The following is a 57,671-nucleotide window of genomic DNA, read 5'->3' as shown; positions in this document are numbered from 1 at the left end:
GGACCGGGCGGGAATCCGGGGGATGGTCCGCCCGGATGCGGTGGCCGGCCTCGGCGCGGACCCGAGCGCCCGTGAGGCCGCCCGGCGGGTCTCCGCCGAGCCGGGCTGACACCGAACCGGGCCGGGCTCCGGGTGACGGTGGTCCGCGAGGCCGTGCCCCGGCGGTGGCCGGTCAGGACACCCCGCTAGGACACACCCCGGCTCGGGGAGTCCACCTGCTCGGGCGCGGGCCGGTCGGCGTGGTCGGGGGCCTGGGGGAGTGTGGCCGGGCCGCCGCGGGCGCGGTCGGCGAGGGCGAGCAGGTCCTCGGCGACGGCGCCCTGGGTGACGCCGACCAGGTGGCCGTCCGGGCGGATCAGCAGGACGGTGTGCGGGCCGGCGCCCGGGTAGTCCTCGGTGACCAGGACCTCGGCGGGGACCGGCAGTGCCGCGGCGACCTCGGCGAGGCGGGGCATCAGACCGGCGCCGAGCCAGTGCTCGGAGGACCAGACGGCGGTGCCGGGGGCGACCAGCAGCAGCAGGAAGGTGGCGCCGAGCCTGGCGTGCAGGTGGTCGGGGGTGCCGTCGTCGGCGAGCACCGGCAGGTCGGGGACGAGCACGCCGGGGGCGGTGGCGGGCAGCAGCTCGCTGAGCGAGGTGGTGCCGCGGGAGCCGCGCTGCACCGGGACCCTGGCGGGGACACCGGAGGGCGCCGCCGGGTAGGCGGGCGCGCCGCCGAACCGGCCGGTGCCGAGCTGGCCGTCGGCGAGCAGCGGGGCGTGCTTGCGGAAGCCGCCGACCAGCAGCGAGCGCCGGGTCTGCTGCCAGCCGCGCAGCGGGCGCAGCAGCGGCATGGACTGGTCGACCGCGCGCAGCCTGGCGCCGACCGCCCCGCGCCGCTCGGCCTCGTAGCCGTCCAGCAGCGAGCCGCCGGGCTGCGGGCCGCCGGAGTGGAGGTGCCAGGCGAGGGCGAGCCGCCAGGCGAGGTTGTCGGCGTCGCGCAGGCCGTCCGGGAGGTTCTGCATGCCGAGGGCGCCGTGCAGGTGGGCGGCGTCGCCGGCCAGGAAGCAGCGGTCGGCCCGGAAGCGGGCGGCGAGCCGCTGCTGGGCGGTGTGGTCGGCGGCGGCCAGCAGTTCGAAGCGGGGCAGTTCGCCGCACCAGCCGGTGAGGGTGGAGGTGACCCGGGTGAGCAGGGTGTCCCCGGTGACGATTCCGGGCCAGGTGGCGTGCGGGTCGACGGTCTCGGCGGGGGCGGGCCGGCCGGGGGGCAGCCGCCAGTCGAGCCGCCAGACGCCGTCCGGCAGCGGACGGGCGGAGGCCTCGCGGTCGCCCCGCCACGGGGGTTCGCGGTGCAGCCGGGCGCCGTCGAAGGGCAGGTCGACCCGGACGGTGGCGATGGCGTTGCGGTCGACCGCGGGGCGGCCGGGGAAACGGATCTTCAGGAGTCTGCGGACGGTGGACCGGGCGCCGTCGCAGCCGACCAGGTGGCTGCCGCGCCACCAGGTGGTGGAGCCGTCCTGGGTGCCCACGGTGCGGACGCTGACGCCGTCCCGGTCCTGTTCGAGCTCGACGACCCGGTTGAGCGGGACCAGCTTGATCAGCGGGGTGCCGGTCAGGGCGTCGCGCAGGCCGCGCTGGAGGCGGTGCTGCGGCAGGTGGTAGGTGGGCGAGTCGGTGAGGTCGATCCGCAGCACCTCCTGGCGGCGCCGCCAGACGGCGAAGAAGTCCCACAGCGCGGAGTCGGAGACGGCCCTCGGGTAGCCGATCCGGGTCAGGAAGGCGGCGGTGTCGGCGCCGAGGACGAGGCTGCGAGGGCCTTCGGGACAGAGCCCGGAGCCCTCGTCGAGGACGACGGTCGGCACCTCGTGCCGGGCCAGGGCGAGGGCCAGGGCCAGACCGACCGGTCCGGCCCCGACCACGATCACCGGGTCCATGAGGGAACCTCCGGGCACGAACCGGCCGATCGGCCGGCGTCAGTTACCGCTGCCGCATATGCCGCGTGGATTCTCCCGGGAGGTGTCACGAAGAGCAATGCAACAGTTCGCCTGCGTGTCCGTCAAGCAGCAGCCGAAGTGCGCCGGTTCGCGCCGCGACGGCCGCGTGCTTCGATCCAGCGTGCGAGCGCGGTCAGCAGCAGGCACATCACGATGTAGATCGGGGCGATCACCAGCACCACGGGGATGTAGGGGAAGCCCGCGGCGTTGATCGGCTGGCTGGCGATCGCCTTACCGACGAACAGCAGCTCGTGGTAGGTGATGATGAAGCCGAGCGAGGTGTCCTTGAGGGTGACGACCAGCTGGCCGATCATCGAGGGCAGCATCGAGCGGACGGCCTGCGGCACCAGGATGGACGTCATCACCTGGGTCTTGCGCATGCCGAGCCCGTACGCCGCCTCGCCCTGGCCGCGCGGGACGGCGTTGACGCCGCTGCGGATGATCTCGGCCTGGACCGCCCCGTTGTAGAGGGTGAGGCCGAGCACCAGCGCCCACATCGGCTGCTGGGCGAAGAAGGCGTAGTAGAGCCCGACGATCAGGATCAGCAGCGGCATCGCCCGGAAGAACTGGGTGAAGGCGGTGCAGGCCCAGCGGACCGGCCGGTGGTCGGAGAGCTGACCGGCCGCCAGCAGGGCGCCCAGGGTGAGTGAGAACAGCGCGGCCAGCCCGAAGGCCTCCAGGGTGGACAGCAGGCCGTCCAGGATCTGCTGCTGGACGTAGGAGTACTGGAAGGCGTCCCAGAGGCCGGGGTCGAACTGCCCGTTGTCGTTCAGCGCGCTGACGGCGTACCAGAGGAGGCCGGCGATGGCGAGCACCGAGAGGACGCCGAACAGGCGGTACCGGGTACGGGCCCGGGGGCCGGGGGCGTCGTAGAGGACGCTCGCCGACGCCTGGCGGTTCAGAAGACTCATCGGGCCACCGCCAGTCGGGTTTCCAGGAAGCGGAAGAACGTGGCGATCGTCGCGCTGATCAGCAGGTAGGCGCAGGCCACCCAGAAGAAGATGGCGAAGATCGAGTAGCCGCGCTCGGAGAAGGTCTGCTGGGCGCTGTACAGCTCGGCGACGCTGAACGCGCCGGCGATCGCGGAGTTCCTGGGCAGGGCGATGAACACGCTGCTCAGCGGGCCGAGGACGGTCCGGCCGGCCTGCGGCAGGACGACCAGCGTCAGGGTCTGGCCGAAGGACATGCCGAGGCTGCGGGCGGCCTCGGCCTGGCCGAGCGGCACGGTGTTGATGCCGGAGCGGATCACCTCGCAGACGAACGAGGCGGTGTACCCGCCGAGCGCCAGCACCGCGAACACCGGGTGGCTGAGGTGCACGCCCAGCGGCGGCAGGCCGAAGGTGACGGCGAAGAACAGCAGGGTCAGCGGGGTGTTGCGGAAGAGCGTCACCCAGGCGGTGCCGAAGGCGCGCAGGGCCGGTACCGGGGAGACCCGGAAGGCCGCCAGCAGGGTGCCCAGCAGCAGGGCGAGCAGCGCGCTGAGCGCGCTCACCTCGATCGTCTGTAGGAAGCCGTCGCGGAACAACGCGAAGTTGTCGTCCTCGAACAGGAACCCCATCCGGCGGCCCTCCTCTCAAGTCATGGCCGGGATCGGCGTACGGCGGCGGATCAGTAGCGGTCGAGGGCCGGGACCTCGGGCGCGGCGGAGCCGGAGGCGCCCAGGGTCGCGTCGTAGGCCTTCTTCCAGTCGCCGTTGTCCTCGTGGGCCTTCAGGGCGTCGCTGATCGCGTCGCGCAGCGCCTTGTCGTCCTTGTTGAGGCCGACGCCGTAGTTCTCCTTGGTGAACGGCTTGCCGACCACCTTGAGCTTGGGGGCGTACTTGGAGGCGTAGCCCTTGAGGATCGCGTCGTCGGTGGTGACCGCGTCGACCTCGCCGGACAGCAGCTTCTCGACGCAGGCCGAGTAGGTGTCGAACTGCGTGATCTTCGGGTTGTACTGCTGGATGTTCTTGATCGAGGTCGAGCCGGTGGCGGTGCAGACGTTCTTGCCGCCGGTGCTCTCCGCGCCGGTGATCGAGGTGTTGTCGGCCTTCACCAGCAGGTCCTGGCCGGCGATGTAGTACGGGCCGGCGAAGGAGACGCTCTTCTTGCGCTCGTCGTTGATGCTGTAGGTGCCGACGTAGAAGTCGATCTGGCCCTTGGCGATGGCCGGCTCGCGCTGCGAGGAGACCAGGGTCTGCCACTTGATCTGCTGCGGGGTGAAGCCGAGGTCGGCGGCGATCATCTTGGCGATCTCGATGTCGAAGCCGCTGCGGTCGCCGCTGGCCACGTCCTCCCAGCCGAGGTTCGGCTGGTCGGCCTTGGCGCCGATGATCAGCTGGCCGCGCTTCCTGGCCTCGGCGAGGATCGTGGACTCGACCTTGACGTCGGTCTTGACCGTGTAGGCCGGCAGGGCCGGGGCGCTGCCGCCGCTGCTCGCGGCGGAGCCGCCGGGGGTGCCGTCCTTGCCGCAGGCGGCGGTGGCGGTGAGCGCGACGGCACAGAGCGCGACGGCGAGGGTGCGGGAAGTCCTCATGGGCTGTTCTCCTGGGGCTGGGCCGCGGCGTCAACCGGGCTCTGGCGTCTGGAAGTCGTGCACGGACAGGGGCCGGCCGGCCTGGCTGCCGGTGGCCGTCCTGCGGCTCTCGAAGCGTCAGTGGTGGAGGATCTTCGAGAGGAAGTCCTTGGCGCGGTCGGAGCGCGGCGCGGTGAAGAAGGCGTCCGGGGTGTTCTGCTCGACGATCTTGCCGTCGGCCATGAACAGCACGCGGTTGGCGGCGGAGCGGGCGAAGCCCATCTCGTGGGTGACCACGACCATCGTCATGCCGTCCGCGGCCAGCTGGCGCATGACCTCCAGCACCTCGTTGACCATCTCCGGGTCCAGCGCCGAGGTGGGCTCGTCGAAGAGCATCACCTTGGGCTTCATCGCCAGCGCCCGGGCGATCGCCACGCGCTGCTGCTGGCCGCCGGAGAGCTGGGCCGGGAACTTGTCCGCCTGCGCGCCGACGCCGACCCGCTCCAGCAGTTCCCTGGCGGTCTTCTCGGCCTGCGGGCGGGGCACCTTGCGCACCTTCACCTGGCCGATGACCACGTTCTCCAGCACGGTCTTGTGCGCGAACAGGTTGAAGCTCTGGAACACCATGCCGACCTCGGCGCGCAGCCTGGCCAGCTCCTTGCCCTCGGCGGGCAGCGGCCGGCCGTCGATGGTGATCGTGCCGGAGTCGATCGTCTCCAGCCGGTTGATCGTCCGGCAGAGCGTGGACTTGCCCGAGCCGGACGGGCCGATCAGCACGACCACCTCGCCCTGGGCGATGCTGAGGTCGATGTCCTGCAGCACGTGCAGCGCGCCGTAGTGCTTGTTGACGTTGCCCAGCACGACCAGCGGGGCGGCTGCGGGGGTGGAGTCCTCGACCGGGCTCTCGGTCATCGCGCCTGCTCCCTCTGTCGTCGAATAGCGCCTGCCCGAGAAGTCTCAACTCCCTTGGGAGGCAGTGGTGGTGCTGATCCGGGAGCCGCGGCCGGCGGAGCCGCAGCCCCCGGTGGGCCGACCTTAGGAGCCGTGACCGTGCGCCGTCAGCCGATCTGAGCGGAACTTGAGCATCACGAAACGGCCACACGGCGCCCGGGGGCTGTTCGCGCGGGCGCCGACGGGGCATGTGACAGCGGGAATCCGCTCCGGTGCTCCCCGCCCCCCACGAGCCCGGTGCGCGGTCGAACCTGGCGCGGGGCCGTTCACTGGCCCATACTGCGCAGGACCGGGACCTGACCGATCGGCCCGGTGATCACCGGTGATCACGTGGGGGAAGGAGGAGAACAGGATGCGACTTCTGCTCGTCGAGGACGACGAACGCGTGGCCGCCGCGCTGGTCGCGGTGCTGGGCCGGCACGGCTTCCAGGTCCGGCACGCCCGCAGTGGGCACGAGGCGCTGGACGCCCTGGTGCCGGACGGCAACGAGCCGTACCGCGTGGTGCTGCTCGACCTCGGGCTGCCCGACCGCGACGGCTTCGAGGTGTGCAGCCGGATCAGGGCCGGCAGCGGCGTGCCGGTGATCATGGTCACGGCCCGCGCCGACATCCGCTCCCGGATCCACGGCCTCAACCTGGGCGCCGACGACTACGTCACCAAGCCGTACGACATGGGCGAGCTGCTCGCCCGCATCCACGCCGTGGCCCGCCGCGGCGCCGCCCCCTCCGCGGCGGCGGTGCCCGCGCCCGACACGGTGCCGCAGCAGCGCGGACCGCTGGAGTCCCGCGGCATCCGGATCGACCGGGAGCGCCGCCGGGTCAGCGTGGACGGCCGCGACGTGCCGCTCACCCGCAAGGAGTTCGACCTGCTGGCGCTGCTCGCCCAGAGCCCGGGCGTGGTCTACCGGCGCGAGCAGATCTTCAGCGAGGTCTGGCGCAGCGGCTGGGAGGGCAACGGGCGCACCCTGGAGGTGCACATCGGCTCGCTGCGCAACAAGCTGGCGCTGCCCGGCCTGGTCGAGGCCGTGCGCGGGGTCGGCTACCGGCTGATCCCCGACCGTCCGGCGACCGCCCCGCCCACCCCCGCGGAGCACTGACCGCACGTGCGCACCCGCCTGCTCGGCATCCTGATCGCCCTCATGCTCTGCGTCCTGGCCGCCCTGGGGCTGCCGCTCGCGGCGGCGGTCGCGGCGGCCGAGCAGACCAAGGTGGTCGTCGACCGGCTCGACGACGCCGCCCGGCTCGCCCAGGACCTGCCCACCTCCGGCGCCGTCGGCTCGGCGCGCAAGGGCGAACCGGAACCCGCCCCGGGCGACCTCAGCCGGCAGCGCGCGATCGACGCCGAGGTCAGCCGCTACCACGACCTGTACGGGGTGCGCCTGGGCATCTTCCAGCGCGACGGCCAGGCGATCGCCGCCGCCCCGGAGAACTGGCGGGTGCCCACCGGCGGCTGGGGCGCCCAGGCCTTCCAGGAGGCGCTGGACGGGCGGCGCAGCCACAACCCGCCGCAGGTCTGGCCGTGGACGCCGGACCGGCCGATCACCGTCGCCGCCCCGGTGGTGCGCGACGGCGACGTGGTCGCGGTGGTGCTGAGCGAGTCCCCGACCGGGGCGCTGCGCACCCGGATGCTGCACAAGTGGCTGGTGATCGGCGCCGGCGAGGCGGCCGCGATGATCGTCGCCGTGCTGCTCGCCGTCCGGCTCACCGAGTGGGTGCTGCGCCCGGTGCGCACCCTGGACCGGGCCACCCACGACATCGCCACCGGCCGGATGGCCGCCCGGGTCGCCCCCGGCGGAGGACCGCCCGAACTCCAGCGGCTGGCACGTTCGTTCAACGAGATGGCGGACCACGTGGTGCTCGCCATGGACCAGCAGAAGGCCTTCGTCGCGGACGCCTCGCACCAGCTGCGCAACCCGCTGTCGGCCCTGCTGCTGCGGGTCGAGCTGCTCGGCCTGGAACTGCCGGAGGGTCACGAGGAGGAGCTCAGCGGCGTACGGGAGGAGGGCACCCGGCTGGCCCGGGTGCTGGACGACCTGCTCGGGCTGGCCACCGCCGAGCACGCCCGCCCCGAACCGGAGCGCACCGACCTGGCGGAACTCACCCTGGCCAGGGTGGACGCCTGGCGGCCGGTGGCCGAGCAGCGCGGCATCGGGCTGCGCTGGGACGGCCCGGCCCTGGCGATCGGCATGGCCGACCCGATCGGCTTCGGCTCGGCCCTGGACGCGGTACTGGACAACGCGCTCAAGTTCGGCCCGGCCGGCAGCGAGGTGCGGCTGCGGGTCGCGGTGCGCCGGGACGAGGTCGCGGTGACCGTCACCGACGCGGGGCCCGGGCTCACCGAGGACGAGCTGTCCAGGGCCGGGGACCGGTTCTGGCGCAGCCCGCGGCACCAGAACGTGGACGGTTCGGGGCTCGGGCTGTCCATCGCCCGCACCCTGCTGGCGGCCGGCGGCGGTTCGCTCGGCTTCGCGCCGGTCAGGCCGACCGGGCTCGCGGTGACGCTGGCGGTGCCGCGGCCGGAGAAGTAGCCGGGGCCCCGGCGGCCATCGGGGGAGTCGCGACGGCGCGGGCTCTACGGCGCGAGCCTTACGGCTTCACCGAGCGGTAGTAGCGCGCCGCGCCGGTGTGCAGCGGGAGCGGGTCGGTGTACACGGCGGTGCGCAGGTCGACCAATTGGGCGGCGTGCACCTGGGCGCCGATCTGGTCGCGGCTGTCGATCACCGCCCTGGTCACGCCCTCGACCAGCCCCGGGTCGGCGTCGTCCCTGGTGATCAGCAGGTTGGGCACGGCCACCGTGGCGACGGCCTCCCTGGGTTCGGCGCTCGGGTAGGTGCCCTTGGGCATGGTGGCCGCCCGGTAGGCGTCGGTGCCGCCGCCCTCGGCCTTGTGCAGGGCCTCGGAGAGGTCGCCCAGCGGCACGATCCTGATCCTGACGTGCTCCGAGAGGTCGGTGAGCGCGCTGGTGGGCAGGCCGCCGGACCAGAAGAAGGCGTCCACCCTGCCCTCGCGCAGGTCGTCGGCGGCCTCGCCGATCCCCTTGGACACCGGGACGATGTCGTGGTCCGGGTCCAGCCCGGCCGTGGCCAGCAGCCGCCTGGTCACCAGGTTCACCCCGGACTGCGGCAGGCCGACGCCGACCCGCAGGCCCTTGAGGTCGGCGGTGCGGCGCACCGGCGAGGAGGCCGGGACGACGAGCTGGAGGTAGTCGTCGTACAGCCGGGCGATCGCCCGCAGCTTCTCCTTGTCGGGGCCCTGGTAGTCGGCGACCGCGTCGGCGGTGGCTATCGCGAAGGAGTCCCGGCCGTTGAGCACCCGGGTGATGTTGTCGACCGAACCCTCGGAGTTGTCCAGGGCCAGCCGCACCCCCGGCATCGCCCGGGAGACGTGGCCCTGGAGCAGCTGCCCGTACCGGTCGTACACGCCGTGCTGCACGCCGGTGGCGAACCGGACCTCGCCGCGCGGGTACCCGGGCGAGCGGCCCGCCGACAGCCACCAGCCGCCGAACCCGGCGACCAGCAGGACCAGCACCAGCACCGCCCGCCACAGCGGGCTGCGGGCCGCGGTGCGGACGGCGGCGCCGGGACGGGACGGGGAGGTGGGGGTCATGCAGGGATACTGCCAGGCGCTCCGGCCGAACGGGAGTCGAACGGGTGGTGGAAGCTCATGGAAAAGCGCTTCGCCGCTGCCCGTACCCTGGTCTGGTGAGCGGTGAGAGCGGATTGAAGAGCTACAAGGTCGTCACGTACGGCTGTCAGATGAACGTCCACGACTCCGAGCGGCTGTCCGGGCTGCTGGAGGACGCGGGCTACGTCAAGGCCGGGTCGGAGGGCGATCCGGACCTCGTGGTGTTCAACACCTGCGCGGTGCGCGAGAACGCCGACAACAAGCTGTACGGCAACCTCGGCCAGCTCGCGCCGGTCAAGACCCGCCACAAGGGCATGCAGATCGCCGTCGGCGGCTGCCTGGCCCAGAAGGACCGCGAGACCATCGTCAAGCGCGCCCCCTGGGTCGACGTGGTCTTCGGCACCCACAACATCGGCCACCTGCCGGCGCTGCTGGAGCGGGCCGCCGTCGAGCGCAGGGCCCAGGTCGAGATCCTGGAGTCGCTGGAGACCTTCCCCTCCACCCTGCCGACCCGCCGCGAGTCGGCGTACGCCGCGTGGGTCGCCATCTCGGTCGGCTGCAACAACACCTGCACCTTCTGCATCGTCCCCGCGCTGCGCGGGAAGGAGGAGGACCGCCGCCCCGGCGACGTCCTCGCCGAGATCGAGGCGCTGGTGGACGAGGGCGTCATCGAGGTGACCCTGCTCGGCCAGAACGTCAACGCCTACGGCTCCGACCTGGGCGACCGCGAGGCCTTCTCCAAGCTGCTGCGCGCCGCCGGGCAGATCGAGGGCCTGGAGCGGATCCGCTTCACCTCGCCGCACCCGCGCGACTTCACCGACGACGTGATCGCCGCGATGGCCGAGACCCCGAACGTGATGCACCAGCTGCACATGCCGCTGCAGTCCGGCTCGGACCGGGTGCTCAAGGCGATGCGCCGCTCCTACCGGCAGGAGCGTTTCCTCGGGATCATCCGCAAGGTCCGCGAGGCGATGCCGGACGCGGCCATCTCCACCGACATCATCGTGGGCTTCCCCGGCGAGACCGAGGAGGACTTCGAGGAGACGATGCACACCGTCCGCGAGGCCCGCTTCACCAACGCCTTCACCTTCCAGTACTCCAAGCGCCCCGGCACCCCCGCCGCGGAGATGGCGGACCAGGTGCCGAAGGAGGTCGTGCAGGCCCGCTACGACCGGCTGATCGCGCTCCAGGAGGAGATCTCCTGGGACGAGAACAAGAAGCAGGTCGGCCGCGTCCTGGAGGTCCTGGTCGCCGAGGGCGAGGGCAAGAAGGACGACCGGACGCAGCGGCTCTCCGGGCGCGCGCCCGACAACCGGCTGGTGCATTTCGACCCGAAGCTCCGAGGGGCGGACGACGAGCACGGCGCGAAGCCGGAGGAGCCGGTGCGCCCCGGCGACCTGGTGACCGTCGAGATCACCTACGCCGCCCCGCACCACCTGCTCGCCGAGGGCCCGGCGCTCTCGGCGCGCCGCACCCGGGCCGGCGACGCCTGGGAGAAGCGCCGGGCCGCGGCCGCCGCCAAGCCGGCCGGTGTGATGCTCGGTCTGCCGAAGATCGGCGCCCCCGCCGAGCTGCCGCTCGCCGCGCCGGCGGGCGGGGCCTGCTGCGGCGACTGACCCGCGCGTTCCGGGCGGCCCGGCGGGAGCTTCGGCTCCGGCCGGGCCGTTCGGCTTCCCGGCTAGAGTGATCCACATGCTGGTAGCCGCCGCCGTGTGCCCCTGTCCGCCGCTGCTCGTCCCCGAGGTCGCCGCCGGGGCCGCGCCCGAGCTGGACGGCCTGCGCGCCGCCTGCGACGAGGCGCTGGCGGCGCTGGTCGCCGCCGGGCCGCAGCTGGTCGTGGTGGTCGGCACCGGGCCGGCGCCCGAGGTGTGGACCGAGGGCGGGGCCGGTTCCTTCCGGCGCTACGGGGTGCCGCTGGTCGCCAAACTGCCCGGCGGACGGGTCGAGGGGCCCGAGCTGGCGCCCTCGCTGACCGTCGGCGCCTGGCTGCTGGAGCGCGCCGGCGTGACCCTGCCGACGCACGCCTGCGCGGTGCCCGCCGAGGCCCCGGCCGACCGAATGCTCGGCCTCGGCCAGGGCCTGGCCGGCCTCGCCGACCGGGTCGCGCTGCTGGTGCTCGGCGACGGCAGCGCCTGCCGCTCGGTGAAGGCTCCCGGCTACCTGGACGAGCGGGCCGAGGGCTTCGACGCCGCCCTGGCCGCCGCCCTGGGCGCGGCCGACCTGCCCACCCTGGCCGCCCTGGACCCGGGCCTGGCCGCCGAACTCCAGGCCGACGGCCGGGCGCCCTGGCAGGTGCTGGCCGGCGCCGCGGAGGGCGCCGGCCTCACCGGGCGGCTGGGCTACCAGGACGCGCCGTACGGGGTCGGGTACTTCGTGGCGTCCTGGTCCTAGCAGGCCGGGACCGCCGGCAGGTCAGGCCTGCGGGCCCTGCCCCTGCCCCGGCCCCTGAGCCGGGCCCTCGCCCTCCGGCTTCGGCTTGTGGGCGAAGTCGCCGACCGCGTCCTTGGCCTTGTCGGCGCCGTGCTCGATCTTGTCGCTGTACTTGCCCTTGGTCGCCTTGTCGATCGCGCCGCCCGCCTTGTCGACGGCCTTCTCGATCTGGTCGCTGTGCTTGCCCGCGAACTCGCTGGCCTTGCCCTTGAATTCCTCGGCCTTGCCCTTGAGGTTGTCCATCAGACCCATGACGATCTCCTTCATCCGCTGTTCCCTGCACAACGACGGTGCCCCGCGAAGCGTTCGCAAACCGGGCCCAACCGGGGAAACGGCCGGAAAAAGTCAGGGAAACAGTCATATCGTCGCGCAGTCGGGGGCGAGCGGCAGCCCGGTCCGAGGGCGCGCGGGGCCTCCCGGATCGGGCCGGTGCGAGACTGGAGCGGTGAGCAGCTCCCGTACCCCACGCGTCATCTCGATCGTCGGCGCGACCGCCGCCGGCAAGTCCGACCTGGCCGTCGCCATCGCCCGCAGCCTCGACGGCGAGGTGATCAACACCGACTCGATGCAGCTGTACCGGGGCATGGACATCGGCACCGCCAAGCTCACCACGGCCGAGCGCGGGGGAGTGCCGCACCACCTGCTGGACGTCTGGGACGTCACCGAGACCGCCAGCGTCGCCGAGTACCAGCGGCTGGCCAGGGCCGAGATCGACCGGCTGCTCGCCGCCGGGCGCACGCCCGTCCTGGTCGGCGGCTCCGGGCTGTACGTCCGGGCGGCGATCGACGAGATGGAGTTCCCCGGCACCGACCCGCGGGTGCGGGCCCGGCTGGAGGCCGAGCTGGAGCGGTCCGGACCGTCCGAGCTGCACCGACGGCTGGCCGGACTGGACCCGGCGGCCGCCGAGGCGATCCTGGTCGGCAACGGGCGTCGGATCGTCCGCGCCCTGGAGGTCATCGAGATCACCGGGCAGCCGTTCACCGCCAACCTGCCGAGCAACACCGCGGTGTACGAGGCGGTGCAGATCGGCGTCGCCGTGCCGCGCCCCGAGCTGGACGAGCGGATCACGCTGCGGGTCGACCGGATGTGGGAGGCCGGGCTGCCGGACGAGGTGCGGGAACTGGAGAGGGCCGGACTGCGGGAGGGGCTGACCGCCTCCCGGGCGCTCGGCTACCAGCAGGTGCTCGCCCACTTCGCCGGTGAGTGCACCGAGGACGAGGCCAGGGCCGAGACGGTGCGGGCCACCAAGCGCTTCGCCCGCCGTCAGGAGTCCTGGTTCCGCCGCGACGACCGGATCGACTGGCTCTCCCGGCCGGCCGGCACCGACCCCGTCGAGCTGCTGGGACAGGCCCTGGAACTGATCGCGCGTCAGGGAGTTCCGGCCGCGTAGGACGGGTTTTCGGCCAATCCGGCGGTGCACCTGCGCGCGCAGGCGACCGTGCAGGACGAACCGGCGGTCACGGCCCGATCACGTGATGGCCACGGATCACCCGTCGACCCCGGTCAGGCCGGGAACGCCCCTCTGGACATGCCATCATCGATGCCGTAGGGGTCGGCCGGACGGGCCGGCCGTGCCCGGCCGCGAGTCCGCTCGTGTCGAACTGTCAGGGGAGGCCGTGTGTCGACCGGTACCGGCCCCGAATCCGGCCAGAGCGGAAGCGTCACCGCCCCGGCCGAGGAGTTCGACGAGTCGACGATGGGCGACCTCCCCGTGCTGACCGGCCTGGAGGTCCCGACCTCCTACGCGATCGCGGTGCCCGCCCTGGACACCCGCACCCCGCCCGGCGGCGCGGTGCACGAGCGGGAGATCCGCCCGCTGCGCCGGCTGCGCTGGTGGCAGACGCTGCCGATCGCCCTGCTGGGCACCCTCGGCTCGCTGATGTTCGCCTTCCCGCTCGCCTTCGGCTCGGCCGGGGCACGCTCCACCATGGTCGGGATGCTCGGGCTGCTGTTCACCGCCGCCTCGGTCGGCTGGGGCGCGATGGCCGCCCGGCACGCCGGCTACAAGTGGCCGGGGCTGCCGCGCCGGGGCTCCGGGCAGCGGGCCGGCTGGAAGGCGATCGCGGTCTACACCCTGATCGCGGTGGCCGCCTGCGCGCTCGCGGTCTGGCGGGTCGCCTACCTGCGCTGAGCGCCTCCCCGCGGCGAGCGGGCGGGGGACCGCCCGGTACCGGGGGACCGCTCAGTACCATCGGAAGGGTGAGCGCATCCTCTTCCCAGCAGAGCGGCATCCCCTTCTTCAAGGGGCACGGCACCCAGAACGACTTCGTCATCGTCCCCGACCCGGACGGCGCGCTGGAGATCGGTCCCGGGACCGTCGCCGCGCTGTGCGACCGGCGGGCCGGCATCGGCGGGGACGGGCTGCTGCGCGTGGTGCGCGCCGCCGCCGACCCGGCCGCCGCGGGGATGGCCGACCGGGCCGAGTGGTTCATGGACTACCGCAACTCGGACGGCAGCATCGCCGAGATGTGCGGCAACGGCCTGCGGGTCTTCGCCCGCTTCCTGGTCGAGGCCGGCCTGGCGAAGCCCGGCGAGCTGGCCGTCGCCACCCGCTCCGGGGTGCTCACCGCGAAGGTCGCCGAGGCCGCCGGGGACGGTGCGCCCGGCGACGTCACGATCGACATGGGCCGGGCCGGGCTGCCCGGGCCCGACGGCATCGAGGTCACCGTCGGCGAACGGCGCTGGCCGGCGCTGAACGTCAACATGGGCAACCCGCACGCGGTGGCCTTCGTGGAGAGCCTGGACCACGCAGGCGACCTGTTCGACGCACCGCTCACCAGCCCCGCGAGCGCCTACCCGGAGGGCGTCAACGTCGAGTTCGTGGTGGACCGCGGCCCGCGGCACGTCGCGATGCGGGTGCACGAGCGCGGTTCGGGCGAGACCCGGTCCTGCGGCACCGGCGCCTGCGCGGTGGCGGTGGCGGCGATCCGCCGGGACGGCGCCGACCCGGCGGTCACCGGCGAGGCGGTCTCGTACACCGTGGACCTGCCGGGCGGCCGGCTGGTCATCACCGAGCATCCTGACGGCCGGGTGGAGATGACCGGTCCCGCGGTGATCGTGGCCGAGGGGCGGCTGGACGGCCGCTGGTGGTCGTCGGTGCGCTGACGCCTGTTCGGGGGCGGCCCGGTTTCCCCCGTTCTCGCGGTGACGAATCCCCCCGATCGGGTGATACCGGTCGCGGACGGGAATCAGGGCGTCGCGGAACGTGCTCTGCTCGGTAGCATGGACCACCGGGTCGATCACCCCTGGGGAGGGGTAGCGAGATCACCCTCTCAGGAGGGGCGGCGCCCGGCGACCGTTGCCGGAGGTGCCGATGACCATCGAAGCCGGGCAGTCCCTGACGGGGCAGCCGACGACCGTACGGCAGGGCGGGGCCAGACGGCCCCTCGGAGAGCTCGGCCGGGCCGCCCTCGGCCGGGCCGGGCGGGCCGCGTTGCTGGCCACCGGCCGGCCGCCGGTGCCGGACGCCCTGGAGCCGCTCGTCCGGGTCCACCGGCAGCACCATCCGCAGGGCGACCTCGGCCTGCTCGCCCGGGCGTACCGGCTCGCCGAGGCCAGCCACCGCGGCCAGAAGCGCAAGAGTGGCGAGCCGTACATCACCCACCCGCTGGCCGTCACCATGATCCTGGCCCAGCTCGGCGCCGGGACGACGACCCTGGTCGCGTCGCTGCTCCACGACACCGTCGAGGACACCGAGCTGACGCTGGAGCAGGTGGGCGCCGGGTTCGGGCCCGAAGTCGCCTACCTGGTCGACGGGGTGACCAAGCTGGAGAAGGTCGACTTCGGCGCCGCCGCCGAGGCGGAGACCTTCCGCAAGATGCTGGTCGCCACCGGGGACGACGTCCGGGTGATGGTGATCAAGCTGGCCGACCGGCTGCACAACATGCGCACCATCCGGCACATGAAGCCGGCCAGCCAGGTGCGGATCGCCAAGGTCACCAGGGACGTGCTGATCCCGCTGGCCGAACGGCTCGGCATCCAGGTGCTCAAGGCGGAGCTGGAGGACATCGTCTTCGCCACCCTGCACCCCGAGGAGCACGCCCGCACCCGCGCCCTGATGGCCGGTCACGAGGCCGAGCCGGACGCCCTGCTGGAGCCCTTCGCCCGGCAGCTGGCCCGCCAGCTGGCCGAGGCCGGGGTCGCCGCCGAGGTGACCGTCCGGCCCAGGCACTGCGTCTCGCTGCACCGGGTGCTGCTCCGGCGGGCCGCCGTACCGGGGCCGGACGGGCTGCCGCAGGGGCCGCGGCCGGCCGACTACGGGCGGCTGCTGGTGGTGGTCGAGGAGAACGCCGACTGCTACGCGGTGCTCGGCGAGCTGCACACCTGCTGGACGCCGCTGCCAGGGGAGTTCAAGGACTTCGTGGCCGCGCCCAAGTTCAACCTGTACCAGTCGCTGCACACCGCCGTGGCGCTCAGCGGCGGCGCGGTGGTCGAGGTGCTGGTCCGCACCCGGCGGATGCACGAGGTCGCGGAGACCGGGGTGGTCGCGCTCGGCGACCCGTCCCCGGCCGGCGCCGTCCAGGACGCCGACGAGCTGGACCGCACCGACCCGGCCAGGCCCGGCTGGCTCAGCCGGCTGCTGGAGTGGCAGCAGGAGACGCCCGACCCGGACGCCTTCTGGTCCACGCTCACCGCCGACCTCGCGGGCGACCGCGAGATCACCGTGGTGACGGAGAGCGGCGAAACGCTTCAGCTGAGGGCCGGCGCCACCTGCGTGGACGCGGCCTACCTGCTCGGCGAGGAGACCGGCCACCGATGTATCGGCGCGCGGGTCAACGGGCGGCTCACCGCGCTGTCCACCGTGCTGGAGGACGGCGACCTGATCGCGGTGCTCACCGAGACCCTCCCGGCCGGCGGCGGGCAGCCCTCGGGGCCCGCCCCCGAGTGGCTGGCGCACGCCCGCACCCCGGCCGCCCGGCTGGCCATCGAGCGATGGCTGGCCGACCACCCGGTCGGGCAGCCGGCGGTCCGCACCGGCCCGGCCGGCGGCCAGCCCGCCCCGCCGGGGCGCCCGGCGGCCGGACGGCGGTCCGCCCCGGCCGCGGTGGCGGGACGGCCGGGGGCGGCCGTCCGGCTGGCGCGCTGCTGCACCCCGGTGCCGCCGGACCGGGTGACCGGCTACCCGATCCGCGGCGGGGCGGTGGCGGTGCACCGCACCGGCTGCCCGGCCGGGGAGCGGATGCGCGCGGACGGCCGGGCCGAACTGGAGGTCCGCTGGCAGCCCGGGGGCGCGCCGGCGGCCGGGTACCGGGCCACCCTGCGGGCCGAGGCGCTGAACCGGCCCCGGCTGCTCGCCGACCTCACCGCGGCGATCTCCGGGGCGGGCGTCGGCATCGTCTCGGCCGAGGTCGAGCCGCCGCAGGAGTCCAGGGTCCGGCACACCTACACCGTGGAGCTGCCCGAGCCGGCCGCGCTGCCGGGGCTGATGCGGGCGATGCTCAGGGTCTCCGGGGTGTACGACGTGAACCGCCCGCACGCCCCGGAGGGCGGCGGGGACCAGGCGGAGCGGCCCCCCGGCGCGGGGGCCCGGGGGAAATGGGGATGACCGGTCCGCGCCCGGCGTGCGACCATCATGGGGAATTCACGGCCGGTCCACGGCGTTCTCCGGGCACAGGAGCCCGGGGCGGAACCCGGGGGCCTGAGGGGTAGCTCACCCCGCCCGGACGGTAGCCGGGGCGGCAGCTGGGCAGACTCCCTACGGGACCGCCGCGTGCGGTCCCCGAAGGCCACCCGTACCAGCGAGCCAAAGGACAGAATGACCTCCACGTTCGACACCCGCGACCACGCCGACGCTCCGCGCCGCCTCGACGGTCTGCGGGCGGAAGCCCTCATGGACGAGGACCTCGCGGCCATCGACGAGGACCTCGGCCACCACTACGACGGCGACCAGTACGACCGCAGCGAGCGCGCCGCCCTGCGCCGGGTCGCCGGTCTCTCCACCGAACTCGAAGACGTCACCGAGGTCGAGTACCGCCAGCTGCGCCTGGAGCGCGTGGTGCTCGTCGGCGTCTGGACCGACGGCACGCTGGAGGAGGCGGAGAACTCGATGGCCGAGCTCGCCGCACTCGCCGAGACGGCCGGCTCCCAGGTGCTGGACGGCGTCATCCAGCGCCGCGACAAGCCCGACGCGGCCACCTACATCGGCTCCGGCAAGGCGAAGGAGCTGCGCGACATCGTCGCCGCCACCGGTGCCGACACCGTGGTCTGCGACGGTGAGCTCACCCCGGGCCAGCTGATCCACCTGGAGGACGTGGTCAAGGTCAAGGTCGTCGACCGGACGGCCCTGATCCTGGACATCTTCGCCCAGCACGCCAAGTCCCGGGAGGGCAAGGCGCAGGTCTCGCTCGCGCAGATGCAGTACATGCTGCCGCGCCTGCGCGGCTGGGGTCAGTCGCTGTCCCGGCAGATGGGTGGCGGTGGCTCCGGCTCCTCGGGCGGCGGCATGGCCACCCGCGGTCCCGGTGAGACCAAGATCGAGACGGACCGGCGCCGGATCCGCGAGAAGATGGCGAAGCTCCGCAAGGAGATCGCCGACATGAAGAAGGGCCGCGACACCAAGCGCCAGGAGCGCAGGCGCCACCAGGTGCCGTCCGTGGCCATCGCCGGGTACACCAACGCCGGCAAGTCCTCCCTGCTCAACCGGCTCACCGGCGCGGGCGTGCTGGTGGAGAACTCGCTGTTCGCCACCCTGGACCCGACCGTGCGCCGGGCCGAGACCCCGAGCGGGCGGCTCTACACCCTGGCCGACACCGTCGGCTTCGTCCGGCACCTGCCGCACCACCTGGTCGAGGCCTTCCGCTCGACCATGGAGGAGGTCGCCGACGCCGACCTCATCCTGCACGTGGTGGACGGCTCGCACCCCGAGCCGGAGACGCAGCTGGCCGCCGTCCGCGAGGTCATCGTCTCGGTCGACGCGCAGAACGTGCCGGAGATCGTGGTGATCAACAAGGCGGACGCCGCCGATCCCCACGTGCTCCAGCGCCTGCTGCGCCGCGAGCCGCACGCCATCGTGGTGTCGGCCCGCAGCGGCGCGGGCATGGCGGAGCTGCGGCAGCTCATCGACGACGAGCTGCCGCGTCCCGCGGTCGAGGTGCGGGCCCTGGTGCCCTACACCCAGGGCGCGCTGGTCTCCCGGGTGCACGCGGAGGGGGAGCTGCTCTCCACCGAGCACACCGGCGAGGGCACCCTGCTGCACGCCAAGGTGCCGGCCGAACTGGCCGCCGAGCTGGAGTACTTCGCGGTGGCCCTGCACGGCTGAGGCCCGACGTGCGCGGGGCCCCGGGACGGCATCGTCCCGGGGCCCCGCGCCGTTTCCGCGGTGCCTATCTGACGTTCTTGGCGAAGTAGTCGAAGGCCTGCTTCGCCTGGTCCTGGAGGGACGGGCCGGCCTGGTAGCCGGCCGGGGCGCGGTCGCCGAGCGCGCCGACGCTGATCAGGTTGGGCTTGCCGTCCCTGGTGACGAACCAGCCGCCGCCGGCGGCGCCGGCCGTCATGGTGCAGCCGATCACGTACATCGGCGGGCGGGTCCGGTCGAAGGAGAGCCGCCCCGGTGCGGCCGGGGAGCCGCAGTGTTCGAGCTCCAGGCCGTCGAACGGCCGCTCCGCCGGGTAGCCGTACGCGGTGGCCGAGGTGATCTGGTCGCGCGGGGCGTTGAACCAGATCGGCACCGAGCCGCCGACCGTCTCCTCCAGGGACCTGCCGGAGCCGTCCTCGCCGCGCACCCGGAGGATGCCGTAGTCGTACTGGTGGCGGGCGCCGACGCCGCTCTCCTGGAGCCAGGTCGGCGAGACCAGCGCGCGCACCGCCGACCACCGGCCGTACGGGGCCGCCTGGCGGTCGGTGTACGCCTTGCCGCGGGCCGCCTGGCCGTCCCGGTTGAAGCCGGGCACGAAGACCAGGTTCCTCAGCCAGCCGCCGCCCCTGCCGTCGTGCAGGCAGTGCCCGGCGGTGTAGACGAGGTTGCTGCGGCCGGGGTCGGCCGGGTCGGAGACCACGGTGGCGGAGCAGACCGCGTCGCCCTGCGGCGTGGTCATGAAGAGCCGGCCGGCCACCGAGCCGGCCGGGCCGTACGGGTGCGGCTGCGGCTCGGCGGGGACGGCGGCGGGCGGGGCGTCCCGTTCGACGCCGGCCGCCGCGGGGGAGGCCAGGGCGTACTCCGGGGTGGGCCTGGGCTTGGCGGCGGCCATCCGGGCCGCCGGCCAGGCGCCGGGCGCCGCGGCGCCGGTGAAGGCGCTGTCGGCGACGTAGCGGGCCCAGTCCTCGACCTTCCAGCCGGTCAGGTCGCCCAGGCTGGTGGGCGCGGACCTGGGCAGGGCGGGGGGCGCGGCGGCGGGCCTGGCGGGGCCGTCCGGGCCGCAGCCGGCCGCGCCCAGTGCGAGCGCGGCGAGCAGCGCGGCGCCGGCCGTGGTGGCCCGGCGCCGCCGGCTGGTGGTTCTCGGCATGCTGGATCGTCCCCCGTGCTGTGCTGGTGGTTCCGCGCCGCCCTTCCGGTGGCGGCGCCGTCGTGCGGGCGGCTACTGCTGCTTCTTGGAGATCCAGTCCAGTGCCGTCCTGGCGACCGCCTCCAGGTACGGGCCGCTCAGCGAGGTGTGCTCCTGGGTGCCGATCGAGGTGTTGCTGACCAGGGCGGTCCTGCCGTCCGGCATGGTGGCGAACCAGCCGCCGCCGCTGGCGCCCTGGGTCATGTCGCAGCCGATGGTCAGCATGGCCGGGCGCTTGGCGTCGAAGGAGAGCCGGGTGGGCTTGCCGCCGTCGCACCTGTACAGCTCCTGGCCGTCGAACGGCTTGACCAGGGGGTAGCCGGTGGCGGAGACCCTGAGCCGGTCGCGCGGTGCGTCGAACCAGACCGGGACGGCCGAACCGACCGTCTCCTCCAGGGACTTGCCGGTGTCGCTCTGGTTGTGCACGCGCATGACCGCGAAGTCGTACTGGTTGGCGGCGTCGCCGCTGCCGCCGCCCTCGACCATCCACTGCGGCGAGGTGGTGACCTGCTCGGCCCACCAGGTGCCGAGCGGGGCCAGCTCGGACAGCGGGGCCCGCTTGCCGCCGCTGGAGGCGCCCGAGTTGTTGTACGCGGGCACGAAGACCAGGTCCTTGTAGAAGTTCCCGCCCTTGCCCGCGTGCACGCAGTGGCCCGCCGTCCAGACCAGGTTGCTCTTCCCCGGGTGCTGCGGGTCGGTGATCACCGTCGCCGAGCAGTTGCCGCGGCCGCCCTGGGCGGTGAAGAACACCTTGCCGGAGGGCTGCTTGGTGTACGGGCGGGGCATCGCCACGGCCTTGACCAGCGGGGGCTCGGGGTCGGTGACGCCGTCGTCGGCGGCGGGCCCGGAGGCGGTCGGCTTCGGGGTGGCGGGGGAGGGCTTGGCGGCGGGCGGGGCCGGGTCGGCGGGCTTGGAGTCGCCCATCTTGTCCGGGTCCCAGAAGTCCTTCACCACCGGGTTGTTGAAGACGTGCTTGGACGCCCAGGTGTCCCAGTCCTCGACCTTCCACTTCTTCAGGTCGTCCCAGGACCTGGGCAGCCCCTCCAGCAGGCTGGTCGGCAGCCCGGACGGGAGGGTGATCCCGCCGATCGCGCCGCCCTGGCCCGTGGCGGGGCTCGCCGCCACGGAGGAGGGCGGCGGCTCGGCGCTGCTCCCGCCGCCGGCGGGGCCGTCAGGACCGCAGGCGGTCACGGCGAACAGGGTGCCCGCGGCCAGGGCGGCGGCCAGGGCTGACCGGTGGATCGTTGGCATCTGTGAGCTTCCCCCTGTGCTCGTTCGGTCGGTGCTCGTTCGGTCGGTGCTCGTTCGGTCGGTGCTCGTGCGGGTGGGGCCGGCCGGTGCCCGGCCGGTCGCCACCGGGCCGCCGGTCGGTGCCGCGTCCGGTGCCGCCGGAGCGCGGTGGTGCGTGCCCGGCCGGTTCGCGGTACGGCGGTCCGCCGCCCTGGAGTCTTCCATCGCAGACGAGGACGGCGGTGCCCGCCCCCCGGGTTGCGGTGCGTGCCGGAGGTCACCGATCCGTGATCCGGAGCCGCCCCCTCCACCGGCACAGCAGGGCATCCGGCCCCGGCGGTGGACAATCCCCGATTCTCACCCGGACGAGTGAGCGGTCCTTGTGATCACCCGTCATGGATAGGTAACCCTTACCTGACGCGACGGTGCGGGTGCCCGCAGATCCCCTTCACCACAGTGCGCGTCGGCACCCCACGCGCCCCAAGGAGCAGCCTTGAGCACCGCCCTCACCGGAGCCCCGCCCGAACCGCAGCTGTCCGCGGAGCGGCCCGCGGCCGAGTCCGACCTGCTGCTGCACCCCGACCCGGCCGTCGCCGCCGAACAGGCCGGTCTGGAAGCCCTGTTGCGCTGCTGGACACGGGAGACCGGGGCCAGGCCCGGCCCCGACGGGCAGCTGCGGATCGCCGTCCTCGGCGGTGCCGCCCGGCTCACCGCCCCGGTCCGCTACTGGTCGCCCGGCGGCTGGCACCGCTTCGGCCCCGCCACCCTCTCGGCCGGAGAGGGGACCGCCGAGGCCCCGGTGGACGCCGTCACCACCGCCGCCCTGCTCGCCGCCGCGGCCGCCGAGCGGCCCGACCCCGGACAGGTCGCCGACCTGGCCGGCCGGGTCGCCGACTCGGTCGTGCGCACCGCCGAGATCCTCGCCCACCGCCGCACCGCCGCCGTGCCCGGCGGACCGGAACGCTCGCACTTCCTCGCCACCGAGCAGTCCCTGCTGCTCGGCCACCCGCTGCACCCCACCCCGAAGAGTCGCGACGGCCTCTCCCCGGCCCAGAGCGCCGCCTACTCGCCCGAGCTGCACGGCTCCTTCCAACTGCACTGGTACGCGGTGGACCGCGCGCTGCTCGCGGCCGGCTCCGCCCTCGCCGAGAGCGCCGAGCAGCTCACCGCCGGGCTGCTCGACGGCACGGTGGCACTGCCGCCCGGCACCGCCGCCGTCCCGCTGCACCCCTGGCAGGCACGCGAACTCGCCCACCGCCCGGCCGTCGCCGCGCTGCTCGCCGACGGGCTGCTGCACGACCTCGGCCCGGCCGGCGAGCCCTGGTACCCCACCTCCTCGGTGCGCACCGTCTACCGGCCCGGCACCCCGTGGATGCTGAAGCTCTCGCTCGGCCTGCGGATCACCAACTCCCGCCGGGAGAACCTGCGCAAGGAGCTCCACCGCGGCCTGGAGATGCACCGGCTGCTGGAGAGCGGACTCGCCGCCGAGTGGCGGGCCGCCCACCCCGGCTTCGACATCGTCCGCGACCCGGCCTGGATCGGCGTCGACCACCCCGACCTCGGCGACCCCGGCGGTCTGGACACCGTGCTGCGCGCCCAGCCCTTCGCGCCCACCGAACGCGCGCTGTGCGTCGCCGGACTGGTCGCCGAACAGCCGCTGGGCACCGGTGACACCGTGCCCTCCCGGCTCGGCGACATCCTGCGGGCGCTGGCCGCCCGCTGCGCCCGCCCGCTGCCCACCGTCGCCGCCGAATGGTTCCTGCGCTACCTGGACGCGGTCGTGCTGCCCATCCTCTGGCTGGACGGCCGGGGCGGCATCGCCCTGGAGGCGCACCAGCAGAACAGCCTCGTGCTGCTGGACGCCGAGGGCTGGCCGTGCGGCGGCCGCTACCGCGACAACCAGGGCTACTACTACCGGGAGAGCGCCGCCGAGCGGCTCACCGCCCGGGTGCCGGGACTCGGCGCGGACAGCGACACCTTCCTGCCGGACGAGGTGATCGACCACCACTTCGCCTACTACCTCGGCATCAACCACGTGCTCGGCCTGATCGGCGCCCTCGGCTCCCAGCGGCTGGCCGACGAGACGGTGCTGCTGGCCGCGCTGCGCCGGTTCCTGACCGGCACGCGGGCCACCGCGGCCGGCTCGGCGCTGTCCGCGCTGCTGCTGGACTCGCCGACGCTGCCGTGCAAGGCCAACCTGCTGACCCGGATCAACGGCATGGACGAGCTGGTCGGCCCGGTCGCCAGCCAGTCGGTGTACGTGGACGTCCCCAACCCGGTGGCGGGCCTCTGATGCCGTGCGAACCGCCCGGGTGGGGAGCGGTCCCCACTCCGGCCGGCGAGTTCCGGCTCAGCCCGGTCCGGCTGCCCGCCGACCTGGCGCTGATCGCGGGGTGGATGAACGATCCCGAGGTCGACGCGTTCTGGGAGCTCGCCGGGCCGCCGGAGACCACCGAGCGGCACGTCCGGGCCCAACTGGACGGGGACGGCCGCAGCACCCCGTGCCTCGGGCTGCTCGACGGCGAGCCGATGAGCTACTGGGAGGTCTACCGCGCCGACCTCGACCCGCTCGCCGCCCACTATCCGGCCAGGCCGCACGACACCGGTCTGCACCTGCTGCTCGGCCCGTCCGTCAGCCGCGGCCGCGGCCTGGGCGCTGTGCTCCTGGCCGCGCTCGCAGAATTGATTCTCCGCCGGAATCCCCGCTGCCAACGGGTGGTCGCCGAGCCGGACGTGCGCAACCGGCGGTCCGTCCGGGCCTTCGAACGGGCCGGATTCCGGGCCGCCGCCGAACTCGACCTGCCCGACAAGCGCGCCGCCCTGATGGTCCGCGACCGGGCCGACGGGCCCGCCGCGCGGCCGGGACCGGGCTCCCCCTGATCCTCCGGACCGGCCCAACTCCCCGCCTAGGACACCCTGTGGACACCTCGACACCCCCTCCGTACGACCTGCTCGGCGTCGGCATCGGACCGTTCAACCTCTCGCTCGCCGCGCTCGCCGAGCCCGTCCCCGGCCTGCGCACGCTCTTCTGCGACCAGCGCCCGGAGTTCCGCTGGCACCACGGGATGCTGGTGGACGGAGCCCGGATGCAGGTGCCGTTCCTCGCCGACCTGGTCTCCCTGGTCGACCCGACCAGCCCGTGGTCCTTCCTCAACTACCTGCGCGCGCAGGACCGGCTGTTCCCGTTCTACTTCGCCGAGCGCTTCCAACTGCCGCGCCGCGAGTACGACCACTACTGCCGCTGGGCCGCCGAACGGCTGGCCGACTGCCGCTTCGGCACCGAGGTCACCGCCCTGCACTGGGAGGCGCCCTGGTACCGCGCCGAGCTGACCGACACCGCGACCGGGCGGCGGTCCTCCGTACGGGCCCGCAACCTGGCCCTCGGCGTCGGCACCCGGCCGGTGCTGCTCGACGCCTTCGCCGCGCTGGCCGGCCACCCGCGGGCCTTCCACTCCTCCGAGTACCTGGACCGCCGCGCCGACCTGGCCGGCGCCCGGGACATCACCGTGGTCGGCAGCGGACAGTCCGGCGCCGAGGTCTTCCTCGACCTGCTCCGGCACCACGAGGGCGACGGCGTCCGGCTGCGCTGGCTCACCCGGACCAGGGCGCTCGCCCCCATGGAGTACTCCAAGCTCGGCCTGGAGCACTTCACCCCCGACTACACCCGCTACTTCCACGCCCTGCCCGCCCCCGTCAGGGACGCCCTGGTCACCGCCCAGTGGCAGCTGCACAAGGCCGCCAGCGCCGAGACCCTCGCCGAGATCCACGACCACCTCTACGAGCGCACCATCGGCCGCCCGATCGACGCCGTCCCGGTCGAGATCACCCCGGGCACCGCCGTCGCCGCCGCCCTCCCCGGCCCCTGCGGCGGCCTCGAACTGCACTGCCGGCACACCGACTCCGGCGCCGAACACCTGCTGCGCACCGACGCCGTGGTGCTCGCCACCGGCTACCGGGCGGCCCGCCCGGCCGCGCTCGAACCGATCGCCGACCTGATCGACTGGGACGAGGCCGGGCGCTACCGGGTCGACCTCGACCACCGGGTCGCCACCAGGCCCGAACTCACCGGCGGGCTGTACGTCCAGAACGCCGAACTGCACAGCCACGGCGTCGGCACGCCCGACCTCGGACTCGGCGCCCACCGGGCCGCCGTGATCCTCAACGCCGTCACCGGGCGCACCGTCCACCGGCTGCCCAGCCGCACCGCCTGGACCGGCTTCGCGCCGCCCGTCCCCGGCCCCGCGCCCTTCGACCGGACCCCCGTCGTCCCCCGCCCCCAGGAGTTGACCCGTGCCGCAACCGTCGGCCGCTGAACCGCCGCTCCACCTGCCCCCGCACCTCACCGCCGGGCACTGGCAGCGGGCCGGCCGCGCCCTGCTGGCCAAGATGCTGGGCGAGTTCGCCTACGAGGAACTGCTCAGGCCCGTCCCCGGCGACGCGCCCGGTGAGTACCTGCTGGAGCTGCCCGAGGCCGAGTACCGCTTCACCGCCAGGCGCGGCGCCTACGACAGCTGGCAGGTCGATCCGGAGTCCGTCCGCTGCTCCCGCCCGGACGGCCTGGACCCGCTGCGCTTCCTCCCGTACGCCCGGCAGACCCTCGGCATGCGCGGCGAGACCACCGGCCACCTGATCCGCGAACTCTCCGCCACCCTGACCGCCGACGCCCGCCAGCTCGCCACCGCGCTGAGCGCCGCCGAACTCGCCGACCTCGACCACAGCGCGCTGGAGGGCCGGCAGACCGGCCACCCGTGGATCGTCCCCAACAAGGGCCGGATCGGCTTCTCCGCCACCGACGCCGCCCGCTGGACCCCGGAGGCCCGCAGCCCCCGCCCGCTGCCCTGGATCGCCGTGCACCGCCGGCTCGCCGAGTACCGCGGCGTGCCGGGGCTGGAGCGGCCGGAGCAGCTGTACGCCCGCGAGCTGGACGACGTGGACGCGCTGCGCGCCGCGCTCGGCCCGGACGCCGGGGACTACCTGCTGCTGCCCGTCCACCCCTGGCAGTGGGACGAGACGATCCTGCCGCTGTTCGCGCCCTGGATCGCCTCAGGCGAGATCGTCCCGCTGCCCTCGGACGGCGACCCACGGCTGCCCCAGCAGTCCATCCGCTCCTTCTTCAACACCGCCCACCCCGAGCGCTGCACCGTCAAGCTGCCGCTGTCCATCCTGAACACCCTGGTCTGGCGCGGCCTGCCGGTCGAGCGCACGCTGGCCGCGCCCACCGTCACCGCCTGGCTGCTCGCGCTGCGCGACGCCGACCCGTACCTGCGCGAGGAGTGCCGGGTGATCCTGCTCGGCGAGATCGCCTCCGTCACCGTCGACCACCCGCTCTACCGCGAGCTGCCCGAGGCTCCGTACCAGTACAAGGAACTGCTCGGCGCGATCTGGCGCCAGCCGCTCGGCCCCTTCCTGGACGGCGGGGAACGGGCCCGCACCCTGGCCGCGCTGTTGCAGACCGGCTCCGACGGGCGGGCGCTCGCCGCCGAGCTGATCGCCCGCTCCGGGCTCACCCCCGCCGAGTGGACCGGCCGGCTGTTCGCCGCGCTGATGCCGCCGCTGCTGCACTTCCTGTACCGCTACGGACTGGTCTTCTCCCCGCACGGCGAGAACGCCATCGTGGTCTTCGACTCGACCGACGCGCCGGTGCGGCTCGCGGTCAAGGACTTCGTGGACGACGTCAACCTCAGCGCGCAGAGCCTGCCCGAGCTGCACGGCCTGCCCGCCGAGGTGGCCGAGGTGCTGCTGCGGGAGAGCCCGCAGGGGCTCTGCCAGTTCATCCACTCCGGGCTGTTCATCGGCGTCTTCCGCTACCTGGCCCCGCTGCTGGAGGCGCAGACCGGGCTGCCCGAGACCGAGTTCTGGGCCCTGCTGCGCGCCGAGGTGCTGCGCTACCAGGACCGCTTCCCCGAGCTGCGCGAGCGCTTCGACCTGTTCGACCTGTTCCGGCCCCGGATCGACCGGCTCTGTCTCAACCGCAACCGGCTGCTCCTCGACGGCTACCAGGACCGCCCGCACCGCCCGCACGCCGCCCGGTACGGGACCGTACCGAACGCACTGGTCGCCGTGGACGTGCGACCGCCCGGGCGACGGGACCGGATTGTCGCCCCCGCCCCGTAGGCTGGGAGGGTCATGACGAACGACTCCGAATCCCAGCCCGCGGCGGACCTCGGCGACGAGTCCGAGGAAGCCGTCGCCGTCCCCCGCTCGCGGCTCCCCGAACTGCTGCACGCCGCGGTGGCGGCCGTCGGCGGCGTCGAGCGCCCCGGCCAGGTCCGCATGGCCGAGGCCGTCGCCGATGCCGTCGACCACGCCGAGCACCTGCTCGTCCAGGCCGGCACCGGCACCGGTAAGTCCCTGGCCTACCTGGTGCCCGCGCTCGCCCACGGGGACCGCGTGGTGGTCGCCACCGCCACCCTGGCGCTGCAACGCCAGCTGGTGGAGCGGGACTTGCCGCGCACCGTCGAGGCGCTGCACCCGGTGCTGCGCCGCCGCCCGCTGTACGCGATGCTCAAGGGCCGCTCCAACTATCTGTGCCTGCACCGGGCCAACGAAGGCACCCCGAGTGACGAGGGTGAGGGCCTGTTCGACCCGGTCGACGCGCTCGGCGGGCCCACCGGCAAGCTCGGGCAGGACGTGCTGCGGCTGCGCGACTGGGCCGACGAGACCGACACCGGGGACCGCGACGACCTCAGCCCCGGCGTCTCCGACAAGGCCTGGGCCCAGCTGTCGGTCACCTCCAAGGAGTGCCTGGGCGCCACCCGCTGCGCGTACGGGCAGGAGTGCTTCGCGGAGAAGGCGCGGGAGCGGGCCAAGCTGGCCGACGTCGTGGTCACCAACCACGCGATGCTCGCGATCGACGCGATCGAGGGCGCGCCGGTGCTGCCCGAGCACGGGCTGCTGATCGTGGACGAGGCGCACGAACTGGTCAACCGGGTCACCGGGGCGGCCACCGCCGAGCTGACCGTCGGCGCGGTCAACCGGGCGGTGAAGCGGGCCGCGCGGCTGGCCAACGAGAAGGCGGTGGACGCGCTCCAGGCCGCCGCCGAGAACTTCCACGGCCTGATGGAGACGGCCCAGCCCGGCCGGGTCGAGGAGCTGCCCGAGTACCTGGGGTACGCGGTCACCTCGATCCGGGACGCCTCCCGCCAGGTGATCACCTCGCTGGGCGAGACCAGGGACAAGGGGCTCAGCGACGAGGACGCCGTCCGCAAGCAGGCGATGGCCTCGGCCGAGGCGCTGCACGAGACCGCCGACCGGCTGCTGGAGGGCTCCGAGTACGACGTGGTCTGGATCGAGCGCAGCGACCGCTACGGGCTGGGCACCGCCTCGCTGCGGGTCGCCCCGCTGAGCGTCTCCGGGCTGCTGCGCGAGGGGCTGTACAAGGAGCGCTCGGTCGTCCTCACCTCGGCCACGCTCAAGCTCGGCGGGGACTTCAACGGCGTCGCCGCCTCCGTCGGCCTGCCCTCCGAGACGCGGCTGCCGGACATCCGCACCGCGGGGGACAACCCCGAACCGGGTTTCGGGGAGGACGCCGTCCCGCGCTGGCGCGGGATCGACGTCGGCTCGCCGTTCAAGTACCCCAAGCAGGGCATCCTGTACGTCGCCAGGCACCTGGCCGACCCCGGACGCGACCCCGAACGTCCCGACATGCTGGACGAGTTGGCCGAGCTGATCGGTGCGGCCGGCGGGCGGACGCTGGGCCTGTTCTCCTCGATGCGCGGCGCCCAGACGGCAGCCGAGGCGATGCGCGAGCGGCTGGACCACCGCGTCCTGCTCCAGGGCGAGGACACCCTGGGCGAGTTGATCAGGGAGTTCGCCTCGGACGCGACCACCTGTCTGTTCGGCACGCTCTCGCTCTGGCAGGGCGTGGACGTGCCCGGCTCGGCCTGCCAGCTGGTCGTGATGGACCGGATCCCGTTCCCCCGGCCGGACGACCCGCTGATGAGCGCCCGCCAGAGGGACGTCGAACAGCGCGGCGGGAACGGCTTCATGGCCGTCGCGGCGACGCACGCGGCGCTGCTGATGGCGCAGGGCGCGGGCCGGCTGGTGCGCGCGGGCGACGACCGGGGCGTGGTCGCGGTGCTGGACCCGCGGGTGGAGACCAAGCGGTACGGGGGCTTCTTCCGGTCCTCGATGCCGGAGTTCTGGTACACCACGGATCGCAACCAGGTGCGCCGCTCGCTGGCGGCGATCGACGCCGCGGCGGCGCCGGTGCGGCCGGTGGTGAAGCGGGGCTGAGCGGCCCCGGGCCGTGGGTTGCGGCCCGTGGGTTCGGGGCCGCGGGTTCCGGGCCGGGAACGACGGAGGGGCTCCACCGCAGTCCGCGGTGGAGCCCCTCCGTCGTTCCCGTTCACCGAAGGCGTCCGGGTGTGTTCGGGCGGCGTGGTCAGAGGCGGCGCAGGACCGCGACGACCTTGCCCAGGATGGTCGCGTTGTCGCCGTTGATCGGCTCGTACGCAGGGTTGTGCGGCATCAGCCAGATCCGGCCGTCCTCGCGCTTCAGCCGCTTCACGGTGGCCTCGCCGTCGATCATCGCGGCCACGATGTCGCCGTTCTCGGCGACCGGCTGGCGGCGCACCGTGACCCAGTCGCCGTCGCAGATGGCGGCCTCGATCATCGAGTCGCCGCGCACGGTGAGCGCGAACAGCTCGCCCTCGCCGACCAGCTGGCGGGGCAGCGGGAAGACGTCCTCGACCGTCTGCTCGGCCAGGATCGGCCCGCCGGCGGCGATCCGGCCGACCAGCGGCACGTAGGAGGTGGACGGGCGGCCGGCCGTCTCGGCGGTGTTCGGACGGGCCACCTCGACGCCGCGGACCTCGTAGGCGCGCGGACGGTGCGGATCCCGGCGCAGGAAGCCCTTGCGCTCCAGGGCCATCAGCTGGTGGGCGACCGAGGAGGTGCTGGACAGGCCCACGGCCTGGCCGATCTCGCGCATGGACGGCGGGTACCCGCGCCGCTGGACGGAATCCCTGATGACCTCGATCACCCGGCGCTGGCGCTCGGTGAGACCGGCCTCGTCGGTGCGGATGCCGGGGGGGCGGCCGGGCATCGCGCGGGCCGGGGAGGGGTGGGTGTCGTCCATGGCGGGGGAGTGTTCGATCGGCTGGTCGGGAACGCGGGTCGCCCCGGAAAGGGCCGCGCCGGAGAGGCGGTGGTCTTCGCTACGGTCCATGCTGATGTCCACACCCTGCTGATTCGTGGTGCGCTGCCCCACCTTGAACTGGGAGTGTTCCTGCACCGGGATGGTGTTGCTTTCGATCGTGTTCACGGCGGCCCCTCTCGACGGCTGTCCTCTCCCTTTTCCAGCCCAACGCGCCGCCTATCGAAAGGTTGCGCCAAACACACGTTCGAGTGAATTATTCGGGAGTTGACTGACTCGATCAAGGCTTTGTTGTACATCGAGTAAATGTTCGAGTGAAACCCGACCCGGGCAGTCTAATCGGCGCCGCCGCGGCGCCGACACGCCAAGGCGCTCGCCTCCCCCGAAGTCCCAGATGTAGTGGCTACAGTCCTCTCCGTGCCCAGTACTAGTGGTCGCGCCGCATGATCAGCTTGCCGAGGCCGGGGGCGCATCGCATAGACTCAACCGGTCCGAACGTTCTGCCAGGGAGGGATCCCGAGGTGCACTGCCCCTTCTGCCGGCACTCCGACAGCCGTGTTGTCGACAGCCGGACCACCGAGGACGGCAGCTGCATCCGCCGTCGTCGGCAGTGCCCGGACTGCGGCCGCCGCTTCACCACGGTGGAGACGGCCGCGCTGATGGTCATCAAGCGCAGCGGCGTCACCGAGCCGTTCTCCCGGCAGAAGGTCATCACCGGCGTCCGCAAGGCCTGCCAGGGCCGCCCGGTCACCGAGGACGCGCTGGCCCAGCTGGGTCAGCGGGTCGAGGAGTGCGTGCGCGCCAGCGGCAGTGCCGAGCTGACCACCCACGACGTGGGGCTGGCCATACTCGGCCCGCTCAAGGAACTCGACGTGGTGGCCTACCTGCGCTTCGCCAGCGTGTACCAGGCGTACGACGGACTGGAAGACTTCGAGGCCGCCATCGCGGAACTCCGCGCCGAACGGCCCCGCGCCACCGGGACGGACGACGCCCGCGTCTCCGTCTCCGCCGCCGCGCCCTAGGAGGCTCCGGCACCCGGCCCGGGACGGGCCTCGTCGCACCACCACGGCCCCGTGGGGCCCACGCGTGCCCGAAAACTGGGCACAGAACACTACAAACCGTGCGTAAGCAGGCAAGGTCGCCGCCTGCCCGCACACCGGAAGAACGAACCAGCAGTGCCCGGATTTTTCGGGGCACTTCGGGCGTTTGCCCAGGAGGAGGAGCGAGAAGTGACAGACACCACGAGCGGTTCCGCACGCGGGTCGAAGTCCGAGAAGGCCGTGGCCAAGGGCGCCAAGGCCCCGAAGGGCGGTCTCCGGATGGAGCGCATCTACACCACTCCTGGCGTGCACCCGTACGACGAGGTCCGCTGGGAGCGGCGCGACGTCGTCATGACCAACTGGCGCGACGGTTCCATCAACTTCGAGCAGCGCGGCGTCGAGTTCCCCGACTTCTGGTCGGTCAACGCCGTCAACATCGTCACGTCCAAGTACTTCCGCGGTGCCGTCGGCACCCCGCAGCGCGAGTGGAGCCTCAAGCAGATCATCGACCGCGTGGTGCTCACCTACCGCGCGGCCGGCGAGAAGCACGGCTACTTCGCCTCCAAGGACGACGCCGAGATCTTCGAGCACGAGCTGACCCACGCCCTCCTCCACCAGGTGTTCAGCTTCAACTCGCCGGTCTGGTTCAACGTCGGCACCAAGCAGCCCCAGCAGGTCAGCGCCTGCTTCATCCTGTCCGTCGACGACTCCATGGAGTCGATCCTCGACTGGTACAAGGAAGAGGGCATGATCTTCAAGGGCGGCTCCGGCGCCGGCCTCAACCTCTCCCGGATCCGCTCCTCCAAGGAACTGCTCTCCTCCGGCGGCAACGCCTCGGGACCGGTCTCCTTCATGCGCGGCGCCGACGCCTCGGCCGGCACCATCAAGTCCGGTGGCGCCACCCGCCGCGCGGCCAAGATGGTCGTGCTCGACGTGGACCACCCGGACGTCGAGGCCTTCATCGAGACCAAGGTGAAGGAGGAGGAGAAGATCCGCGCCCTGCGCGACGCGGGCTTCGACATGGACCTCGGCGGGGACGACATCACCTCCGTCCAGTACCAGAACGCCAACAACTCGGTCCGCGTCAACGACGAATTCATGACCGCCGTCGAGAACGGCGCCGAATTCGGCCTGCGCGCCCGGATGACCGGCGAGGTCATCGAGACCGTCGACGCGAAGAAGCTGTTCCGCAAGATGGCCGAGGCCGCCTGGGCCTGCGCCGACCCGGGAATCCAGTACGACAGCACCATCAACCACTGGCACACCTGCCCGGAGTCCGGCCGCATCAACGCGTCCAACCCCTGCTCCGAGTACATGCACCTGGACAACTCCAGCTGCAACCTCGCCTCGCTGAACCTGATGAAGTTCCTGCGCGACGACGACTCCTTCGACGCGGCGTCCTTCGCCAAGGTCGTCGAGCTGGTCATCACCGCGATGGACATCTCCATCTGCTTCGCGGACTTCCCGACCGAGAAGATCGGCGAGACCACCCGCGCCTTCCGCCAGCTCGGCATCGGCTACGCCAACCTCGGCGCCCTGCTGATGGCCACCGGCCACGCCTACGACAGCGAGGGCGGCCGCGCCCTGGCCGGCGCCATCAGCTCGCTGATGACCGGCACCGCCTACCGCCGCGGCGCCGAACTCGCCGGTGTGGTCGGCCCGTACGACGGCTACGCCCGCAACGCGACCGCCCACCGGCAGGTCATGAAGCAGCACGCGGACGCCTCGCTGGACGCCGTCTCGGTGGACGACCTGGACGCCCCGGTCCGGCTGGCCGCCAACAAGGCCTGGCAGGACGTGCTGCGCCTCGGCACGCAGAACGGTTTCCGCAACGCCCAGGCCTCGGTGCTCGCCCCGACCGGCACCATCGGCCTGATGATGGACTGCGACACCACCGGCGTCGAGCCCGACCTGGCCCTGGTCAAGTTCAAGAAGCTCGTCGGCGGCGGCTCGATGCAGATCGTCAACGGCACCGTCCCGCGCGCCCTGAAGCGCCTCGGCTACCAGGACGAGCAGATCGAGGCGATCGTCGCCCACATCGCCGAGCACGGCAACGTGGTGGACGCCCCCGGCCTGAAGTCCGAGCACTACGAGGTGTTCGACTGCGCGATGGGCGAGCGCACCATCTCGCCGATGGGGCACGTGCGGATGATGGCGGCGATCCAGCCGTGGATCTCCGGCGCCATCTCCAAGACGGTGAACATGCCGTCCAGCGCGACCGTCGAGGACGTCGAGGAGATCTACTTCGAGGCGTGGAAGATGGGCGTCAAGGCGCTCGCCATCTACCGCGAGAACTCCAAGGTCGGCCAGCCGCTCTCGGCCAAGAAGAAGGACTCCGAGCCCGCGGCCGAGGAGGCCCCGGCCGCGGTGGTCGAGAAGGTCGTCGAGTACCGCCCGGTCCGCAAGCGCCTGCCCAAGGGCCGTCCCGGCATCACCACCTCGTTCACGGTCGGTGGCGCCGAGGGCTACATGACGGCCAACTCCTACCCGGACGACGGCCTGGGCGAGGTCTTCCTGAAGATGTCCAAGCAGGGCTCGACCCTCGCGGGCATGATGGACGCCTTCTCCATCGCGGTGTCGGTCGGCCTCCAGTACGGCGTGCCGCTGGAGACCTACGTCGCGAAGTTCACCAACATGCGCTTCGAGCCGGCCGGTCTGACCGACGACCCGGACGTGCGGATGGCGCAGTCGATCGTCGACTACATCTTCCGCCGCCTGGCGCTGGACTTCCTGCCGTTCGAGACCCGCTCGGCGCTCGGCATCCACTCCGTCGAGGAGCGTCAGCGCCACCTGGAGACGGGCTCGTACGAGCCGCTGGAGGCCGAGGAGCTCGACACCGAGTCGCTCGCCCAGTCCGCGCCGGTCACCGCTGCGCCGGTCCAGGCCGCGCCGGTCCAGGCCCGGGCCGTCGAGGCGCCCAAGCCCGCCGCGAAGCAGGCCCACAACTCCACGGAGCTGATGGAGATCCAGCTCGGCCTCAACGCCGACGCCCCGCTCTGCTTCTCCTGCGGCACCAAGATGCGCCGCGCCGGCAGCTGCTACCTCTGCGAGGGCTGCGGCTCCACCAGCGGCTGCAGCTGACCGCGCTCGACCCCGGTGGTCACCTCCTGAGGTGACCACCTGAAGCGGGGCGAGGACCGTGAAGGTCCTCGCCCCGCTTCTTCGCGTTCCCGGCGCCGCCGATGTCCCGTGCGGCGCCGGAGCGACGGTTCGGCGGAGCTGGGCCGTCGGACGACCGGGACGTGAACCGTCGCGCTCGGGCGGGCGCCGACGGCGTCGCCACGTGGTGTGTGTGGTGTGAAAGAAGGGGACTGGCCGTCAACTGGCTGCTTGAGGGCTATGTCTGAATCGATATGATCGGCAGAAAGCGTGAACCGATCAGCCGCCCGGAGACGTTTGACGACGTTGCCCGGGCGGTCTGGTATGCGCCCGAACCGCGGTCGGCGGACGCAACCGTCGCCGACCCGCTGCCCGCGCCGCCGCCCGCCGACGTTGCCGAGGACCGCCCCGATGAGAGAAGCCACCAGCCCCGCCGGTCGGCCGCGCCGAAGGCCCGCGCCGCGCACCGTCGCCCTGACCGCCGCCGCCGTGCTGCTGGCACTGGTCGCCGCGCCGGTCGGCATCGCCCGGGCACTGGGTGCGCACCAGCCGCTCACCGCCCTCGCGGTCGGCGCCGTCACGGTGCTCTGGCTGATCGCCGTCGGCCTCGCCGGGACCGGGGCCGAACGCTCGCGCGGGCTGACCGAGGAGCTGGCCGCGCAGCACGAGGAGACCCGGGCCGCGCTGGTCGCCGCGGGCACGGCCCGGCAGGCCGAGACGGCCGCCGCCGACCGCGCCGCCGCCGCGCTCGCCGAGCGGGACGCCGCCCGCGCCGAGCAGGCCAGGGCCGCCGCTGACGTCACCGCCGCGCACGTCGAGCTGACCCGGCTGCGGGCCGCACTCGACGACGAGCGGGCCCGGGCCGAGGCGGCGCGGACCAGCACCGAGGCCGAGCGCGCCGAGCTGGCCCGGATCGCCGAGAGCGTGCTGCCCGAGGTGGTGGGGAAGCTGCGGTCCGGCGCCGCCGTGGACAGCGCGCTGGCCGTCCACCGCAAGCACCCCCAGTACGCGCTGCTGCGCGCCGTCGGCGAGGAGATCGGCCGGGGCGAGCGGCTGCGGGCCGCCGCGCTCGCGGTCTGCGCGACCGCCGCCGGCCGGGTGCAGGCCCTGGCCACGAGGATGCACGCCGAACTGCGCGAGATGCAGCACCGCCACGACGAGGAGGTCCTCGGGGACCTGCTGAGCCTGGACCACTCGACCGCCCAGGCGGGCCGGATGGCCGACAGCATCGCGGTGCTCACCGGTGCCCGCTCGGGCCGCCGCTGGGCCAAGCCGATCGGGGTGGAGTCGGTGCTGCGCGGCGCGCTCGGCCGGATCGGCGCCTACCAGCGGGTGCGGCTGCACAACGCCAGCACCGCCGCGGTCGCCGGCTACGCCGCCGAGGGCGTGATGCACGCGCTGGCCGAACTGCTGGACAACGCCACCAACTTCTCCGCCCCGCCGGCCGAGGTGCACGTCTACGTCGAGGAGGTGCCCGCCGGGCTGGCGGTCACCGTCGAGGACAGTGGACTGGGCCTCAGCGACAGCTGGCTGCGCCGGGCCGAACGGGCCGTCTCCGCCGAGCCGCTGGACCTCGCCACGCTCTCCGCCGGCACCCGGCTCGGGCTCGCGGTGGTCGGTGTGCTGGCGCGCAAGCACGGCCTGCAGATCTCCTTCCGGCCGTCGGCGCGCGGTGGCACCGGGGTGGTGATGCTGATCCCGCAGCAGTTGGTCACGCACCAGACTCCGACCGCCGACCCGGCGCCCGTCCAGGCGTCCGTCCCGGTGCAGGCGCCGCCCACCGAGTCCGCGCGCCCCGTGCTCACCCAGGCGCGCCCCGCCGCCTCGCTGCCCCCGGCGCCCGCCGCGCAGCCCGTCGCCTCGGCGCAGCCCGCCCCCGCCGCTCAGCCCGCCGCCGTCAGGGCGCAGACTGCCACCGCCACCGCGCCCGCGTTGCCGGCCGCGCCCGCCCGGATGACCGACAGCGGCCTGCCGCAGCGCCGCCGCGGGCAGACGCTGGCCACCGCCGCCCCCGCGGCGGACCACGCCGCGAAGCCCGTACGCGGCGACGCGGGCGCGGCCGCCCGGTTCGGCGCGTTCCGCCGGGCCGCCGCCCGACCCGTGGCGGCCGAGCAGGCTCCGGCCGGGGCGCCGACCACGGACCCCGACACCATGCCCGACGCTTCCCCCGTCACCGAGAAGGACACCTGATGAGCAGCGCCATCGACCGCGACCTCGACTGGCTGTTGGAGAACCTGCTGGCGGCGACCCCCGGCACCCGGCACGCCCTGGTCCTCTCCGCCGACGGCCTCAAGCTCTGCCACACCACGGGCCTGAGCACCGACCAGGCCGACCAGCTGGCCGCCATCGCCTCGGGCCTCCAGAGCCTGGCACACGGCGCCTCGATCGAGTTCGGCGACGGCAGCGGCGGCGTGCGGCAGTCGATGACCGAGTTCCACGGCGGCATCCTGTGCATCGTGGCGGCGGGCGAGGGCGCGCACCTGGCGGTGGTCACGGACGAGGAAGCGGACGTCGGCGTGGTCGGCCACAACATGCACGGCCTGATCGAGCAGATCGGGGTCCACCTCAGCGCGCCCGTCCGGAGTGCGGAATCCGACGGGGCCGCCGCTCGAGAGAGCGCAGGTATATGAACGCCGGGCCGGTGCCGCCGGGCCGCGACGACGACCCGGACCGCCTCTACACCATCACCCGGGGCCGCAGCCGGGCTCCGGAGAACGCCTTCGACCTGGTCACCCTGATCGTCGCCGAGCGGCAGCCGGCGCCCGGGATGCAGTCGGAGCACGCGCGGATCCTGCGGATGTGCGAGGCCCCGACCGCCGTCGTGGAGGTGGCGGCGGAGCTGACGCTGCCCATTTCGGTGGTGAAGATCCTGCTCGGCGACCTGCTGGAGTCCGGGGCGGTCACCGCCAGGCACCCCAGGTTCGCGCCGAACAAGGCCAGGCTGCCCGACCTCGACACGCTGAAGCAGGTGCTGCATGGCCTCCAACGGCTCTGACGCCCGGGTCGGCGGCGGCACTGAGGTCGGCACCGGCACCGACGGCGGCACCGGTGCCGCCGCCCGGCCCGGCGAGCCGCGCACCCCGCTGCGGGCGACCGCCGACAACGCGCTGAAGATCGTCGTGGTCGGCGGCTTCGGCGTCGGCAAGACCACACTGGTCGGCTCGGTCAGCGAGATCCGCCCGCTGAACACCGAAGAGGTGATGACCCGGGCGGGCGAGGGCGTCGACCCGGCCGGAGCCTGGGGCAAGCGCTCCACCACGGTGGCCTTCGACTTCGGCCGGATCACCCTCTCCGAGCGCCAGGTGCTGTACCTGTTCGGCGCGCCCGGGCAGGAGCGCTTCTGGTTCCTCTGGGACCGGCTGTTCAGCGGTGCCCTGGGCGCGGTCGTCCTGGTGGACACCCGGCGGCTGGAGGACTCCTGGTACGCGATCGACCGGCTGGAGCACCACGGCACGCCGTTCATCGTGGCCCGCAACAACTTCGGCGAGCCGGGCCACACCCTGGCGCAGGTCCGCGAGGCGCTGGACCTGCCGGCCGAGGTGCCGCTGGTGGACTGCGACGCCCGCGACCGCGAGTCGGGCAAGCGGGTGCTGATCGCCCTGGTCCACCACCTGGCAGCCCTGGCCGGCGCCGACGAGGCCGCGCTGTCCGCGGTCGTGTGGGACGAACCGACGGCCATCGCGGCGGACGAACCGGCCGCCGCGGGGGACGACGAGGCGGCCCCGGCCGAAGCGCCCGCCCCGGCAGGGGCCCGCACCGCGATCTACGAGGAGAGCACCCCGTGACCGAGCCCGCCGCCACCCCGCCCCCGGGCTGCCCGGCGCACGCCGCCGCCACGCCGCTGTACGGGCCGCGATTCCAGACCGACCCCGCCCAGCTCTACCGCGAGCTGCGCGCCGCGCACGGCCCGGTCGCCCCGGTCGAACTGGCCGGCGGCGTGCCCGCCTGGCTGGTCATCGGCTACCGCGAGCTCCAGCAGGTGACCGGCAGCCCCCAGCTGTTCGGCCGTGACTCCGGCCGCTGGCACGCCTGGGCGACGCTGCCCGCCGACTGGCCGCTGAAGCCGATGATGGCGCCCGCCCCCTCGATCCTCTACACCGAGGGCGAGGAGCACGTCCGGCGCTCGCGCGCGGTCACCGACGCGCTGGCCGGGATCGACCCGTACGAGCTGCGCAAGCACGCGGAGGAGATCGCCGACCGGCTGATCGACGGGTTCGCCGGGCGCGGCGAGGCCGACCTGGTCGCCGAGTACGTGCACCGGATGCCGCTGCTGGTGCTGTGCCGGGTGCTCGGCCTGGACGAGGAACAGGCGCCGCAGCTGATCGCGGCGCTGCTGGCCATGCTGGACGGAGGCCAGGACGCCGCGGCCGGTGCCCAGCGGCTGCTGGAGTTGATGCACGCGCTGGTCGAGGAGAAGGCCGGGTACCCGGGCGCCGACGTGGCCTCGCGGATGCTGGAGCACCCGGCCGGGCTGACCCACGACGAGGTGATGCGCGACCTGCGCGTGCTGCTGATCGCGGGCCACCAGCCGACCTCGTACTGGATCTCCAACGCGCTGCGGCTGATGCTCACCGACGAGCGGTTCGCCGCCTCGTTGGCGGGCGGCCGGCGCAGCATCAGCCAGGCGCTGAACAAGGTGCTCTGGGAGGACACCCCGACCCAGATCTTCGCCGGCCGCTGGGCGGTCCGGGACACCCGGCTCGGCGGCCGGCGGATCGGCGAGGGGGACCTGGTCCTGCTCGGCTTCGCCGGGGCCAACGCCGATCCGTCGGTCCGGCAGCCGGACGGCCGCCCGGCGGAGGGGAACCGGGCGCACATGAGCTACTCGTACGGCGAGCACGGCTGTCCGTTCCCGGCCCAGGAGGCGGCCGAGGTGATCGCCACCACCGCGATCGAGGTGCTGCTCGACCGGCTGCCGGACCTGCGGCTCGCGGTGGCCGAGCACGCGCTGGTGTGGCGGCCGTCGGCCTGGGTGCGCGGGCTGGTGGCGTTGCCGGTCTCGTTCACCCCGGGCCACCCGGCCTGACCCACGACACCCGCCGTACGAAGGAGAACCGTCGATGACCGCTGCCCCGGCCCGAATCGTCCTCGACCCGCTGGCCCGCGACAGCGCGGCGGAGGGCGCGCTGCTGCGGGCCGCCGGCCCGGTGGTGCCGGTCGAACTGCCGGGCGGGGTCGCCGCCTGGGCGGTGGTCCGGCACGGCGCCGCGCGGGACCTGCTGACGGACGCCCGGCTGGTGAAGGACGCCGCGCACTGGGCGGCCTACCAGCGCGGCGAGGTGCCCAAGACCTGGCCGCTGATCGGCCTGGCGGTGCCGGGCCCGAGCATGGTGACCACGGACGGCGCCGAGCACCGCCGGCTGCGGGCGCTGGTCGCCCAGGCCTTCACCCCGCGCCGGGTGGAGCTGATGCGCCCGCGGGTCGAGGAGACCACCCGCGCGCTGCTGGACGGCCTGGCGGCGGGCGAGCCGGTGGTGGACCTCAAGACGGCCTTCGCCTTCCCGCTGCCGATGACGGTGATCTGCTCGCTGCTGGGCGTGCCGGAGTCGGACCACGGTCTGCTGCGCGACCTGTACGAGCGGTTCTTCGGCATCAAGCCCGACCCCGAGGGCATCCAGGCGACCGTCGCCGGACTGAACGCCTTCGTCAACGGCTTGGTGGCGCAGCGCCGTTCGGCTCCCGGTGACGACCTGGCGAGCGTCCTGCTGGCGGCCGACACCGAGGGCGGGGCGCTGACCGACGCGGAGGCGGCGGCCACCCTGCGGGTGATCATCGCGGCCGGTCACGAGACCACGGTGAACCTGATCGGCAACGCGGTACGGGCGCTGCTGGCCCACCCGGACCAGCTGGAGCTGGTGCGCTCGGAGCGGGTCTCCTGGGACGCGGTGGTGGAGGAGTCGCTCCGCTGGACGCCGCCGACCGGCAACTTCCTGTTCCGCTTCGCGGCCGAGTCCATCCCGGTCGGCGAGGTGGTGATCCCGGCCGGCGAGCCGGTGCTGGTCTCGTACAACGCGATCGGCCGCGACCCGCTCCAGCACGGGGTGACGGCCGAGGTCTTCGACCTCACCCGGGACCCGATCCGCCACCTGTCCTTCGGCCACGGGCCGCACGTCTGCCCGGGCTCGCCGCTGGCCCGACTGGAGGCGGGGGTCGCGCTGCCCGCGCTGTTCGAGCGTTTCCCGGGGCTGTCGCTCGCGGTGCCGGACGCCGAGCTGCGGCCGAGCCCGTCGCTGGTGGTGAACGGTCTGCTGGAGCTGCCGATCCGTCTGTACTGACGATTCGTCATGTCACGTGCTCCGGTCGGGTTTTCGGCCGGAGCCTGTCGGCTCCTCCGTGGGCGGCTCCGGGGTGCCTTCCGGCGGGGGCGGATCGGAGGGGTGAACGTGAAGGTCGGGCGCGAAGGTCGAGCGGGGACCTTGGCGGGGGCCGACGGCTGCGTTAACGTCATCGATCAGTCCGGCCGCCGTCCGCCCGTGATCCTGTCCGTGATCCCGCCCGCGTCCCTGTCCGTTCCCCGGTCCGCGATCCTGCTCCGCGATCCCTGAAGTCCGTGAAGGCCCGTCTCCGGTACAGCGCGACGTCGTTCAGCCCACCGTCGGCAGTACGCCCTGGCGAGGAGAACCGCATTGACCCTCAATCCGACCGCGCCGCATCGGAGTTACCGCCGCCGAACGGCCGCTCTGCCCGTCCTGGTGGCGGCGCTCGCGCTGACCGCGGCCTGCTCCAACAGCTCCGGTGGTTCGGGGGGCGGTGGAGGCGGGTCGGCCGAGTCGCTCACCGGTGACTGCGCCAAGTACCAGTCGTACGCCGGGCATTCGGGCACGACGGTGACGATGTTCGCCTCGATCCTGAGCCCGGAGTCGGACAACCTGGAGAAGTCCTGGGCCGAGTTCGCCAAGTGCACCGGGATCAAGATCAGCTACGAGGGCTCGAACGACTTCGAGTCCCAGCTGCCGGTCCGGGTGTCCGGCGGCAACGCCCCGGACTTCGCGGTCATCCCGCAGCCCGGCCTGCTGGCGCAGATGGTGAAGAGCGGGAAGGTGGTGAAGCCGCCCGCGGAGACCGTCACGAACCAGGGCAAGTGGAGCCCGATCTGGAAGACCTACGGTTCGGTCGACGGCAGCTTCTACGCGGCCCCGATGAGCGCCAACATGAAGTCCCTGGTCTGGTACTCGCCGAAGACCTTCAAGGCGGCCGGCTACGAGGTGCCGAAGACCTGGGCCGACCTGATGTCGCTCAGCGACAGGATCGCCAAGGCGGGCGGCTCCAAGCCGTGGTGCGGCGGCATCGCCTCCGGGACGGCCACCGGCTGGCCGGCCACCGACTGGCTGGAGGAGGCGGTGCTGGGCTCGTACGGCGGCGAGGTGTACGACCAGTGGGTCGGCCACCAGGTGAAGTTCTCCGACCAGAAGATCACCGACGCGATGCGGACGGTCGCCGGCTGGATGCAGAACCCGGACTGGGTCAACGCGGGCTTCGGTGACGTGAAGTCGATCGCCACCACCACCTTCCAGGACGCGGGAACGCCGATCCTGAGCGGCAAGTGCCTGATGCTCCAGCAGGCCTCGTTCTACGAGGCGCAGTGGCCCAAGGGCACCAAGGTCGGTCCGGACGGGGACGTCTTCGCCTTCCACCTGCCGGCGGTGAACCCGGCGATCGCCAATCCGGTCGAGGGCGGCGGCGAGTTCCTGGCGGCCTTCTCCGGCCGGCCCGAGGTGCAGGCGGTGCAGAACTACCTGTCCAGCTCGGACTGGGCGAGCAGCCGGGTGAAGACCGCGAGCGGCTGGGTCTCGGCCAACCAGGGCGTGGACAGGAGCCTGTACACCGATCCGATCGACAAGCTGTCGGCCGAGGCGCTGACCGACCCGTCGGCGACCTTCCGCTTCGACGGCTCCGACCTGATGCCGGCCGCGATCGGTGCGGGACAGGAGTGGAAGTCGCTGACCGCCTGGTTCGCCGAGGGGCAGTCGATCCAGAAGACCGCCGCCGACATCGACGCCGCCTGGCCGCAGTAGCCGAGGCGCCGCCCGGTGCCGTCCCGGGGTGTCGGCGTCCGGACCTCGGGCTCCGGGCTCCGGACTCCGGCGCCCGCGTTCCGGACACCGGCTTCCGGCTTCCGGTTTCCGTTCCGGTTCCGGGGCGGGCCGGACGCACACCGAGGACCACCTGTCGAGGGCGGTGCGGGGCCACCCACCCGCACCGCCCGCCCCCTTCCCACCACACCCGAAGGGACGCGCAGCCATGTCCGTACCCGGATTCCCGACACCCGTCGCCGAGGCGGCCACCACGAGACTGGCGGCCGGTGCCTGGAGCGACGCGGCGGTCAAGTTCGGCAACACCGTCGGAGCCGTCGCGGGCTTCCTCGGCATCCTGCTGGTGGTCTTCCTGGTCGCCGGCCGGGCCAGGGGCCGCCTGTCCCGCCCGCTGGCGGTCGGGGTGTTCCTCGGCCCGGCGGTGGTGCTGCTGGCCGTCGGCCTGGTCGTACCGCTGGTCCGCACGGTCTACCTCAGCCTCAGGAACGACGACAGCAGCCGGTTCGTCGGCGGCGAGAACTTCGGCTGGGCCTTCACCTCCGACCCGGTGCGGAAGGTGCTGGTCAACACGCTGCTGTGGCTGGTGGCCGCGCCGCTGGCGGCGACCGGGCTGGGCCTGGTGCTGGCGCTGCTGGTGGACCGGATGCGCGGCCAGGCGGTGTACAAGTCGCTGATCTTCATGCCGATGGCGATCTCGCTGGTCGGCGCGTCGATCATCTTCAAGTTCGTCTACGAGTCGCGCGGGCCGGGGCGGCCGCAGATCGGCCTGCTCAGCCAGCTCGCCGTCGCGGTGGGCTGGGACGACCCCCCGAACTGGCTGCTCTCGCAGCCGCTGAACACCTTCCTGCTGATGGCGGTGATGGTCTGGGTGCAGACCGGTTTCGCGATGGTGGTGCTGTCGGCGGCGATCAAGGCGATCCCGGCGGAGGTGGTGGAGGCGGCCCGGCTGGACGGCGCGAGCGGGGTGCGGCTGTTCTGGTACGTCACCGTGCCGATGATCCGCACCACGGTGATGGTCGTGCTGACCACCGTCATGATCATCACCCTGAAGGCCTTCGACATCGTCCGCACCATGACCGGCGGCAACTTCGGCACCCAGGTGCTGGCCAACGAGATGTACTCGCAGTCCTTCGTCCAGTTCAACGCCGGGCGGGGCAGTGCCCTCGCGGTGCTGCTCTTCCTCGCGGTGCTGCCGCTGGTGGCCTACAACATCGTCCAGCTGCGGAAGGAGCGTGAGGTGCGGTGACCAGGACGGACGGTCGGGAGAAGCCGGTGCGGAGGGCCTTCAGCAGCCCGCTGGCCTCGGTGTTCGTGATCGCGATGACGGTGCTCTGGACGATCCCGACGCTGGGTCTGTTGGTGACCTCGCTGCGGCCCAAGCAGGACGTGACCGACAGCGGCTGGTGGAACGCCTTCCTCCACCCGGACCTCGGCCTCGGCAACTACCACGCGGTGCTGTTCGAGGGCGGTTCCGGTGTCTCCAGCGGCCTGATGCCCTTCCTGGTCAACTCGCTGGCGATCAGTGTCCCGGCGACGGTCTTCCCGCTGGTGCTGGCGGCGATGGCGGCGTACGCGCTGGCCTGGGTGCGGTTCCGGGGGAGCGACGCGGTGTTCTTCACGGTGTTCGCGCTCCAGGTGGTGCCGATCCAGATGGCGCTGATCCCGCTGCTGCGGCTGTTCGCCGGCGGGGCGCACCTGGGCCCGCTGACGCTGATCCCGGCGGTGGACCTGAGGGGCAGCTACGCGCCGGTCTGGCTGGCGCACACCATGTTCGCGCTGCCGCTGGCGGTGTTCCTGCTGCACAACTTCATCGCCCAGCTGCCGCGCGACCTGATGGAGGCCGCGGTGGTGGACGGCGCCTCGCACTTCAAGATCTTCCGTTCGATCGTGCTGCCGCTGTGCACCCCGGCGCTGGCCTCGTTCGCGATCTTCCAGTTCCTGTGGGTCTGGAACGACCTGCTGGTGGCGCTGACCTTCGCGGGCGGCACGCCGGAGGTGGCGCCGATGACGGCACGGCTGGCGCAGCTGTCCGGCTCGCTGGGCGGGCGCTGGGAACTGCTCACGGCCGGGGCGTTCCTGTCCATCATCGTGCCGCTGATCGTCTTCTTCAGCCTCCAGCGCTACTTCGTCCGGGGGCTGCTGGCCGGGTCGGTGAAGGGGTAGCCGGGGAGTTCCTGGTGGCGAGGGCGTTCTGAACACGTTCAGAGTCAACTTTTGAACCTGTTCAGAATGGTCTACAGTCGGCAGCGTCCGAGGCGCCGAGCGCGCCCGCCGGCGGACCACTCGTGGGTGGCCTCCGCATGCCCGCCGACCACTGAGGGGGACTCATGTCAGGTCTGTCCGCGCCTGTCCCGTCCGATGAACCGGGTCCGTCCGGACCGCAGGGCCCGACTGAGGCGCGAGGCCCGGCCGAGGCGCGGGGGCCGGCGGCGCCGCAGGGCCCGACCGCCTCGCAGGGCCCGACCGCCTCGCAGGGCCCGGCGGCGCCGCAGGGCCCGATCGGGGCGCCCGGATCGTATGACCCGCACGATCCGTATCGGCCGTACGACCCGAACCGGCCGTACGGCTCCCATGGCCCGCACAGCCCGTACGGCCCGCACGGCCCCCACCGTGCGCCCGGCCCCGGCCCGCAGGGCGGGTGGGGTCCGGGCCTGAAACCCGGTGCGCCGGAGCCCCAGGCCGGCGCGTGGCTGCGCCGCAGTGACCCGGAGCGTCGGGCGGGGGCCACGCCCCGGGTCGTCCTGGCCGCCCTGCTCACCGGCCTGCTGACGGCCTGGCTGCTCTACGGCGGCCTGGGCGCCAACCTGCTGATCTGCGGCGCCGCCACCGCCGTCGGGGCCGGGTTCGCCGCCCGGGTGGCGGGTCGTCGGATCCGGCCCTGGACGGCTGCCTGGAGCCTGCTGGCCCTCGCCCTGCTCGCCGTCCCGGCCTGGTGGGACGCGGGCTGGCCCGCGGTGCTGGCCGCCGTCGGCGCGCTCGCACTGGCCTCGCTGGCCCTGCACGGCGGCCGCCGCTGGCCCGGTGTCCTGCTCGCCCTGCCGGGGATCCTCTGGCAGTCGGTGCCTGCCGTGGGCTGGGCCTGGACCAGCATGGAGGGGCGCGCGGTGCCGGGCCGCGGCCGGATCGTCCCGGTGCTCAAGGCGCTCGCGGTCGCCGCCGGCCTGCTGACCGTCTTCGGCCTGCTGTTCGCCAGTGCCGACGCCGCCATGGCGGACCTGCTGGGCAACCTCAGCCCGGACCTCGACCTCGACCAGCTCCCGGGGCGCGGCGCGCTGTTCGTGCTCGGGGCGGTGGCCGCGCTGGGCTTCGCCCACATCGCGGCCGGCCCGCGCCGCTGGGACCGTACCGAGATCAGGCCGGGCCGGGAGCGCCGCCGGCTGGAGTGGGCGCTGCCGCTGGTCGCGCTCGACCTGATGTTCGGCGTCTTCGCGGTGGTCCAGGCCGTGGTGGTGCTCGGCGGCGCGGACGCCGTACTGAGCAACACCGGGATGAGCCGCTCCGAGTACGCCCGGCAGGGCTTCTGGCAGCTGAGCGTGATCACCGTGCTGACCCTGGTCGTGGTGACCCTCGCCAAGCGGTGGGCCCCGCGCACCACCCCCACCGACCGGCGGGTGGCGCGGATCCTGCTCGGCCTGCTCTGTGTGCTGGCGCTGGCCGTGGTCGCCTCGGCGCTCGGCCGGATGTGGTTCTACGTGGACGCCTCCGGGCTCACCCGGCTGCGGCTGTGGGTGCTGGTGGTGGAGGTCTGGCTGGGCGCCGTCTTCCTGCTGCTGATCGCCGCAGGGCTGGCCCGCCGCACCGACTGGCTGCCGCGCGTCGTGCTCCTCAGCGGGATGCTCACCCTCGCGGTCTACGGCCTGATGGGCCCGGACGCGATCGTCGCCGAGCAGAACGTCACCCGGTACGAGCAGGCCCTGCGGACCGATCCGCCCGCCGCCGCCATCGACCTGCGCAACGTCCGCTCGCTCTCGGCGGACGCGGTGCCCGCCCTGGACCGGCTCCCCGAACCGCAGCGGAGCTGTGCGCTGCAGCTGATCGCGCAGGACCTGTACGGGGAGCCGAAGCCCTGGTACGCGACCAGTCTCGCGACCGCCCGGGCGCGGGAGGCCCTGGCGGAACGGCCCCTGGAGGGCTCGACCGCGATCGGCCGCACGGCCTGCGACTGGGCTGGGCTGTCGTACGACGCCCGGTAGACCGACCGGGGCGGGTGGCCCGCGGACAACGCCCGGGGCCGGCCGGGAGCGTGTTGCTCCCGGCCGGCCCCGGGCGTTGCGGCGCCGTCGGCGCGTGGCAGCGCGTGTCGGCGGTGTCGCGGATTTGGTGCCTCGCGGCGCCGTCAGTGCATCGCGACGGCCGAGGAGTCGCTCGGCAGGTCGCCGGCCTTGGCCTTGATCACGAAGACCGCGACCACCAGGGCCACCGCCGCGAGGGCGGCGCCCACGATGAAGCCGTGCGAGATTCCCTCGGTGAGCACGGTGTTGGCGGCGTTCGTGCCCTGCGGGAACTCGTGGTGCTGCTGGAAGTAGGCCAGCTGATCCGGCGTCGCGGTCGCCATGAACGCCGGCAGCTGCACGGTGGCCTCGGCCGTGGCGTAGTGCGCGAAGACCGTGGTCAGGATCGACAGGCCGAGCGAACCGCCGATCTGCTGCATCGAGTTGAGTAGGCCGGAGGCTGCGCCGGTCTCCTCGCCCGGGACGCCGGCGACCGAGAGCAGCATCACCGGGACGAAGATCAGGCCCATGCCGAAGCCGAACACCACCGTGGGGCCGAGCACCCCGTCCAGGTAGCCGCTGTCCTTGCCCATCTGGGTCAGCCAGGTGAGGCCGACGGTGACCAGCAGCGCACCGCCCGCCATGAAGGGCTTCGGACCGTACCTGGCCTGGAGGTTGGAGGCGATCTGCGCGGCGACGACGATCGCGACGCTGATCGGGAGGAAGGAGACGCCGGCCTTCAGCGGGCTGTAGCCGAGCGGTCCCTGCACGAACAGCACGACGTAGAAGAAGATGCCGAACATGGCCGCGGCCAGGCAGAGCATCATCACCAGGCCGCCGGTGCGGTTGCGGTCGGCGAACAGGTGCATCGGGGTGATCGGCTGGTCGGTGCGGCTCTCGACCACGAAGAACGCGGCGAGCAGGATCGCGCCGGCCGCGAAGGAACCGAGCGTGATGCCGTCCGACCAGCCGTCCGAGGCGGCTCGGATGAACCCGTAGACCAGGCCGACCAGGCCGAGTGTCGAGGTGAGCGCGCCGGGCAGGTCGAAGCGGCCCGGGTGGCGCTTGGACTCGGCGATGTAGCGCGGCGCGGCGATCGCGATCAGGATCGCGATCGGCACGTTGACGAAGAACACCCAGCGCCAGTTCAGGTACTCGGTGAGCAGGCCGCCGGCCAGCAGGCCGATCGCGGCGCCCGAGCCGGCCACCGCGGAGAACACGCCGAACGCCCGGTTGCGTTCCGGCCCCTCGTCGAAGTTGGTGGCGATCAGGGCGAAGGCCGTCGGGGAGCAGATCGCTCCACCGATGCCCTGGAGCGCGCGGGCGGCCAGCAGCAGGCTGCTGTCCTGGGCGAAACCGCCGAGCAGCGAGGCCAGTCCGAACAGCAGGGTGCCGAAGATGAACACCCGGCGGCGACCGAGGATGTCACCCGCGCGACCGCCGAGCAGCAGCAGGCCGCCGAAGGTCAGCGTGTAGGCGTTGATGACCCAGGACAGGTCGGTGGTCGAGAAGCCCAGGGCGTCCCTGATGTGCGGCAGTGCGATGTTCACGATCGTCGCGTCGAGGACGACCATGAGCTGGGTGGCCGCGATGACGGTCAGGGTGATGCCCTTGCCCCGTCCCTGGCCGGACTGCGGTGGTGAGTTCTTGCTGAGCGTGTCGGAGATAGCCACGAATGTGCCCCCTGCTGGCTATGTGCTCGGTGGTGCGGGTCCGGCGGATGCGCCGGTCCGGGCGCGGCGGTGCGCCCTTGCGCAGGCCTGGAAGGAACGGGATCGTTCACTAATCGGGACGATATCCTGGCCGTGATTGTGAACGCAAGCGTTCCTTAAGGATGGTGGCGATGGAGCGGTTGGTGCGACGCCTGGTGACGGACCGGTCCGGTCGGTCGTCGGGTCGGTCACCGGGGGAGACGGCCCCTCGGCCGGCGGAGGCGGGGGCCGCGGCGGGGTCCGGAGCCGTGGTCGGCACCGGGGCGGTGGCCGCGGGGCCGGGCGTCGAGGAGGGTTCGGGGCCGGGTGTCGCACCCGACTTCTGCCCGGTGCGGGCCGCCCGCCAGGCTCTGGCGAGGCCGGTTCGGCGGCGGGGGAAGGAACTGGAGAACGCGATCTTCGAGGCCGCGCTCGACCAGCTCACCTCCGGCGGATACGCGCGGCTGACCATGGAAGGGGTCGCCAGTGCGGCACGGACCGGGAAGGCCGCGCTCTACCGGCGCTGGGCGTCCAAGGACGAACTCGTCATCGACGCCCTGGACGCCACTCTCCCACGCCCTTACGACACCCCCGACCTGGGGTCCGCGCGGGACGAACTCCACCGGCTCGTCGAGGGGTTCACGGAGGCGATGACCTCCCGGGTGGGCTCCGCGCTCAACGCCCTGATGGGCGAGATCGACCACGAGCGGGCCGAGGTCTTCAAGGGCTTCATCACCGACCGGGTCCTCGAGCCGACCGCGCGGACCATCCTGGAGATCCTGCGCCGTGGTGCCGCGCGCGGCGACGTCAGGCCCGGCGCCGCCACCCCGCTGGTGGCGGACGTCATTCCGGCGGTACTGCTCTACCAGGTCAAGATCCGAGGGCTGGAGACCATGGGGCCGGACTTCGCCGGCCGCCTGGTGGACGAGGTGCTGGAGCCGATGATCCGGGCCTGAGTGGGTCCGGGCCGTCCTCGGCGGGTCGGTGTCGGGCTCGCTGCCGGGCTCGGGGCTTGGGTCGGGGCCGGGGCCGGGCCTCGGGCGGCAGGGAATCCGCGGTCGTGGGGCGGGCTTAGGCTGGAGGCTGCCCCCGCTGAACGGAATACGCCATGCCGATCGTCCCTCCGACGCACTCCGTCGAACGCTCGCTCCGCCGGGCCGGCGCCAAGATCGTCGTCGGTCTCGACGAGGTCGGGCGCGGCGCCTGGGCCGGGCCGGTCACCGTGGGTGCGGCCGTCACCGGCCTGCGCAAGGCGCCGGAGGGACTGACCGACTCGAAGCTGCTCACCGAACTGCGCCGCCGCGCGCTCGCCCCGGTCCTCGCCGACTGGGTCACCGCGTACGCGCTGGGGCAGGCCTCGCCACAGGAGTGCGACGAACTCGGCATGACGGCGGCGCTGCGGCTGGCCGCCGTCCGCGCGCTGGAGGCACTGCCGGTCGAGCCCGACGCGGTCATCCTGGACGGCAAACACGACTACCTCGGCGGCCCCTGGCGGGTGCGCACGGTGATCAAGGGCGACCAGTCCTGCATCTGCGTCTCCGCCGCCTCGGTGCTCGCCAAGGTCCACCGCGACGGCCTGATGGCCGAACTGGGCGAGGGGTGCCCGGAGTACGGCTTCGCCGACAACGCCGGCTACCCGTCCCCGGTGCACCGTGCCGCCCTGGAGGAGCACGGTCCCACCGGGCAGCACCGGCTCTCCTGGGCGTACATGGACGCACTGCCGAGGTGGCGTCACCTCAAGCGCGTCCGGGAGGTCGCGGGTGGCGGTCAGGGGTCCGCCGACGAACAGTTGACGCTCGGTTTCTGATGGTCCGTCTGGAATTGCCCAGGTGAGGGTGGCGGAGCGGCGGCGCCCAATGGGTGGGGTGCCCGTGCGCGTCCGACCGGCATTTGATAGATATCCGGGTATGCCTGCCTTCCCCGAGGAGCCGGAGATTCACGAGAGCATTCCGGGCCCCGGCGTTCCCGTCCCCCGCGAGTCGGACGCACCAGCCCCCGCCACCGCACCCACCACCGTCGCCGCCCCGGCGCCGGTGCCCGGCCCCCGTCCGGAGCCTCCGCGCCCGGCCGCGCCGCGCGCCGCCCGTCCGGGACCGCCGCGACTGATCCCCAAGCCCGGACCGGCGCCGCGCCGTCCGGCCCCCGCCGCGCCGCAGACGGAGATCCGGCGGATCGCCGCCACTCCGGCGCAGGCGGTGGAGCGCGCCGATGACGCGGTCGACCAGCTGCTGGAGTCCGGGCGTGACCCGGGCGCCATCCTGGTGCTGACGGTCGGCGGGGCGCACCCCTGGCAGCAGCACGAGCTCTCCTTCGGTGAGGAGCGCTACTGGGCGCAGCTCGCCGAGGGCGGGGACGTGTTCTACGCGGACGCCGCACTGACCCGTCCGGTCCGCCGCGAGGTGGTCGTCCTGGTGGTCAACGGCGGACCGTCCGCCCGGGCCGCCGAGGCGTACACCAAGGCGCTCGGCCACGCGACCTCGCTGCTGGTGGTCTGCGGCGACGCCGGCCCGACTGCCGCGGGCGCGGCCGGCACCGCGCCGGGCCGCCCGGTCAAGGCCTGACCCCAGTCGTCCACTCCGGGCCCGGTGCCGTCGTACGGTGCCGGGCCCGACGTCCGTCCTGCGGTGCTCGACGGCCGGTGGCCGGTGGCCGGTGATCCGTGCGGCCGAGGCCGCCGCCGGATCAGCGCGTGCCGGTGCGGCGGGTCGGTTCGGTCGCTGCGATCCGCGCCGGGGCCCACGGGGGTTCGGACTGCGGGGCGCGCACCGCGTCCTCGCCGTGCTGGGCCTGCTCGGGCGCCGACTGGCGGGTGAGCTGACCGCGCGGGGCGTCCAGCGCCGAGCGCGGCGGCAGCTCCGTCACGGTGTGCACCGGTCCGTCGGCCCACGAGCCCGCGTGTGGCTTGCGCCCGCCCCGCCCGTCCCCGAGGACCTGCCAGCCCGCCGGGGTGAGTCCGATGTACGCGCCGCAGCGCAGTCCGTGCAGCGCGGACGCGTCCCGCAGCGCCCACATCCAGGCGCCGTCCTGCTCGGTCCAGCCGGGCGCGCCGTCGCGGCAGCGCAGCAGCACGGCGGTCCGGGTCGGCTCCGGCAGCCGCAGGTCGTGCGGGATGATCCGGCGCAGGTGGGTCAGCAGCGCGTTGCGGTGCTTCCAGCCGTCGGTGTCGTGAGGCCAGGGGGTGAACGAGGCCGAGGCGACGAGGTGGTGGAGAACGTCCAGGACGGCGAGCACGACGGTGCCCGGCGGGGGCAGGTGGCGCTGGTGCAGCTCCAGGACGAACTCGCGAGGGTCGCGCAGCAACGGGATCCCCGAGGCGGTCCAGGCCTCCAGGTCCAGCACCCGTCTGGGTTCCGCACTCCCGGAGAAGGGATTCTGACCTCGGTCGATGCCGTTGATCACGATCCTCCTTCCTGGCCCGTGGGCAGTCGGGTGCCTGGGTACGCCGAAGGGCGGATCCAACGGACCGGGTTTCGGGTACCTCCCAATTCTCGGGGCATCGGGGCCGGAGCGGCAACGATGAAATGATGAACGCCATCCGATAGTCCATGGTCTGCCGGATATGTTCCACAGCGGATCCAGCGCCGCGAAGGTGCCGCCAGGCCTTGATCCACAACGCCCGGAGGGCAGGGCGAACCGTCATCGGCACGGTGACCACTCCTTTCCCGGGCCGTTCGACCGGTGTGACCGAAATCGCTTCGCCTGATCCTTTCTGCTAGGCCATTCGAGTGAACGAGGTGGGTTTCGGCGACGGCTTTCCGCCGTTCCGTCACCCCTGCACGGCCAGTACCAGTGGCAGCACCGCGCTCGCCCCCGCCCGGCGCAGCAGTCGGGCGGCCACGGTGACCGTCCACCCGGAGTCGACGAGGTCGTCCACCAGCAGCACCGGCCCGCCCGCGGCCGCCACCGCCTGCTCCACCTCCGGTGGCAGGACCAGCGCGCCGGCCAGCGAGTGCAGCCGCTGGGCGCTGTTGCTGCGGGCGCCGTGCGGAGGCAGCCCGCCGGCGTACTCGATCCGGCCGAGCAGCGGCAGCCGCCCGATCTCGGCGATCCGCGTGCCGAGGCTGCCGACCAGCCGGGGCCTGGCCGAGGAGGCCATGGTCACCACGCCCACGGGCCGCTCCAGCCGGGCGCCCTCCGTCGTCTCCGGCCCGGCCCAGCCGCCCGGACCGCGGGCCCAGTCGGCGAGCACCGCCACCAGCGCGTCCACCGCCTCACCGGGCACCGGGACGTCCGGCGCCTGCTCGGCGAGCAGGGTGCGCAGCCGGTTGCCCCAGCCGATGTCGGACAGCCGGCCGAGCGCCCGGCCGGTCTCCGCCTGCTCGCCCGCCGGGATCCTGCCCTTGAGCGGCACCCCGAGCGCGTCCATCCCGGTCGGCCAGAGCCGGCGCGGCTCGAAGCTCACGCCGGGGCGGCCGAGGGCGGCCCTGGCCGCCGCCAGGATCTCGGCGGAGACGTCAGGGGTGTGCAGCGGCCCGGCGCAGTTGTCGCACCGCCCGCACGGCGCGGCCTGCTCGTCGTCCAGCTGACGGCGCAGGAACTCCATCCGGCAGTCGGTGGCCGAGGCATACTCGCGCATCGCCCGCTGCTCCGCCTCCCGGGAGGCCGCGACCTTGGCGTAGCGGGCGGTGTCGTACTCCCAGCTCTGCCCGGTGGCCGTCCAGCCGCCCTTGACCCGGCGGACGGCGCCGTCCACGTCGAGCACCTTGAGCATGGTCTCCAGCCGGGCCCGGCGCAGGTCCACCCGGGGCTCCAGGGCCGCGGTGGAGAGCGGGCGGCCCGCCTCGGCCAGCGCGTCGATGGTGCGGCGCACCTGCTCCTCCGGCGGGAAGGCCAGCGAGGCGAAGTAGCGCCAGATCGCCTCGTCCTCACGCCCGGGCAGCAGCAGCACCTCGGCCCGGTCCACGCCGCGCCCGGCCCGGCCGACCTGCTGGTAGTAGGCGATCGGCGAGCCGGGCGAGCCGAGGTGCACCACGAAGCCGAGGTCGGGCTTGTCGAAGCCCATGCCGAGCGCGGAGGTGGCGACCAGCGCCTTGACCCGGTTGGCCAGCAGGTCGGCCTCGGCGGTGCGGCGGTCGGCGTCCTCGGTGCGGCCGGAGTAGGAGGCCACCGGGAAGCCGCGCTCGCGCAGGAAGGCCGTCACCTCCTCGGCCGCGGCCACCGTCAGGGTGTAGACGATGCCGGAGCCGGGGAGCCGGTCGAGGTGGTCGGCCAGCCAGGCGAGGCGGTGGGCCGGGTCGGGCAGGGAGAGCACGCCCAGGGTGAGGCTCTCCCGGTCGAGCGGCCCGCGCAGCACCAGGGCGTGCTCGTCGGTGGCGCCGGTGCCGAGCTGCTCGGCGACGTCGGCGGTGACCCGGGCGTTCGCGGTGGCGGTGGTGGCCAGCACCGGGACGCCGGGCGGCAGGTCCGCGAGCATGGTGCGCAGCCGGCGGTAGTCGGGGCGGAAGTCGTGCCCCCAGTCCGAGATGCAGTGGGCCTCGTCGACCACCAGCAGGCCGGTGGAGGCGGCGAGCTCGGGCAGCACCTGGTCGCGGAAGTCCGGGTTGTTCAGCCGCTCGGGGCTGACCAGCAGGATGTCGACCTTCCCGGCGCCGACCTCCTCCTGGATCCCGGCCCACTCGTCGGTGTTGGCCGAGTTGATGGTGCGGGCGTGGATGCCGGCCCGGCCGGCCGACTCGACCTGGTTGCGCATCAGGGCGAGCAGGGGCGAGACGATCACCGTCGGTCCCGAGCCGCGGGCCCGGAGCAGGGCGGTGGCGATGAAGTAGACCGCGGACTTCCCCCAGCCGGTGCGCTGGACGACGAGGGCACGGCGGCGGTCGACCACGAGGGCCTCGATGGCCGTCCACTGGTCCTCGCGCAGGGTGGCTCCGGGGCCGGCGAGCTCGCGCAGGACGGCCTCGGCCCTGGCCCGGACCTCGGCTCGGTCGGCGGTGGCGGTGGTGTGGGTGTCGGGCTGCTGCATGGCGTCCATGTAACCCCGTGCCGCTGACAAGCGACGAATGCCGGGGAGGGGAGACGGGGGAAGGACGGGTGTATTTCATCCGCTGGTCCGTTGAACGGCGGTCAAAATCCACTCGCGGGAGGCAGTTTCGACTACTCCGAATGAGTGAGGGAAAATTCGGGGTCGGAGTTATCCACAGGAAAAAAGAAGTTTTCGGTGGGGTTCGTGGATTGCGTCCACTCTTGCGGCCATGAACGCGATGAACAACGAACACGTCATTCTGTCCCTCGGTCCGGCCTCCGGTCACCGGCAGGTCGTCATGCGCGGTCCGGCCGACATGGCCGAGCTGCTTCCGTACTTCCTGGGCTTCTACCCCGACGACAGCATCGTCGCGGTCGGCCTCCACGGCCCCGGTCTGCATCAGGGCGGGGTGATCCGGGCGGACCTGCCGCGGTCGCCCGCGCAGTGGCCGGCCGCCGCGGAGGAGACGGCCGCGCTGCTGGTCGCCCTCTCCGAGCGGCACGGCGCCCGGCCGCTCCAGGTGCTCCTCTACCTCTGCCAGGATCCCGGCACCGCCCACGCCCCACCGGTGGCGGACGGGCTGCGGCCGCTGGCCGACGCCCTCAGGGCGGCCTTCGGGCGCCGGGGCGTGGCCGTCAAGGAGTCGCTGTGCGTCTCGGACGGCCGCTGGTGGTCCTTCATGTGCCGCGGCGACGGGTGCTGCGATCCGGCGGGCAACCCGGTGCGGCGCAGCCCCGGTCCCGGTCCCGCGGCAGCCGCCGCGACGGTCGCCGGCCTGGTGCCGCGCGGCAGTCGGAAGGCGATCATCGGCGGGCTGGATCCGGTCGGCCCGCCGGAGGAGGCCGCCCAGCGCGAGGCGCTCGCCCGGGCCGAGGCGGTGGACGCCCTCGCCAGGGAGCAGCGCATCGCCCTGCTCGACCAGGCGGTCGCCGAGTTCCGGGCCGGGGCCAGGGAACTCGACGCGGACCGGACGGCGCAGCTGCTGCTCGCCCTGCGGGACCGCCTGGTGCGGGACCGCGGCGTCGAGTACGCCAGGCCCGACGAGCTGGCCCCGGCCGAGCGGCTCTGGCGCTTCCTCGCCCGGCGGGCCGTGCCGCCGTACGGGGGCTGCGCGGTGGCCCCGCTCACCCTGTTGGCCTGGACGTCCTGGGTCGCGGGGGACACGGCGACGGCGCGGGTCGTCCTGGGTCACGTGCTGCGCCTCGCCCCGGGCTACCTGCTGGCCGAGCTGCTCTACGAGTCGCTGAACGACGGCATGACGCCCCAGGGCCTGCTGGCCGCCGTCGAGGCCCAGCGGCGGCGGCGCGAGGAGCCCGCTCCCGGGACGGTCCCCGGCGACGGAGCGGAGCCTCCGGCAGGCGGGGCGCCGAGCGGTGGGGCACCGAGCGGGGAGGCGCCGCCGCCTGCCGGAGGCGTGCCGTCGGGCGCCGCGGCCGGCGGGGCCTCCGGTGAGCGGCCCGGACGGTCGTCCGGCGCGCGGCGGCACCGGCGAGGTGGGCGCCGGAAGGGCTCCTCCACGGCGTCGGCACCGGCTGATCCGGGCGCGGGTGCCCCCGAGGGCCCGGAGCCGGACGCCGGCGCCGCCGGATCGGTCGCCCTGCTGCCGGCGCCCGGGAGGGCTGTGACACCCGGGCACACCCCGGCCGCCGGGGAGCGGATCGCCCGCGGCCTGCGGCTCGGCCGGGCGGCGGCGTGCGCGCCCGCCGCCCACACCGCCGGCGGCCTCCACCGCTGCCGGGGCGTCCGGCGGGCGACCAGAGGAGGCCACCGTGCGCACTGAGCCGCTCCGCGCCGCCGCACCGGCCCCCGGGCCGCTACGCCTCGCCGTGCGCCATCTTGATCAGGCGGTCCAGCACCGTGCCGCCGCCGACCCGGAGGCCGTCGTGCTCCCACTCGTTGGTGACCCAGGCCCGCAGGCCGCGCACCGCGCGGGCGGTCTCCAACGAGTCGGCGGTGTCCACGTACATGTCGTCGTGGTACACCGCCGCCACCACCGGCACGGTGTTGCCGGCCAGCCGCGCCCGGTCGTACAGGTCGGGCCAGTCGGTGCGCGCGGCGAGCAGCTCCGCGGTCTCCTTGAGCGGGCGCAGCGCCGGGTCGGTGTCGAACATCCAGGGGTAGATCATCTCCCCGGTGAACAGCACCGGCGCGCCGGACTCCAGCGCGGCCCGGGCGTCGAACTGCGGGAACTCCTTGCGGACCCGCTCGGCCGCCCAGGCGGTGCCGCCCTGGTCCACCGACCGCTGGCCGTAGATCGACTCGTGCAGCACGGCGTACAGCGGGCCGCCCGCGAAGGAGAGCTGCGCCTGGGCGCCGGCCAGGAAGGTGTCGGAGAGCTCGGGCCCGGCCGCGCCCTCCACCCAGGCCTCCTCCAGCAGGTAGTGCAGGGTGCCGGAGCCGCTGCCGCCGCCGAGCAGCAGGCCCAGCACCTGGAACGCCTCGACGGTGAGCAGTCCGCCGTCCGGCAGGGTCGCGGGGGAGTCCGCGAGGTGGGCGGCGATCCGGCGCACCGCCTCGACGTCCTGCGGGAACCGGGCGTAGTGGTCCTCGTTCTTGCGGACCACCCGCGGGTAGGCGGCGCGGTAGACGTCGTCGGCCGAACTGCCGAGGCCGGCGAGGCCGCCGGTGATGAAGGCCTCGGTCAGGCCTTCGGGCGCGATGGAGAGGTAGGTGAGGGTGCAGAAGCCGCCGAAGCTCTGGCCGAGCAGGCTCCAGCGCCGGTCGGCGCCGAGCAGCCGTTCACGGATCAGCTCGGCGTCCCGGACGATCGAGTCCGCGCGGAAGTGGGCCAGGTAGTCCGCCTGCTCCTGTGGGCCGCCACGCCGGGCGAGGGTCTGCCGGGTCGCGGGAGTGGACCGCCCGGTGCCGCGCTGGTCGAGCAGGAGCACCCGGTAGTCGTCCAGGGCGCGATCCAGCCACGAGTCCCGGCCGAGCGGGCGGGCGGCCTTGCCACCGGGCCCGCCCTGGAGGAAGACCAGCCAGGGCAGGTCGTCCCGCTCGCGGCCTGCGGCCACCACCTCGCGGGCGTACACCTCGATCTGCTCGCCCTGCGGGGCGGCGTAGTCGAGCGGCAGCTGGAAGACGTGGTCGGTCGTGACAATCCCGGGCAGCCGGCTGATGGCGGACATGCAACTCCTCGGTCTCTGCTGGTCACAGCGATGGCGTCGCGGTTCACGGGGTCACCGGGTGCGGGGGCCGCGACCCCCGCACCGTATCCTGGCGGCGGTCGGGCCCCGGTTGGACCGCCCTGTCCGCCCGACGGACGGCCGGCACCGGCAGGCGCCCGGTCCGAGCCGGTCCCGCGGCGGGCGGGAAGACAGGAGTCGGCTCCGGATCGCGACTGATGACGCACCCGCGA

General features: G+C 73.6%; 44 protein-coding genes. 30 read left to right on the top strand and 14 right to left on the bottom strand.

Annotation, left to right across the window (positions count from 1 at the left end; all coding sequences use genetic code 11):
* Positions 1–185 precede the first annotated feature (185 nt).
* The 5 genes from ACZ7C5_RS32590 to ACZ7C5_RS32570 form a co-directional block, all read right to left on the bottom strand.
* Positions 186–1,913, bottom strand: coding sequence for an FAD-dependent monooxygenase (locus tag ACZ7C5_RS32590; protein WP_401091892.1), 1,728 nt, complete (start codon positions 1,911–1,913; stop codon positions 186–188).
* 122 nt (positions 1,914–2,035) lie between these two features.
* Positions 2,036–2,884: an amino acid ABC transporter permease gene (locus ACZ7C5_RS32585; protein ID WP_401091894.1), complete on the bottom strand. Its 849-nt coding sequence runs from the start codon at positions 2,882–2,884 to the stop codon at positions 2,036–2,038.
* Positions 2,881–3,531, bottom strand: a complete 651-nt coding sequence (locus ACZ7C5_RS32580) for an amino acid ABC transporter permease (protein ID WP_188299788.1) — start codon at positions 3,529–3,531, stop codon at positions 2,881–2,883. Before ACZ7C5_RS32580 ends, ACZ7C5_RS32585 begins: the two co-directional genes overlap by 4 nt.
* A gap of 50 nt (positions 3,532–3,581) precedes the next feature.
* On the bottom strand, positions 3,582–4,487 hold the full coding sequence (locus ACZ7C5_RS32575; RefSeq protein WP_401091896.1) for a glutamate ABC transporter substrate-binding protein: 906 nt from the start codon (positions 4,485–4,487) through the stop codon (positions 3,582–3,584).
* Positions 4,488–4,604: 117 nt separating this feature from the next.
* Positions 4,605–5,378 carry an amino acid ABC transporter ATP-binding protein gene (locus ACZ7C5_RS32570; protein WP_188299786.1) on the bottom strand — a complete coding sequence of 258 codons (774 nt, stop codon included), beginning with the start codon at positions 5,376–5,378 and terminating at the stop codon, positions 4,605–4,607.
* Between the two features lie 391 nt (positions 5,379–5,769).
* Here ACZ7C5_RS32570 and ACZ7C5_RS32565 point away from each other — a divergent pair, with 391 nt between their 5' ends.
* Both ACZ7C5_RS32565 and ACZ7C5_RS32560 read left to right on the top strand, forming a co-directional pair.
* The gene (locus ACZ7C5_RS32565; protein WP_188299785.1) at positions 5,770–6,513 is read left to right on the top strand and encodes a response regulator transcription factor; all 744 of its coding nucleotides are present in this window, start codon (positions 5,770–5,772) and stop codon (positions 6,511–6,513) included.
* Positions 6,514–6,519: 6 nt separating this feature from the next.
* Positions 6,520–7,944, top strand: coding sequence for a sensor histidine kinase (locus tag ACZ7C5_RS32560; protein ID WP_401091899.1), 1,425 nt, complete (start codon positions 6,520–6,522; stop codon positions 7,942–7,944).
* A 58-nt stretch (positions 7,945–8,002) separates the two neighbouring features.
* Here the strand turns inward: ACZ7C5_RS32560 and ACZ7C5_RS32555 are convergent, their stop codons facing one another.
* Complete coding sequence (locus ACZ7C5_RS32555) at positions 8,003–9,022, bottom strand: TAXI family TRAP transporter solute-binding subunit (RefSeq protein ID WP_401091901.1); 1,020 nt, start codon at positions 9,020–9,022, stop codon at positions 8,003–8,005.
* A 95-nt stretch (positions 9,023–9,117) separates the two neighbouring features.
* Between ACZ7C5_RS32555 and miaB the strand changes: the two genes are divergently transcribed.
* Positions 9,118–10,656 (top strand): tRNA (N6-isopentenyl adenosine(37)-C2)-methylthiotransferase MiaB, encoded by a 1,539-nt coding sequence (miaB, locus tag ACZ7C5_RS32550; RefSeq protein WP_401091903.1) that lies wholly within the window; start codon positions 9,118–9,120, stop codon positions 10,654–10,656.
* A gap of 76 nt (positions 10,657–10,732) precedes the next feature.
* Positions 10,733–11,431 (top strand): class III extradiol dioxygenase subunit B-like domain-containing protein, encoded by a 699-nt coding sequence (locus ACZ7C5_RS32545; protein WP_401091905.1) that lies wholly within the window; start codon positions 10,733–10,735, stop codon positions 11,429–11,431.
* Positions 11,432–11,452: 21 nt separating this feature from the next.
* Here ACZ7C5_RS32545 and ACZ7C5_RS32540 read toward each other — a convergent pair whose 3' ends face one another.
* Positions 11,453–11,737, bottom strand: a complete 285-nt coding sequence (locus ACZ7C5_RS32540; protein WP_401091907.1) for an antitoxin — start codon at positions 11,735–11,737, stop codon at positions 11,453–11,455.
* A 178-nt stretch (positions 11,738–11,915) separates the two neighbouring features.
* Here ACZ7C5_RS32540 and miaA point away from each other — a divergent pair, with 178 nt between their 5' ends.
* The 5 genes from miaA to hflX all read left to right on the top strand — a co-directional run bounded on the left by miaA (position 11,916) and on the right by hflX (position 18,728).
* Complete coding sequence (miaA, locus tag ACZ7C5_RS32535; protein ID WP_401091909.1) at positions 11,916–12,860, top strand: tRNA (adenosine(37)-N6)-dimethylallyltransferase MiaA; 945 nt, start codon at positions 11,916–11,918, stop codon at positions 12,858–12,860.
* Between the two features lie 228 nt (positions 12,861–13,088).
* Positions 13,089–13,601 (top strand): hypothetical protein, encoded by a 513-nt coding sequence (locus ACZ7C5_RS32530; RefSeq protein WP_401091911.1) that lies wholly within the window; start codon positions 13,089–13,091, stop codon positions 13,599–13,601.
* Positions 13,602–13,669: 68 nt separating this feature from the next.
* A complete protein-coding gene (dapF, locus tag ACZ7C5_RS32525) occupies positions 13,670–14,575 on the top strand; it encodes a diaminopimelate epimerase (RefSeq protein ID WP_401091913.1) in 906 nt (301 codons plus the stop codon).
* Positions 14,576–14,783: 208 nt separating this feature from the next.
* Positions 14,784–17,015 (top strand): RelA/SpoT family protein, encoded by a 2,232-nt coding sequence (locus tag ACZ7C5_RS32520; protein WP_470324059.1) that lies wholly within the window; start codon positions 14,784–14,786, stop codon positions 17,013–17,015.
* Positions 17,016–17,225: 210 nt separating this feature from the next.
* Positions 17,226–18,728 carry a GTPase HflX gene (hflX, locus tag ACZ7C5_RS32515; protein WP_401091917.1) on the top strand — a complete coding sequence of 501 codons (1,503 nt, stop codon included), beginning with the start codon at positions 17,226–17,228 and terminating at the stop codon, positions 18,726–18,728.
* 64 nt (positions 18,729–18,792) lie between these two features.
* On the opposite strand, the gene ACZ7C5_RS32510 is transcribed toward hflX, so the two are convergent.
* Positions 18,793–19,911: a trypsin-like serine peptidase gene (locus tag ACZ7C5_RS32510; protein ID WP_401091919.1), complete on the bottom strand. Its 1,119-nt coding sequence runs from the start codon at positions 19,909–19,911 to the stop codon at positions 18,793–18,795.
* Positions 19,912–19,983: 72 nt separating this feature from the next.
* Complete coding sequence (locus ACZ7C5_RS32505; RefSeq protein ID WP_401091921.1) at positions 19,984–21,201, bottom strand: trypsin-like serine peptidase; 1,218 nt, start codon at positions 21,199–21,201, stop codon at positions 19,984–19,986.
* A gap of 472 nt (positions 21,202–21,673) precedes the next feature.
* On the opposite strand from ACZ7C5_RS32505, the gene ACZ7C5_RS32500 reads away from it, so the two are divergent.
* The 5 genes from ACZ7C5_RS32500 to ACZ7C5_RS32480 are packed head-to-tail and all read left to right on the top strand — an operon-like array spanning position 21,674 to position 29,415.
* Positions 21,674–23,473: an IucA/IucC family protein gene (locus tag ACZ7C5_RS32500; RefSeq protein WP_401091923.1), complete on the top strand. Its 1,800-nt coding sequence runs from the start codon at positions 21,674–21,676 to the stop codon at positions 23,471–23,473.
* Entirely contained in the window at positions 23,365–24,060 is a 696-nt protein-coding gene (locus tag ACZ7C5_RS32495; RefSeq protein WP_401091925.1) for a GNAT family N-acetyltransferase, read from the top strand. Before ACZ7C5_RS32500 ends, ACZ7C5_RS32495 begins: the two co-directional genes overlap by 109 nt.
* 38 nt (positions 24,061–24,098) lie before the next feature.
* Positions 24,099–25,493 (top strand): lysine N(6)-hydroxylase/L-ornithine N(5)-oxygenase family protein, encoded by a 1,395-nt coding sequence (locus ACZ7C5_RS32490; protein ID WP_470324058.1) that lies wholly within the window; start codon positions 24,099–24,101, stop codon positions 25,491–25,493.
* Positions 25,471–27,294 (top strand): IucA/IucC family protein, encoded by a 1,824-nt coding sequence (locus tag ACZ7C5_RS32485; protein WP_401091929.1) that lies wholly within the window; start codon positions 25,471–25,473, stop codon positions 27,292–27,294. The genes ACZ7C5_RS32490 and ACZ7C5_RS32485 overlap by 23 nt, the downstream gene beginning before the upstream one ends.
* Before the next feature lie 12 nt (positions 27,295–27,306).
* Entirely contained in the window at positions 27,307–29,415 is a 2,109-nt protein-coding gene (locus ACZ7C5_RS32480; protein ID WP_470324057.1) for an ATP-dependent DNA helicase, read from the top strand.
* Between the two features lie 148 nt (positions 29,416–29,563).
* Here ACZ7C5_RS32480 and lexA read toward each other — a convergent pair whose 3' ends face one another.
* Positions 29,564–30,259, bottom strand: a complete 696-nt coding sequence (gene lexA / locus ACZ7C5_RS32475; protein WP_188299320.1) for a transcriptional repressor LexA — start codon at positions 30,257–30,259, stop codon at positions 29,564–29,566.
* Between the two features lie 539 nt (positions 30,260–30,798).
* Between lexA and nrdR the strand changes: the two genes are divergently transcribed.
* The 12 genes from nrdR to ACZ7C5_RS32415 all read left to right on the top strand — a co-directional run bounded on the left by nrdR (position 30,799) and on the right by ACZ7C5_RS32415 (position 46,642).
* Positions 30,799–31,299, top strand: coding sequence for a transcriptional regulator NrdR (gene nrdR / locus ACZ7C5_RS32470; RefSeq protein WP_401091933.1), 501 nt, complete (start codon positions 30,799–30,801; stop codon positions 31,297–31,299).
* A 207-nt stretch (positions 31,300–31,506) separates the two neighbouring features.
* On the top strand, positions 31,507–34,398 hold the full coding sequence (locus tag ACZ7C5_RS32465; RefSeq protein WP_401091934.1) for a vitamin B12-dependent ribonucleotide reductase: 2,892 nt from the start codon (positions 31,507–31,509) through the stop codon (positions 34,396–34,398).
* Between the two features lie 429 nt (positions 34,399–34,827).
* Positions 34,828–36,606 carry a sensor histidine kinase gene (locus ACZ7C5_RS32460; RefSeq protein WP_470324056.1) on the top strand — a complete coding sequence of 593 codons (1,779 nt, stop codon included), beginning with the start codon at positions 34,828–34,830 and terminating at the stop codon, positions 36,604–36,606.
* Complete coding sequence (locus ACZ7C5_RS32455; protein WP_401091936.1) at positions 36,606–37,046, top strand: roadblock/LC7 domain-containing protein; 441 nt, start codon at positions 36,606–36,608, stop codon at positions 37,044–37,046. The genes ACZ7C5_RS32460 and ACZ7C5_RS32455 overlap by 1 nt, the downstream gene beginning before the upstream one ends.
* The gene (locus ACZ7C5_RS32450) at positions 37,043–37,411 is read left to right on the top strand and encodes a DUF742 domain-containing protein (protein WP_470324055.1); all 369 of its coding nucleotides are present in this window, start codon (positions 37,043–37,045) and stop codon (positions 37,409–37,411) included. The genes ACZ7C5_RS32455 and ACZ7C5_RS32450 overlap by 4 nt, the downstream gene beginning before the upstream one ends.
* 88 nt (positions 37,412–37,499) lie before the next feature.
* Positions 37,500–38,201 (top strand): GTP-binding protein, encoded by a 702-nt coding sequence (locus ACZ7C5_RS32445; RefSeq protein ID WP_401091982.1) that lies wholly within the window; start codon positions 37,500–37,502, stop codon positions 38,199–38,201.
* On the top strand, positions 38,198–39,442 hold the full coding sequence (locus tag ACZ7C5_RS32440) for a cytochrome P450 (RefSeq protein ID WP_401091938.1): 1,245 nt from the start codon (positions 38,198–38,200) through the stop codon (positions 39,440–39,442). The genes ACZ7C5_RS32445 and ACZ7C5_RS32440 overlap by 4 nt, the downstream gene beginning before the upstream one ends.
* 34 nt (positions 39,443–39,476) lie before the next feature.
* Positions 39,477–40,691, top strand: coding sequence for a cytochrome P450 family protein (locus ACZ7C5_RS32435; protein ID WP_401091939.1), 1,215 nt, complete (start codon positions 39,477–39,479; stop codon positions 40,689–40,691).
* A gap of 351 nt (positions 40,692–41,042) precedes the next feature.
* Positions 41,043–42,431: an ABC transporter substrate-binding protein gene (locus tag ACZ7C5_RS32430; RefSeq protein ID WP_470324054.1), complete on the top strand. Its 1,389-nt coding sequence runs from the start codon at positions 41,043–41,045 to the stop codon at positions 42,429–42,431.
* A gap of 226 nt (positions 42,432–42,657) precedes the next feature.
* On the top strand, positions 42,658–43,695 hold the full coding sequence (locus ACZ7C5_RS32425; RefSeq protein ID WP_188294925.1) for a carbohydrate ABC transporter permease: 1,038 nt from the start codon (positions 42,658–42,660) through the stop codon (positions 43,693–43,695).
* Entirely contained in the window at positions 43,692–44,612 is a 921-nt protein-coding gene (locus ACZ7C5_RS32420) for a carbohydrate ABC transporter permease (RefSeq protein ID WP_317619903.1), read from the top strand. Before ACZ7C5_RS32425 ends, ACZ7C5_RS32420 begins: the two co-directional genes overlap by 4 nt.
* A gap of 164 nt (positions 44,613–44,776) precedes the next feature.
* Positions 44,777–46,642, top strand: a complete 1,866-nt coding sequence (locus ACZ7C5_RS32415; RefSeq protein WP_470324053.1) for a DUF4153 domain-containing protein — start codon at positions 44,777–44,779, stop codon at positions 46,640–46,642.
* A gap of 143 nt (positions 46,643–46,785) precedes the next feature.
* On the opposite strand, the gene ACZ7C5_RS32410 is transcribed toward ACZ7C5_RS32415, so the two are convergent.
* Complete coding sequence (locus tag ACZ7C5_RS32410; protein WP_401091942.1) at positions 46,786–48,333, bottom strand: MFS transporter; 1,548 nt, start codon at positions 48,331–48,333, stop codon at positions 46,786–46,788.
* A 287-nt stretch (positions 48,334–48,620) separates the two neighbouring features.
* Here ACZ7C5_RS32410 and ACZ7C5_RS32405 point away from each other — a divergent pair, with 287 nt between their 5' ends.
* From ACZ7C5_RS32405 to ACZ7C5_RS32395, 3 genes are all read left to right on the top strand, one after another.
* Positions 48,621–49,307, top strand: coding sequence for a TetR/AcrR family transcriptional regulator (locus ACZ7C5_RS32405; RefSeq protein ID WP_470324052.1), 687 nt, complete (start codon positions 48,621–48,623; stop codon positions 49,305–49,307).
* 152 nt (positions 49,308–49,459) lie between these two features.
* Positions 49,460–50,158: a ribonuclease HII gene (locus ACZ7C5_RS32400; protein ID WP_401091944.1), complete on the top strand. Its 699-nt coding sequence runs from the start codon at positions 49,460–49,462 to the stop codon at positions 50,156–50,158.
* A gap of 100 nt (positions 50,159–50,258) precedes the next feature.
* A complete protein-coding gene (locus ACZ7C5_RS32395; protein WP_401091945.1) occupies positions 50,259–50,912 on the top strand; it encodes a hypothetical protein in 654 nt (217 codons plus the stop codon).
* A gap of 121 nt (positions 50,913–51,033) precedes the next feature.
* On the opposite strand, the gene ACZ7C5_RS32390 is transcribed toward ACZ7C5_RS32395, so the two are convergent.
* Together ACZ7C5_RS32390 and ACZ7C5_RS32385 are read right to left on the bottom strand one after the other, a co-directional pair.
* On the bottom strand, positions 51,034–51,750 hold the full coding sequence (locus tag ACZ7C5_RS32390) for a hypothetical protein (protein WP_401091946.1): 717 nt from the start codon (positions 51,748–51,750) through the stop codon (positions 51,034–51,036).
* Positions 51,751–52,117: 367 nt separating this feature from the next.
* Positions 52,118–54,313, bottom strand: coding sequence for a RecQ family ATP-dependent DNA helicase (locus ACZ7C5_RS32385; protein WP_401091947.1), 2,196 nt, complete (start codon positions 54,311–54,313; stop codon positions 52,118–52,120).
* Positions 54,314–54,542: 229 nt separating this feature from the next.
* Here ACZ7C5_RS32385 and ACZ7C5_RS32380 point away from each other — a divergent pair, with 229 nt between their 5' ends.
* Positions 54,543–56,093: a DUF4192 domain-containing protein gene (locus tag ACZ7C5_RS32380; RefSeq protein ID WP_401091948.1), complete on the top strand. Its 1,551-nt coding sequence runs from the start codon at positions 54,543–54,545 to the stop codon at positions 56,091–56,093.
* A 34-nt stretch (positions 56,094–56,127) separates the two neighbouring features.
* Here ACZ7C5_RS32380 and ACZ7C5_RS32375 read toward each other — a convergent pair whose 3' ends face one another.
* On the bottom strand, positions 56,128–57,441 hold the full coding sequence (locus ACZ7C5_RS32375) for an alpha/beta fold hydrolase (protein WP_470324051.1): 1,314 nt from the start codon (positions 57,439–57,441) through the stop codon (positions 56,128–56,130).
* Positions 57,442–57,671 lie beyond the last annotated feature (230 nt).

Source organism: Kitasatospora sp. NPDC036993 (assembly GCF_055607525.1).
This window is presented reverse-complemented; position numbering and strand designations above follow the sequence as displayed.

Excerpts from the sequence above, each read along its gene's own strand:
- ACZ7C5_RS32580 (WP_188299788.1), bottom strand. The coding sequence starts at position 3,531 with ATGGGGTTCCTGTTCGAGGACGACAACTTCGCGTTGTTCCGCGACGGC.
- ACZ7C5_RS32555 (WP_401091901.1), bottom strand. The coding sequence starts at position 9,022 with ATGACCCCCACCTCCCCGTCCCGTCCCGGCGCCGCCGTCCGCACCGCG.
- ACZ7C5_RS32380 (WP_401091948.1), top strand. The coding sequence starts at position 54,543 with ATGAACGCGATGAACAACGAACACGTCATTCTGTCCCTCGGTCCGGCC.
- ACZ7C5_RS32575 (WP_401091896.1), bottom strand. The coding sequence starts at position 4,487 with ATGAGGACTTCCCGCACCCTCGCCGTCGCGCTCTGTGCCGTCGCGCTC.
- ACZ7C5_RS32375 (WP_470324051.1), bottom strand. The coding sequence starts at position 57,441 with ATGTCCGCCATCAGCCGGCTGCCCGGGATTGTCACGACCGACCACGTC.
- ACZ7C5_RS32590 (WP_401091892.1), bottom strand. The coding sequence starts at position 1,913 with ATGGACCCGGTGATCGTGGTCGGGGCCGGACCGGTCGGTCTGGCCCTG.
- ACZ7C5_RS32455 (WP_401091936.1), top strand. The coding sequence starts at position 36,606 with ATGAGCAGCGCCATCGACCGCGACCTCGACTGGCTGTTGGAGAACCTG.
- ACZ7C5_RS32505 (WP_401091921.1), bottom strand. The coding sequence starts at position 21,201 with ATGCCAACGATCCACCGGTCAGCCCTGGCCGCCGCCCTGGCCGCGGGC.
- ACZ7C5_RS32400 (WP_401091944.1), top strand. The coding sequence starts at position 49,460 with ATGCCGATCGTCCCTCCGACGCACTCCGTCGAACGCTCGCTCCGCCGG.
- hflX (WP_401091917.1), top strand. The coding sequence starts at position 17,226 with ATGACCTCCACGTTCGACACCCGCGACCACGCCGACGCTCCGCGCCGC.
- ACZ7C5_RS32435 (WP_401091939.1), top strand. The coding sequence starts at position 39,477 with ATGACCGCTGCCCCGGCCCGAATCGTCCTCGACCCGCTGGCCCGCGAC.
- ACZ7C5_RS32510 (WP_401091919.1), bottom strand. The coding sequence starts at position 19,911 with ATGCCGAGAACCACCAGCCGGCGGCGCCGGGCCACCACGGCCGGCGCC.
- ACZ7C5_RS32545 (WP_401091905.1), top strand. The coding sequence starts at position 10,733 with ATGCTGGTAGCCGCCGCCGTGTGCCCCTGTCCGCCGCTGCTCGTCCCC.
- ACZ7C5_RS32450 (WP_470324055.1), top strand. The coding sequence starts at position 37,043 with ATGAACGCCGGGCCGGTGCCGCCGGGCCGCGACGACGACCCGGACCGC.
- ACZ7C5_RS32460 (WP_470324056.1), top strand. The coding sequence starts at position 34,828 with ATGAGAGAAGCCACCAGCCCCGCCGGTCGGCCGCGCCGAAGGCCCGCG.
- ACZ7C5_RS32585 (WP_401091894.1), bottom strand. The coding sequence starts at position 2,884 with ATGAGTCTTCTGAACCGCCAGGCGTCGGCGAGCGTCCTCTACGACGCC.
- ACZ7C5_RS32540 (WP_401091907.1), bottom strand. The coding sequence starts at position 11,737 with ATGAAGGAGATCGTCATGGGTCTGATGGACAACCTCAAGGGCAAGGCC.
- ACZ7C5_RS32415 (WP_470324053.1), top strand. The coding sequence starts at position 44,777 with ATGTCAGGTCTGTCCGCGCCTGTCCCGTCCGATGAACCGGGTCCGTCC.
- ACZ7C5_RS32520 (WP_470324059.1), top strand. The coding sequence starts at position 14,784 with ATGACCATCGAAGCCGGGCAGTCCCTGACGGGGCAGCCGACGACCGTA.
- ACZ7C5_RS32480 (WP_470324057.1), top strand. The coding sequence starts at position 27,307 with ATGACGAACGACTCCGAATCCCAGCCCGCGGCGGACCTCGGCGACGAG.
- ACZ7C5_RS32565 (WP_188299785.1), top strand. The coding sequence starts at position 5,770 with ATGCGACTTCTGCTCGTCGAGGACGACGAACGCGTGGCCGCCGCGCTG.
- ACZ7C5_RS32570 (WP_188299786.1), bottom strand. The coding sequence starts at position 5,378 with ATGACCGAGAGCCCGGTCGAGGACTCCACCCCCGCAGCCGCCCCGCTG.
- ACZ7C5_RS32425 (WP_188294925.1), top strand. The coding sequence starts at position 42,658 with ATGTCCGTACCCGGATTCCCGACACCCGTCGCCGAGGCGGCCACCACG.
- ACZ7C5_RS32385 (WP_401091947.1), bottom strand. The coding sequence starts at position 54,313 with ATGCAGCAGCCCGACACCCACACCACCGCCACCGCCGACCGAGCCGAG.
- ACZ7C5_RS32395 (WP_401091945.1), top strand. The coding sequence starts at position 50,259 with ATGCCTGCCTTCCCCGAGGAGCCGGAGATTCACGAGAGCATTCCGGGC.
- lexA (WP_188299320.1), bottom strand. The coding sequence starts at position 30,259 with ATGGACGACACCCACCCCTCCCCGGCCCGCGCGATGCCCGGCCGCCCC.